Below are 46,524 nucleotides of genomic sequence, written 5' to 3'. Positions count from 1 at the left end.
CCCCCCGCCCCCGGGGGGGGGCCCGGGGCCCCCCCCCCCCCCCCCCCCCCCCCCCCACGTCCGGCGTCAGACGTTGCGGCGGTATTGGCCGCCTACTTCGAAGAACGCCTCGGTCACCTGCTGGAGGGTGCATACGCGCGCCGCGTCCATGAGGACGTCGAAGACGTTCTCGTCGTGGGTGGCGGCGTGCTTCAGGGCGGCCAGGGCGGCGTCCGCGGCGGAGTGGTGGCGGGTGCGGAAGTCGCGGACGCGGTGCAGCTGGGATTCCTTCTCGGTCTCGGTGGCGCGGGCGAGTTCGACGGGGCCGTGGGCTGCTTCGTCGGCGTTCGGCGCGCGGAAGGTGTTGACGCCGATGATGGGCAGCGTGCCGTCGTGCTTGCGCTGCTCGTACAGCATCGACTCGTCCTGGATGCGGCCGCGCTGGTAGCCGGTCTCCATCGCGCCGAGGACGCCGCCGCGTTCGGAGATGCGGTCGAACTCGGTGAGGACCGCTTCTTCGACCAGGTCGGTGAGCTCGTCGATGATGTACGAGCCCTGCAGGGGGTTCTCGTTCATCGCGAGGCCCCACTCGTGGTTGATGATGAGCTGGATGGCGAGCGCGCGGCGGACGGACTCCTCGGTGGGGGTCGTCACCGCCTCGTCGAAGGCGTTGGTGTGCAGGCTGTTGCAGTTGTCGTAGATCGCGATGAGCGCCTGCAGGGTGGTGCGGATGTCGTTGAAGTCCATCTCCTGCGCGTGCAGGGAGCGCCCGGACGTCTGGACGTGGTACTTGAGCTTCTGGCTGCGCTCGTTCGCGCCGTAGCGGTCCCGCATGGCGACCGCCCAGATGCGGCGGGCGACGCGGCCGAGGACCGAGTACTCCGGGTCCATGCCGTTGGAGAAGAAGAAGGACAGGTTGGGCGCGAAGTCGTCGATGTCCATGCCGCGGGCGAGGTACGACTCGACGTAGGTGAAGCCGTTGGCGAGGGTGAAGGCCAGCTGGCTCACGGGGTTCGCGCCGGCTTCGGCGATGTGGTACCCGGAGATCGAGACGGAGTAGAAGTTCCGCACCTTGTTGCGGATGAACCACTCCTGGATGTCGGCCATCATCCGCAGGCTGAACTCGGTGGAGAACAGGCAGGTGTTCTGGCCCTGGTCCTCCTTGAGGATGTCCGCCTGGACGGTGCCGCGCACGGTGGCGAGGGCGGTGGCGCGGAGATCCGCCGTTTCGGACGCCGAGGGCTCGCGCCCTTCGGCGGCGCGGAACTTGTCGAGTTCGGCGTCGACGACCGTGTTGAGGAAGAACGCCAGGATCGTGGGCGCCGGACCGTTGATGGTCATCGAGACCGACGTGGAAGGCGCGGTCAGGTCGAACCCGTCGTACAGGGCCTTCATGTCGTCGAGGGTCGCGACGGAGACGCCCGAGGTGCCGACCTTGCCGTAGATGTCCGGGCGCTCGTCGGGGTCGCGGCCGTAGAGCGTGACCGAGTCGAACGCGGTGGACAGGCGGGTCGCGTCGCCGCCGGAGGAGAGCAGCTTGAAGCGGCGGTTGGTGCGGAACGGGTCGCCCTCGCCCGCGAACATGCGCGCCGGGTCCTCGCCGTCCCGCTTGAAGGGGAACACCCCGGCGGTGAAGGGGAAGTAGCCGGGCAGGTTCTCCTCGCGCAGGAAGCGCAGCAGTTCGCCGTGGTCGGTATAGCGGGGCAGCGCGACGCGGCGGATGCGGTTGCCGGAGAGGGATTCGCGGGTGAGCGCGGTGTGCAGTTCGCGGTCGCGGATCTTCACGACCTGCTCGTCGCCCGAGTACGACTCGACGGTGGCCGGCCAGGAGGCGAGGAGCGCCTGGCTGTCCGGAGCGACGTCGGTCGCGGCGTCGGCGTGCAGGGCCTCGACCGACGGGGTCGGCTCGGCCAGTTCGCCGCGGACCAGGTCGATGCGCTGCAGGCGGGCCGCTGCGGCGGACTGGGTACGGGTGTCCGCGTGGTAGCCGCGGACGGTTTCGGCTACTTCGGCGAGGTAGCGGACCCGGGAGGACGGCACGATGTGCGCGGCGCCGGTCGACTTGCGGACGGTCACGGCGGGCAGGGCACCGGGTTCGAGGGGCAGCCCCTGCTCGGCCAGGCGCGCGGCGAGGTGCTGGTAGAGCGCGGTGACGCCGTCGTCGTTGAAGGTGGCGGCGCTGGTGCCGAAGACCGGCATGTCCTCCGGACGGGACGAGAACGCCTCGCGGTTGCGCACCAGTTGGCGTGACACGTCGCGCAGCGCGTCCTCGGCGCCGCGGCGCTCGAACTTGTTGATGGCCACGACGTCGGCGAAGTCCAGCATGTCGATCTTCTCGAGCTGGGATGCGGCGCCGAACTCGGGGGTCATGACATAGAGGGACGTGTCGGCGTGCGTGGTGACCGCGGCGTCGCCCTGGCCGATGCCCGGCGTCTCCAGGATGACCAGGTCGTACCCGGCGGCCTTGCAGACCGCGAGCAACTGCTCGATGCGCTCGGGCAGCTCGCGCCCGGCGCCGCGGGTGGCCAGGGAGCGGAAGAAGACGCGCTCGCCGTCGAGGGCGTTCATGCGGATGCGGTCGCCGAGCAGGGCGCCGCCGCCGCGCCGGCGGGTCGGATCGACGGCCAGGACGGCGACGCGCAGCTTGTCCTGCTGGTCGGTGCGCAGCCGGCGGACCAGCTCGTCGGTCAGCGAGGACTTGCCCGAGCCGCCGGTGCCGGTGATGCCCAGGACGGGGACGCGGCGGCCCGCGGCGGCGGCCTCGACGGCGGCGAGCGTCTCGGCGTCCAGGCCGCGGTTCTCCACCACGGTCAGGGTGCGGGCCAGCGCGGCGCGGTCGCCGGACAGCAGGGCGTCCAGCGCGGCGGGCTGCTCGGCGAGGTCGGTGTCGCAGGCCTCGATCAGCGTGTTGATCATCCCGGCGAGGCCGAGGCGCTGGCCGTCCTCGGGGGAGAACACGGTGACGCCGGACTGCGCCAGACGGGTGATTTCCTCAGGGATGATGACGCCGCCGCCGCCCCCGAAAACCCGCACGTGGCCGGCGCCGCGCTCCCGCAGCCGTTCGACCAGGTACTCGAAGTACTCGACGTGGCCGCCCTGGTACGAGCTGACCGCGACCCCCTGGACGTCCTCCTCCAGGGCCGCGTCGACGACCTCGCTCACCGACCGGTTGTGGCCGAGGTGGATGACCTCCGCGCCCTGCGCCTGCAGGATGCGCCGCATGATGTTGATGGCCGCGTCATGCCCGTCGAACAGGGCGGACGCGGTCACGAACCGCACGGGACGGGTCGGGACGTACAGGGCCACGGAAGCCTCCGGTGACGCGCTGGGCAGGTCTCCTCCCAAGATACTAGGAAGTCCGACTATTGCCCAGGTTAAGCATGCCGGGAGACGGGTGAACCGCATCTTTCGGACGGGCCGTGCGAACCGGGAAGTCCCGTACCCCACCGGCACCATGGGCACCACGGGTATGCGGCAGAATGCGCGCTGGCAGGTGTGGTGCGCGAGCCGGCGGTGGCCCGGATCGGCCCGGCCGGCCTAGGGGAGGGTTCCTGATGGCGCACGGCGTCAGCGTGCACGGACCGGACTGCCACTGCGTGGTCCGGGAGGAGTACCGGCGGGCCCACGACGGCTTCGCCGAGGCGCGGCGCGCGCTGGCCCGCCGCGAGGGAGTGCCGGCCGTCGTGGCTCCCTCCGAGCTCGCCACCCGGCAGTGGATAGACGACGAACTTCGGGCCAAGTCGGTGGACTTGGCTGCCAAGCGCCGGGCGCACGGACGTACCGCACTGCGTCTTCTGGGCACCCGCACCCTCGCGGTGTTCGCCGCAGCGGTGGTCGTGCTGCTGGTCGTGCAGGCCCTGACCGCGATCGGCACCGGCTGGACGGTCACCCGCACCGCGGCGCTGGCCGCCGCGGTCGTGGCGGTGGGCGCGCTGGCCGGCGTCGCGTACTGGGCCCGGGCGAGCGCCGGACTGTACGCACCGGTCCGCGGCCTCGACGGCCGCCTGTCCACCTCCAAGGCGATTGCCGGGCTGTGGGCGGTCGCGCTGACCTACACCTTCGTCTTCTTCGCGGTCCGGCTGGCCGCGGCGTCGGACGGCGACGACCGCAGCGATCTGCTGGACAGCCTCGGCTCGGTCTCCGCCGACCAGATCGCGCTGTTCGCCGCGCCGCTGCTGGCCGCCGTCCTGGTCCGCCGCATCGTGGGCGACAAGGTCGGCCGCCGGGTGCTGCAAAAGCCGTACTCCGACCGGGCCCGGCTGCGCGACCTGGTCACCGACGACGGTGGCCGCGCCGCCCTCGCCGATGCGCAGTACGTGCTGGTCAACCTGGTGGCGGTGGGCTTCGTGGTGGTCGGCCTGGCCCGCGACCCCGAGGTGCTGCCGGACATACCGGCCACGCTGGTCGCCCTCGCCATGGTGTCGGTCGCGGTCTACGTGGTGGCCAAGCTGGTCGAGAACAACCGGCCGGTCATCCTGTCCGTGGTCCGCGTGCACGTGCCCGGCAACCTGGACACCGCGGTACGCCAGGGCGACGACATCGAGATCCGCGGCACCAACCTGGCCGCGGCCGGGGTGCACGAACCCGACCAACTCGCGCGCGTGGTGGTCCGCTTCGGAGCGGTACACGTGTACGCGCCGCTGGTGCCCACGGAGACCGGCTTCGCCAACCCGTGCGACGCCATCGTCGTGGTGCCGATCCCCGTCGACGTGGACCCGGGCCGCGTCGAACTGTGCGTGGTCACGGCGTCCGGCATCGAGTCGAACACCTACGAGATAGAGATCGCGGAGTGAGGACGAGGCAAGGTCACGCGAAGACCGCCTGAAACGCCTGGCAGGTCTGGCGCACTTGGCACATCTGGCACACCTGGCACGTCGGAGGGGCCCGCACCGGACGATCCGGTACGGGCCCCTCCGACGTGCCAGGGGAGTCGGCTGCCTCGGCCCGGTCGGGGCGGAAGCCAGGCTCGGCGGCTCACGTGCTCACCGGCTCAGTTGCTCACTTGCTCAGGTCCACCGGGGTCGCGTCGGCCGGAGTGGCGGCGAACATCGGGCCGGAGGCGGCGGCATCGCGCAGCGCGGCCTCCTTGGCGCGGCGGCCGGACAGCATGGCCCACGCGGCGCCGACGAAGCCGGAGGCCCCGACGCCGATCACCGCGAGCGCCAGCATCAGCCCGGGCCGGGCGTCCACCGAACCGCCCGCGTCGAGCATGTACATCACCGCGATCGCCATGAAGAAGATCCCGGCGATCATGGCCATCGGGTCGAAGGTACGGCGGTCCACGGAGGTCCTCCCGGCGGAACTGCGGTGCGTGGCGGCCGGATCCGGCGCGGCCGTGCGCTCGGGCGTGTGCGGGGGCATCTGCTCGGTGCTGTGCTCGGTGCTGTGCTCGGGCGTGCCTTCCGGTTCACGGCTGTCCATGCCGCACCTCCACGTTTCCGACTCCGACGCCCAGGTCGAGGACGACCGTGCCGCGGGACGGCCCGGATGCGGTCGGCTCGACGACCGCCTCGCGCTCCGGCTTCCAGCCGTTGCTGTTGCCGTTCGGCAGGTCGATGTTGCCCAAGTCCACCTCCGCGTCGATCACCACGCGCAGGTCGGACGGGATGAACACCTGCAGGTTCCCCATGCCGATGGTGGCCTCGATGCGCACCGGGTCGGCGGGGTCGCGCCCGCTCAGGTCGATGTCGTTGAGGTCCAGCTTCATCTCGCCGACCTTCATCCGGTACGGCGACTCCACCTGCGCGGCGCTGACCGGGGTGACGGTCCGCTCGCCGCTCGCGCCGGTGAACGGCACGGTGATCGCGGCGACCGCGCTCAGCAGGGCGGCGACGGCCAGGGCCGGCACGATCAGCCAGCGGCTGCCCCGGACGAAGGTGCCGACCAGGAGGCCCGCGGCCAGCACCGCGAGCACCACCGCGAGCCCGGCCTGCAGCGAGATGTCCGCCGAAGTACCGGTGTCCAGCCACCACATGACGCCTGCGGCGACGGTGGCCAGCGACACGGTCGCCGCGGTCAGGTACGAACGGGGCTTGCGCTGCCGCGGCGGGGTCGGTGCCTGGCCCTCCGGCCCCGGGGCGGCCCACCACGGCGCAGGGCCGGGGGCGAGCTGCGGTCCGCCGACTGCGCCGGGGCCGCCGGCCTCCGTGCCTGCGGCCTGCGGCGCGGCGCCCGCCTCGGCGCCCGGCGCCTTTGTCGTCCCCAGGTCCCCGGCCTTGGCGGACTCCGTCATGATCCGATGCCCGGCCCAGGCCGCGTGCGACTTGATGTCGCCGTTCTTCTTGTTGCGCCCGACGTAGAGCAGGATCGCGGAGACGACCAAGTACGGGAACGCCTCGTCGAAGCCCCGGTCCATATAGCTGACGAAGACGGCGACGCCGAAGGCGGTCAGTACGCCCGGCAGGATCGCCTTGCCGATGTTCCGGCCGCTGAGCACGTCGCGGGCGAGCGGGGACGGATGGTCGTCGGAGGGCATGAGCAGCCAGCCCAGGCCGTACAGCAGGACGCCCAGGCCGCCGAACAGGGTGAGCACCGCGAGCACCACCCGGAAGATCACCGGGTCGACGCCGAAGTGCCGGCCGAGGCCGCCGGCCACACCCGCGACGACACGATCGTCCACAGTGCGGATCAGCGGCGGGTTGCCGCGGTCGCCCGGCGGCGCCGGCGGCGGAGTCTGCATCGTGTTGCCGGATGAATCGGTCATGGGATCCATCGTGCTGGCCCCACGCGTGCGCGCCTATCAGGAGGAGCCCGGGTCGCACCCTGGTCCGACCCTGAGGGGGAATCAGGGTCGCGCCCTGATGTGGCGGACGGCCGGGCCGTGTGACGATCGGTTGCGTGACTACCGCACTCCCTCCCACACCCCCGGCGTTCCCGGCGCGCTCCGCCGGCGAGCGTCCGGGAGGGCGGCCTGCGCCCGTGCTCTACCGCAATCCGTCGCGCCGCATGGTCGCGGGCGTCGCCCGCGGCCTGGCCGACCACCTGGCCGTGGACGTGGTGTGGCTGCGGGTCGGCTTCTCGGTGCTGAGCCTCGGCGGCCTCGGCATCGTGCTGTACGCGCTGTTCTGGCTCAACGTCCCCGAGGGGGGCCCGGCCGAGCCGGAGGAACTGGAGCCGCGCGAGCGCAAGTCGCGGCACGCCGCGATGATCATCATCACCGGGCTGCTCGGCTTCGCCGTGGTCCTCATGATGGGCAGCTCCAGCAGCGACCGCGGCGTGTGGGTGTGGCCGCTGCTGCTGGCCGCGGCCGGTGCCGCGCTGGTGTGGCGGCAGGCCGACGACAGCCAGCGCACCCGCTGGCTTTCGCTGGACGGCCGCAGCCGCGTCTTCGGCATCGTGCGCACCGCCATCGGGCTGGTCGTCTTCGCGGTCGGCATCGGCTTCTTCGTGGCCTACCGGGGCGGCGTCGGCGATGCGTTCGCCGCGCTGCGCGGCGCGATGCTGCTGCTCTTCGGCCTGCTCGTCATCTTCGGGCCGTACCTGCTGCGCCAGACCCGCGACCTCAGCGCCGAGCGCCGGGCCCGCATCCGGGCCCAGGAGCGCGCCGAAGTGGCCGCGCACGTGCACGACTCGGTGCTGCACACGCTCACCCTCATCCAGCGGCATGTGGACGACCCGCGCGAGGTGGCCAAGCTGGCCCGGGCCCAGGAGCGCGAGCTGCGGGCCTGGCTGTACCGGCCCGAAGGCGAGGAGCCGGACCGGCAGTTCGCCGCGGCACTGCGCCAGCAGGCCGCGGAGGTCGAGGACATGCACCACGCGACGATCGAGATCGTGTCGGTCGGCGACTGCCTGGTGGACGAGAAGCTCGCCGCGCAACTGGCCGCGGCCCGCGAGGCGATGGTCAACGCCGCCAAGTACGCGCCGGGCGCGCCGATCCAGGTGTTCGCCGAGGTGGAGGACACCATGGTGACCGTTTTCGTGCGCGACAGCGGCCCCGGTTTCGACCCCGACATGCTGCCCGAGGACCGGATGGGTGTGCGAGAGTCGATCGTCGGGCGCATGCGCCGCAACGGCGGCACCGCGGTCATCCGCAGCGAGCCGGGCGAGGGCACCGAAGTCGAGCTGGAGATGGCTCGCAGCGAGGCGAACAGGAGCGATAAGTCGTGAGCAGCGGGAGCGGCATCGGCGGCACGGGCGGTACGGGCAGCAGCGGGGACGGCGGCACCGGGGCCCTCTCCGGTGCGGGCGGCACGGACGAGGCGCGCCGCGTGCGGGTCGTCCTGGTCGACGACCACCGGATGTTCCGGACCGGCGTGCGCGCCGAGATCGGCGAGGCGGTGGAGGTCGTCGGCGAGGCCGAGGACGTCGCCTCCGCGGTCGCCGTGGTGCGCGAGACCCTGCCCGAGGTCGTGCTGCTGGACGTGCACCTGCCCGGCGGCGGCGGGGTCGAGGTGCTGAAGCAGTGCGCGGACCTGCAGGGCCCTGGGAGGGCCGCCGGGCCCGGCGTCCGGTTCCTGGCGCTGTCGGTCTCCGATGCCGCCGAGGACGTCATCGGGGTGATCCGCGGCGGTGCGCGCGGCTACGTCACGAAGTCCATCACCGGCGACGAACTGGTGCGAGCGGTGGGCCGGGTGGCCGACGGCGATGCGGTGTTCTCGCCGCGCCTGGCCGGCTTCGTTCTGGACGCCTTCGCGGCCACCGACGTACCGCCGCTGGACGAGGACCTGGACCGCCTCACGCAGCGCGAGCGCGAGGTGCTGCGGCTGATCGCGCGCGGCTACGCGTACAAGGAGATCGCCCGGCGCCTGGTGATCTCGGTGAAGACGGTCGAGACGCATGTGTCGGCGGTCCTGCGCAAGCTGCAGCTGTCCAACCGCCACGAGTTGACCCGCTGGGCCACCGACCGCCGCCTGGTCTGACCCCGAAGCCGCGCGGGGTCGGCGGCGGACCGGTGAAGGGCCCGGTTTCCGGGCCGGACATGCCGACGGCCGACCGGCGGCTGTGGTGTGGCGACGGCCGCCGGTCGGCCGAGAGGGTGCGGATCGTCCGGGTCAGGCCGGGCGGGTCGCGGCGTAGAACGGCATCTCGTTGATCGGGGCCACCCGGATCGTGCTGCCGGGACGCGGCGCGTGGATCATCTGGCCGCCGCCGATGTACAGGCCGACGTGGCTGTTGTCCGAGTAGAAGAAGATCAGGTCGCCCGGCTGGAGCTGGGACTTCGACACCCGGGTGCCGACCTTGACCTGGTCCCACGTGGTGCGCGGCAGCTTGACGTTGGCGGCCGCCCACGCCTGCTGGGTCAGGCCCGAGCAGTCGAACGACGACGGTCCGGCCTTGCCCCAGCCGTACGGCTTGCCGATCTGCGCGCGGGCGAACGCGATGGCCTTCGCGGCGCGCTCGGAGGCCGGCACGTCCGGCAGCTGCACGTCCTCGCGCGGCTCGTCGCGCGAGGCGCGGTCGTTGTTGGTGGCGTGGTCGTTCGAGTCGAGGATCGCCTGGCGCTCGGCCGCGCTGAGGGTGTTCAGCAGCGTCTGGGCCTTGTTGAGCTTCGCCTGGATCTCGGTCTTCTGGGAGCCCAGGCTCTTGCGCAGCTCGTCGAGCTCGGCGAGCTGCGCGGACGCCTCGGCGCGGTCCTGCTGCAGCATCCGGGCCTGCGCGGCGATCTGCTCCAGGCGGCTGGCCTGCTGGCTGTCCAGCTGGTCCAGCATCTGCGCCTTCTGCAGGTACTGCGCCGGGTCGCCGCTCAGCGCGAGCTGGAGCTCGGGCGGCAGGCCGCCGGTGCGGTACTGCTCGGCGGCGATCGCGCCGATCTGCTCGCGCAGCAGGTTCATCGCGGCCTGCTCCTCGGCGACGCGGGTCTGCGTCGCGTTGGCTTCCTTCTGCAGGGTGTCGGCCTTCTCCTGCACACCGTTGAACAGGTCGGTCGCCTTGACGACCTCGCGGTGGAGCTGGTTGACCTGCTCCTGGACCTGGGCTGCGGTGGGCGCCGGGTCGGCGTTCGACGGGGCCGCGAGGGCTATGACACCGGTCGCGGTGGCGGCAGCGGTGGCCAGGATGGCGGCACCGCGAGGAGCGGTGCGCGGCTTCATCCGGCGGTGCTGCGCAGGACGGCGATGGGACGCCACGAAAGCGTCACTCCTTCCTCGGCCGCCTACCGGGTTAGCTGACAGGCTCGGGCGGAAGAAGACGCCCTACGCTCCCCGGGCACCTGCCCCGGTTCGCGATTCGCCTCGAAGGACCTGGGTCCCCGGCTCCGGTCCGGAACCGCGGCCGTGGGGGCGGCTGCGGAACGTCGCCGAACTCGGCGGAGGCGGCCGTGCGCTCCGGTCGGGGCGCGGACGTGCGGTCGCCTGGCCGAGAACATTAGTCACAGGAGTGTCACGACCCCCAGTGTTCTGCCGCGTATTGCCAAGTCTTTACCCTAGGGCTCGTTTGATTGTCCTTTTTATGCGTGTCGTCCGGGCGCCCTCGCTCGTTGGACCCGCCCGCCAGTTCCCGACGCCGTGTCGCTACGATGCGGGCGTCGCACCGACACCCCCTGAGGAGCCACCCCGTGGACGTCGTCCGTCAACTGCTTCTGGTCCTGCACATCGTCGGGATCGGTTCCCTGCTCGGCGGCTTCCTCACCCAGGTCAAGGGCTTCAAGACCGGCGACGTCCGGATCGTGCCGGCCATGACGCACGGCGCCCTGACCATGCTGGTCACCGGCGTGGCCCTGGTCGGCGTCCGGCAGGGCGCGCTCGACCTGCCGGTGGACAACACCAAGATCGGCGTGAAGCTCGCCATCCTGGTCGGCATCCTGCTCATGGTGTGGACCAACCGCGCCAAGGACCGGGTGGACGTGCGGATCTTCGGCGCGATCGGCCTGCTGACCGTGGCGAACATCGCGATCGCCGTCATGTGGACCTGAGTTCGCCCCGCGCGGACCGCGGCCGCCCGGCGGCCACTTAGACTCGGCAGACGATGAGCAAACTCTTCGACGACATGCCGCTGCCCGGGTTCGACGCCGACATCCCGCTGCCCGCCGAACCCTCGCCGGACGACGTCCCGCCGCCGCCCGAGTACGACCCCGCGCCCGACGACCTGTTCGACGGCGACTACGCGCCGCCCGCCGAGCCGTACGAGGGGTACTACCGCAACGGCGCCGCCAAGCCGGCCGTCGACCCCGCGCAGCTGCTCGACGGGATGAACCCGCAGCAGCGCGCCGCGGTCGTGCACGAGGGCTCCCCGCTGCTCATCGTCGCGGGCGCCGGCTCCGGCAAGACCCGCGTGCTCACCCACCGCATCGCGTACCTGCTGGGCGCCCGCGGCGTGCACCCCGGCGAGATCCTGGCGATCACCTTCACCAACAAGGCCGCCGGCGAGATGAAGGAGCGCGTCGAGGCCCTGGTCGGCCCGCGCGCCAAGGCGATGTGGGTGTCCACCTTCCACTCGTCCTGCGTGCGCATCCTGCGCCAGCAGTACAAGAAGCTCGGGCTCAGCTCGACCTTCTCCATCTACGACGCCGCCGACTCGCAGCGCCTGATGGCCATGGTGTGCCGGGATCTCGACCTGGACGCCAAGCAGTACCCGCCGCGGAAGTTCAACGCCCAGGTGTCGAACCTCAAGAACGAGCTCATCGACCCCGAGACGTACGCCGGGCAGGCGCAGAACGACACCGAGCGCAAGCTCGCCGAGGCCTACACGCTCTACCAGGCCCGGCTGCGGCAGGCCAACGCGCTCGACTTCGACGACCTCATCATGACCACGGTCAACCTGCTGCAGGCGTTCCCGGACGTCGCCGAGCACTACCGGCGCCGCTTCCGGCACGTGCTCGTCGACGAGTACCAGGACACCAACCACGCGCAGTACGTCCTGGTCCGCGAACTGGTCGGCGGCGCCGCCGGGCAGGCCCCCAAGCGGACCGTCGAGGGCGACCTGGTCAACCCGGCCGAGGAAGGCCTCGCCGAGGTCCCGCCCGCCGAGCTGTGCGTGGTGGGTGACGCGGACCAGTCCATCTACGCCTTCCGCGGCGCGACCATCCGCAACATCCTCGACTTCGAAGAGGACTACCCGAACGCCAAGACGATCCTGCTGGAGCAGAACTACCGCTCCACGCAGACCATCCTCGCGGCGGCCAACGCGGTCATCGAGCGCAACAGCAACCGCCGCGCCAAGAACCTGTGGACCGACTCCGGCCAGGGCACCAAGATCACCGGGTATGTCGCGGACGACGAGCACGCCGAGGCGCAGTTCGTCGCGGACGAGATCGACCGGCTGACCGACAACGAGAAGGTCGTGCCCAGCCAGGTCGCGGTGTTCTACCGCACCAACGCGCAGTCCCGCGTGTTCGAAGAGGTCTTCATCCGGGTCGGCCTGCCCTACAAGGTCGTCGGCGGCGTGCGCTTCTACGAGCGCAAGGAGGTCCGCGACGCGCTCGCGTACCTGCGCCTGCTCGCCAACAAGGACGACGTCGTCTCGCTGCGCCGCATCCTCAACGTGCCCAAGCGCGGCATCGGCGACCGCGCCGAGGCGTGCGTGGAGGTGCTCGCCGCCCGCGACCGCATCCCGTTCGCCGACGCGCTGCGCCGTGCCAAGGAGGCGCCGGGCATGGCGACCCGGTCGGCCAACGCCATCGCGGGCTTCGTGACGCTGCTGGACCAGCTGCGCAGCGTCGTGGACGGCGGTGCCGGGCCCGCCACGGTCCTGGAGGCGGTCCTGGAGCAGAGCGGCTACCTGGCCGAGCTGCAGGCCTCCACGGACCCGCAGGACGAGACGCGCATCGAGAACCTCCAGGAACTGGCGGCGGTGGCTCTGGAGTTCGAGCAGGCGCAGCCGGAAGGCACGCTGGCGGACTTCCTGGAGCAGGTGGCGCTGGTCGCCGACTCCGACCAGATCCCGGACGACGACGGCGGCGTGGTCACCCTCATGACGCTGCACACCGCCAAGGGCCTGGAGTTCCCGGTGGTGTTCCTGACCGGCCTCGAGGACGGCGTCTTCCCGCACATGCGGGCGCTCGGCAACACCAAGGAGCTGGAGGAGGAGCGGCGCCTGGCGTACGTCGGCATCACGCGCGCCCGCGAGCGGCTCTACGTGACGCTGGCGAAGCTGCGCAGCGCCTGGGGTGCCCCGTCCTACAACCCGCAGTCCCGGTTCCTCGGGGAGCTGCCGGAGAGCCTCGTGGACTGGCGCAGCAAGCCGCCGTCGCAGGGCAAGGCGATGTCCGCGACCAGGACCACGATGTCCGCGCCCAAGGGCCGGCTCAGCGGCCCGAGCAGCATCGTGGACCGCAAGGTGGTCGCGCTCAAGGCCGGCGACCGGGTCACGCACGACAAGTTCGGGCTGGGCACCGTCGTGGCGACCCAGGGCGAGGGCGACAAGGCGCAGGCCACCATCGACTTCGGCGCCACCGGCACCAAGCAGCTGCTGCTGCGCTACGCGCCGGTCGAGAAGCTGTAGCAGGCGCGGGAACGCCGAAAGGCCCGGCGACGGGATTCCGTCGCCGGGCCTTTCGCATGCCGTGTGTGCTGCGGGTCAGCCGACCGGGTCCAGGCCCTTGGCGCGCAGCCACGGGATCGGATTTATCGGCGCGCCGCCGCCCGGCCGCACTTCGAGGTGCAGGTGGGGGCCGGAGCTGTTGCCGCTGTTGCCCGAGTACGCGATGACGTCGCCGGCCTTGACCGGCCCGGAGACGACCTTCGCGCGGGTCAGGTGGCAGTACCAGGTCTCGGTGCCGTCCGGCGCGGTCAGGATGACCATGTTGCCGTACGCCCGGTTGAACTCGGTGCGCACGACGCCGTCGGTGACCGCGCGGACCGGGGTACCCCGGTCGACGGGGAAGTCGATCCCGGTGTGCAGGTTCGACCAGCGGCCGCCGGCCTGGCCGAAGTAGGCCGACAGGCCCGGCTTCACCGGCAGCGCGTACTTGGGGCGCAGTTCCTCGCGCTTCTTGCGCTCGGCCTCCTGCTGGCGGGCCAGCTCCTCGGCCCGCTCCTGCAGCGCGATGCGGGTCTGCGCGCGGCTGGCGCGGTCCGCGAAGTCCTCGGCGCCGTCCCGCAGATCGGTGAACTGCTGGTCGAGCGGCGAGGAGAGCGGTACGTCCGCGCCGAGGGTCACCGTGTCGTCGCCGGTGCCCTGCGTGTCGGCGGCCTGGATCCCGCCCGCGGCGGCGACCGCCATGGCGGCGGCACCGAGCACGCCCAGCGAGCCGCCCGCGACGCGGGCCATCGGGCGGGTGCGCTTGGTGGTCTTGCGGCGTGCGGCGCGGCTGCCCGTGCCGCTGCCGCCCGCGGCGCGCTTGACGGTGCCCGCGGCCGCACCCGCTGCCGCGGCGCCGGCCGCCTGCGCCGGGAAGAGCGCGGTCGCCTCGTCGTCGGGGGAGCCGGCGGAGTCGTCGTACCCGTCCGCGTCGTCGGCGTAGTCCGCATCCGGCTCGGCGGCGCTGCCGGCCGCCGCGGCGAAGTCCGCGGAGAAGGCGGCGGTCGCCTCGTCGTCGCCGTAGGCCTCGGCGGACGGGCGGAAGAGCGTTGCGGAGTCGGCGCCGAACGACACAAAGGCCGGCGAGCCCGACTGGGCCGGCTCGGCGTCGGCGTTGTGCCAGGCGGAGGTCTCCTGCCAGGCCGTGCCGTCGTACGCGGGGGCCGTCTCCTGGACCGCGGCCGCGTCGTACCAGCCGGTGGCGGCCGCGTCGTTGCGGTAGTCGTCGGTGTAGGCCTCGGCGCCCAGGCGGTTGTCGCCGCTCCACATGTCGGCGGCCGGAGCCGACCACGTGCCGGAGGCGGTGGCGTCGGTGCCCCACGGGTCGGCGGACCAGGCCGCGGCCTGGCCGGGCGCGGCGGTCATGACGTCGCCGGACCAAGCGGCGGTGTCGTACGCGGACTCGGCGGGCTGCTGCGGGATCGACGCGGTCTGGCCGTACGACGTGTCGTAGGCGGACGGGTCGTAGGCCTGGTGCGCGCCGCTGTTGTCCGGGGCGGCGTCGTAGGACTGGTAGCTGCCGTAGGCCGCGTAGGCGCCGCTGTCGTAGACCGCGGTCGCGCCGCTGTCGTACACAGGAGTGCTGTAGCCGGAGGTGTCGTACGCCGGGGTCTCGTAGCCCTGGTAGGCCTGGTGCGCGCCGGACGTTCCCGAATAGGAGTCCTGGGTGTAGGCCGCGCCGTCGTAGGCGGGGGTCTGCCACGCGCCCGAGTCGTAGCTTCCTTCGGCGTACCCGGTGCCCGGTGCGTTGCTGTACGCGCCGGCCTCATAGGCGGGGTACGCGTGCGGGCCACCAGTGCCGTAGACCTCGTCCGGGACGCCGCGACCGTAGGGGTCGCCGTCCGGATATTGGCCGTCCGTCACCTGATTCGCCTTTGTCTCGGGGGCTGGTTCGACCCTCCGCACGGGGCGGTGGGCTTCTCGCTCGGCACGTCCTTCCACCAATCAATGGGGGACTCTAGCCGCCCGAATGCGGCCGGGACAATCCGTTCCGGTCGACCCGCGAGCCGATTCCCGGCTCACTCGTACGGATGAAGGCAGGGAAATAGGGCAACCGAATGCGGGTCCGGTTGCGTCAATCATCGGCCTTCGGTGCCGGGCGCTCGGGGGTGGCGCTGGGCCGCTCCGGCGTTGCCGCAGCGGTCCGGTGACGCCGCCTCAGGCGGCCAGGGCAGTCGGCCGGCCCGGGGCGGATGCCGCCGTCCGGAGCATCTCGGCACTGCTCCTGAAGAGTGCGCATACGTCCGCCACCACGGTGCGGCAGGCCGGGAGTGTCAGGTGCCCCGCGCCCCGGACGAGCACGCTGGCCGCGTCGAGGTCGGGATGCACCAGCGCACCCGACGAGCACGGGACGACAAACGGGTCCAAGTCGCCCCAGTAAGCCACGAATCGGGTCGTGCATCCGGGTGCGGGCCCGGCGAGTTCCGCGATTACGGGACTGTCCGGGCAGAGCTCGCGGACCAGGGGGTGGGCGCGCAGCAGCTGCGCGGCCGCGGTGCCGCGGTGCGGGGTGCCGAGCGTGACGACGGTCCGCACCCGGGCGCCCCGGTCGACGAACTGGGCGTGGTAGCGGGCCACCAGGCCGCCAAGGCTGTGCCCGACCACGTGCACGCCGGGCGCTCCGGTACGGGCGCACACCTGCGCGATGTGCCGGTCGAGCAGCTCGGCCTTGCTGCGGATGTCGCCGCCGAGCGGGTGGTGGTCGAACAAGTGGACGCTGCTCATGCCGTCGCGGCGCAGCGCGCGGCCCAGCACCGCGAAGATCGAGCGGTTGTCGGCGAGCCCGTGTACGAGTACGACCGGCAGGGCGGCGGAACCGGGCGGCGGCGGGAGTTCGGGCGCGTCCGCCGGGTCCGCGCCGTCCGCGGGGCCGGCGCGCAGGTTGTCCAGGCCGAGCTGGAGGAGACCGGTCGGGTAGAGCGCGAGGTGGCCGACGGTCCAGACGACTTCGCGGACCGTTCCGCGCAGCACGTCGACGCTCGGGAGCGCGCCCATGACCCACCTCCGTACCGGAATGAGGAGAAGGGCCCCCGTGGTGGCGATGCCGCTGGCCGGACGCTGACGCGGATCCCTACTGGCCGGTATGCCCGACCGGGATCAGCCGAAACAAACCGTTAACATGCAGTTGTCGGTGAATCGCCGTTCCTTGTAGGGTATTTCGCCGTTGTGACAACGCCGTTCCGCAGATGTCCCGATCGTGTCCCGGGCCGCACCGCGGGAATTCGCGCAGGCCGCGGCAGGTGCGGTGGTCGCCCGGCTGATCCGGGCGGATTCTGTGATCCCCCGGTGCAGGTGTCGGTCCGACGCCGTACCGTGACCGTCATGCTGGAACGCTGGACCGCGGACCGGGTGTTGGCTTTGGCACCCGACGCCGCGTCGCAGAAGGCCGGATCGAGACTTGCGGCTCCGGGGCCGTGGACTGGTCTGGGGGCAGGGGAGATGCCTCCGCAGGACCGGGAAGACGAGGGTGGGACGACCGCCAAAAGCGGTGTGTGGGGGCTGTGCAAGGGGAGTGGGGACCAGGCGTACCGCACGGCCGTCGATCTCGACGGGCCGGCGTGGTCGTGCACGTGTCCGAGCCGCAAACTGCCGTGCAAGCACGCCCTCGGACTTCTGCTGCTCTGGTCCGCGGGCAGCGTCCCGGAGGACCCTGCGGCGGTGCCGGACTGGGCCGAGGCCTGGCTGACCGGCCGTCAGGACCAGGCGCAGCCGCGCCCCGAGCGCCGGCCCGCGGGACCGGCCGACCCCGCGGCGGCACGCCGCCGCGCCGAGCAGCGGGCCGCCCGGGTCGCGGACGGCGTGGACACGCTCGGCCGCTGGCTGGCCGACCAGGTGCGGCACGGCATGGCGGGCGCCGACCGGGCGGGCTACCCGCCGTTCGAGACGATGGCCGCCAAGATGGTCGACGCGCAGGCGAAGGGTCTCGCGGACCGGCTGCGTACGGCCGGCACCCGGCCGGGCTCCGGCGACGGCTGGCCGGAACGCCTGCTGGAGGACTACGCGGTGCTGTGGCTGATGCTGCGCGCCCATGACCGCATGGACCGGCTCGACGGGCCGCTGGCCGCCGCGCTGCGGACCCGGATCGGCTGGCACGTCGACTCCGCCGAACTGCTGCAGCGCGCCGCCGACCAGGGCACCGCGGTCCGCGACCACTGGACCGTGCTGGGCAGCCGGGACAGCGACGAGGACAAGCTGACGGTCCGCGAGATATGGCTGCGCGGCGAGCAGTCCGGCCGCACGGCGCTGGTCCGCGCGATCGGCTCGCCGGGCCAAGCGCCCGCGCTGGCCCTGCCGGTCGGCGAGCGCCTGGAGGCCGACCTCGTCTTCCACGACGCGGCCGCGCCGCTGCGCGCGCACCTCGCCGAGCGCCACGGCCCGCCCGAGCCGGCCGGCGAGCCCGCGGGCTGCGATGCGGAGAGTGCGGCACTCGCGTACGCCGAGGCCCTGCACGGCGAACCCTGGCTGGACACCTGGCCGGTGGTGCTCGCCGACGTCGTGGCGGTGCCCGACGCGCTCGGCTGGCGCATCGTCGGCATCGGCGGCGGGTCCGGAAGCGAAGGCCCGGGCGGCTTCTGGCTGCCGGTCGACCGGTCGCGGGCCCGCGAGGACGCGCTGTGGCGGCTCGCCGCGATGTCCGGCGGGGCCGGCATGACCGTCTTCGGCGAGTACGGCGCCCGCGGCTTCGCGCCGGTCACCGGATGGCACGAGGGCCGGGCGATCCCCTTGTAGCGCGGCGCGACGTCCCGCATGCACGGCCTGCGCGGCCCACGCGGCAGGCACACCAACCGGACCGGGCAGCCGGGGAAATCCTCGGCGACGTACTCTCAAGTTGTCCTGGACGTAGGCGATTTACTGCGATTTGGAGCTGTTTGCAGCACGGCGGCAGGGCAGAGCACAGCGGGCCGAACGAAGGGGGATCGCGATGACGGCGGACAGCGACGCACTCTGGGACGACCTGGTCTCCACCGCACTGGTCGGCACCGCCAAGCGCCCGGTGCCCGGCGTCGACCCGGCGACCGCCCTGGGCGCCGCAGCGGTGGCGGTGGCGCGCGAGGACGCCGCCGAACACCTCCTGGACCTGGCCGCGTTGGCCCTCGTGCACCGGCGCGCCGGACGCCGCCCGGGAACCGGCGCCCAGGCGCCCGCCCGATGCGCGGACGACCCGCGCCCCCCGGTGTCCGACCGGGCCCGCGGCCGGCTGCGGATCCTGCTCGGCAGCGGCATGGGCGAACGCCGCACCGCGGTCGCCGAACTGCTCCCCGAATGGCTGGCGGAGGCCCGCGCCCGCGGTTGCCGCGCCCCCGAAGCGGAGCTGCCCGCCCTGCTCGACGCCGCCCGCACGCACAGCGAACTGCGGTCCGACGTGGCCGTCCTGGCCGGTCCCCGCGGGCGCTGGCTGGCCCGGCTGAACCCGGACTGGTCCTGGGCGGCCCGGATCGCCGCCGCGGATCCGGGCGGTGCCGATCCGGGCGGCCCGGACATCTGGCAGCACGGCCTGTTCGGCGAGCGCCTCGGGCACCTCGCCGGCTTGCGCGAGCACGACGCGGACGCCGCCCGGCACCTCCTCGAAGCCACCTGGCGCAGCGAACCCGCGGAGGACCGGGCCCAGTTCCTCGCCGCCCTGCGCACCGGCCTGAGCGCCGCCGACGAGGAGTTCCTGGAGGCTGCGCTGGACGACCGCGGCAAGGCGGTCCGGGCCGGCGCCGCGGCCCTGCTCAGCGCGCTGCCGGGCTCGGCGTTCGCCGCCCGCATGGCGGACCGGGCCCGCGCCTGCCTGCGCCCCGACGGACCGAACGCGGTCGCGGTCGAACCGCCCGAGGTCTGCGACGAGGCGATGCGCCGCGACGGGATAGCCGCCCAGTCGCCCACCGGACGCGAGGAACGCGCCTGGTGGCTGGGCGAGATCGTGGCCGCGACACCGCTCGGGGTCTGGACCGCGGTGTTCGGCGAACCGCCCGCGGACATCCTGCGCCGCCGGCTTCCGCGCCGCTGGGCCGAGGACGTACGCGACGGCTGGGCCCGGGCCGCGGTCACCCAGCACAACGCCGAATGGGCCCGCGCGCAGGCCGGCCGCGGCGCCCCGACCCGGCTGCTCTCGGTGCTCCCGGACGACGAGCGGGCCCGGCACGTCGCCGCCCACGTCCGCGAGCACGGCCTGTCCGAGGCGTTCCAACTGCTGGCCGGCTGCCCGGCGGTGTGGCCGCGGCCGCTCGGCCGGTCGGTCGTGGACGCGCTGACCCGGGCATCCCGCGAGTCCGCGTACCCGTGGAGCTTCAGCGGCGTCACCGGCCTGGCCGCCCGCTCCCTGGATCCGGCCCTGGCCGCCGAGGTCGAGCGGCTCGCGAAGACGTCCGGCGAGGACGGCTACTGGGGGCGTGCGTTCGCCGAGCTCGCCGCCACGCTCCGGGAACGCGCCGCGATGCGCGCCGAGTTCGACATGTGAACCGCCGCGCGCCGGGTCAGCCCGCGCTCGGGGCCGGGCCGAGCCCGGCGTCGCGGGCGATGGCCACCGCCTCGGCGCGGCTGCGCGCGCGGAGCTTGGCGAGGACGTCGCTCACCCGGTTGCGTACGGTCTTCTCGGAGAGCACCAGGCGCCGGGCTATCGAGGCGTTGTCCAGGCCGTGCGCGAGCAGGTCGAGGACTTCGCGTTCGCGGTCGGTGAGCTGCGGGAACGGGGTGGCCCCGCGGGTGTGTGCCGGGGCACCGGAGAAGAACGCCAGGACGCGCTGCGCGATGCGCGGCCCGAAGACCGCCTCGCCGCGCGCCACGCCCAGGATGGCCCGGCGGATGTCGTCGCCGTCCGCCTCCTTGAGCAGGTAGCCGCGGGCCCCGGCGCGCAGCGCGGCGAAGACGGAGTCGTCGTCCTCGTCCATGGTCAGCACGATGACCGCGGTGGACGGGTGCGCGGTGCCGATGCGCGCGGTCGCCTCCAGGCCGCCCATGACCGGCATGCGCAGGTCCATGAGCACCACGTCCGGGGCGAGTCGGGCGACTTCGGCGACCGCCTGCACGCCGTCGCCGGCCTGGCCGACCACGTCGAGGTCGTCGAGGTCGTCGAGCACGGTGACCATGCCGGCCCGGAAGACGGGATGGTCGTCGACGACCAGGACGCGGACGGTGCCGCCCGGCTGTTCGACCTGCTGTTCGCCCACGTTTTCGCCCACTCGCTCGTCGTGTCGCTCGTTCTTCATGCGTGCGTCATGCCGGTCCGCCCGGCAGCGTCGCCTGCACGATCGTGCCGCCGCTGGAGTGCGGCAGGATGTCGACCCGGCCGCCGACCTCGCCCGCCCGTTCGCCCATGCTGCGCAGGCCCACTCCGGCGTGCGGATGGACCGGCATGCCGCAGCCGTTGTCGTGTACTTCGAGGACCAGCGAACCGGTCCGGATGCGGGCGTGCAGGGTGAGTTCGCCGGCCCCGCTGTGCCGTACCGCGTTGGCGACCGCCTCCGCGGCGATCGCGTACGCGGCGACCTCGACCGCGGCCGGCAGCGTGTCGAGGCCCGGCCCCAGGTCGACCGTGCAGTGCGGCGTCTCGTACCCCGCCAGCAGGTCGCGCAGCGCGCCCGCGAGCCCGAGCTGGTCGAGTATCGGCGGCCGCAGCCCGTGCACGACGGACCGCAGGTCGGTGACCGTCTGGCGGAGCCGGTCGCGCACCGAGCGGGCCCGCCCGGCGAGTTCCGGCTGCCCGGCGGCCTCGATGCGGCGGGCCAGGGCGTCGAGCTGGTGCGCGGTGCCGGCCAGTGCGGGGCCGACGCCGTCGTGCAGGTCGGCGCGCAGGCGGCGGCGCTCCTCCTCGCGGGCCACGACGATGCGGGCCCGGCTGCGGGCCACATCGGCGACCAGGCCGGCCGCGTACGCGAGCGTCGCGGCCCGCGCGGCGACCTCCTCGACCGCGGCCTGCTCCTCCGGGGTCCAGCGCTCGTCGCCGGACCGCAGCCCCACGTGCAGTTCGCCGAGGTCCTGCCCCAGCGCCTGCGCGGGGACGGTACGCCAGCCCGCGACCGGGCTCCCGCTGACCACTTCCAGGGCGTCGGCGCCGTCCTTGCCGCCGGTGCTCCGGAACGCGACGTAGGGCAGCCGCAGCGCCCGGCGCAGCGCGTCCACCAGCCGCTGCAGCGCCTCGACCGGCTCGGACGCGGGCGCCACGTGGCGGCCGACGCGCGCGACCACCGCGTAGGGGTCGTGCCGGTGCCCGAACAGCCAGCGGTCGACGAGCTTCTGCACCACGCCCCGCCCGTACGCGGCCAGCAGCGCCACGACCGCGACCGCGGCGACCCGCATCGTCGAGGTCGGCGCGATCCGCCCGACGCCCAGGACCAGTGCCGCGTACAGGCCGACCAGCAGCACGGTCATCACGACCGAGACGATGGTCCGGTTGAGCACCACCACGACGTCGAACATCCGGTGCCGCAGCATCGCCACCGCGATCCCGGCGGGCGGGGCCAGCAGGCCGATGGCGAAGAAGACGTCGGTGACCCGGCCTGTCGCACCGATCGGGACCGCGAAGCAGACCATCAGCACCAGGCCTGCGAGGACCAGCCATTGCAGCTGGGTGCGCTGCACGCCGACGACCCGGCGGCTGCGGACCACGAGCGCGGCCACACCGATCACGGTGCCGGGGATCAGCGCGGCGAAGGAACCGGCGAGCAGGACGTACCGGAGCCAGCCTGCCCCGGGGATCCCCCAAGGGTTGTCCACGGCCGGCGACACGTCCAGGGAGCCGTCGCGGAACATGGCCGCGACGATGGCGACGCCGGCCGCCGTCAAGATGTAGTAGGTCGCGAACCGCCAGCGCGGGGACGGCAGATGCCCGTCCGGGAAGTAGAGCAGCAGTAGGGGGATGACCACGAAGTACTGCCCGAATCCCCAGGCGCCGATCCACCCGGCGAAGTCCGCGAGCGGCAGCGGATCGTCCGCGACCAGCTCGGATTGCGCCGCGTACAGGCCCATGATCAGGTACGGCGACAGCGCGGCCGGGATCAGCAGCAGCCAGCCCACCGGATTGCGGGGCCGGACGCGCACCACGAATGCCCCGACCACCGGCCAGGCCGCGCCGAGCGCGACGTCGGACCAGATCATCTCGAACAGCTCGGCACGCTGCGCGAGCCAATAGTGGTACGGCACATACACGGCGGTGCCGACGACCGCCGTGCAGGCCAGCACGGCCGCGATCATGCGCAGCCGCGCGTCGGGTATCCGCCGGGCGAACGCCCGCACCCGCGCGCGCCGCCGACCGCTCCGGTGCGGAGGTCCGGCTGCCGCGGGCGGAGCCGCGCCCCCTTCCGGGGAGGGCTCCGCCGCGGGACGGGGCAGCCCGGCGCCGGCCGCCGGCGGCACGGCGTCGGCGGCAGCGGGTCCCGGGGGCGGAAGCGGTGCGGTCACGGCAGTCATGCTGCCGCAGGCCGCCCGCGCCGGGCACCCGGCCTCGGGGGAATCCCGGACGGACGGTGCGCATGTCCCTGGTGCCCGGGACACGTCCCCGGCGAATCTTGCGGTCAGCCGCACCGGGCACTGGGTCCGAATACGCGCCGCTGGGGGGCGGTTTCGCTGGGCGGCGGACATGTGTGGGGGGAGAAATCCACATGACGTATACGGAACAGGACCCGGTCGGTGGGCGCGCCGGGACGGGGGAGGTCCCGGCGCGCCGCACACTGTGGCCGCTGGTCGGTGTCGCGGCAGGCCTGCTGGGCGTGGTGGCGACCGTCGGTTTCGACGTGCGGGCCGGGATGTCGGGCGGCGAGGTCGACAACATGACCATCGACCGCGTCGACGACGTCAGCGTGATGGCCGCCAGGCTGGGCTTCCTGACCGGTTTCGCCACGGTCGCCCTGCTGCTGGTCACCTCGGCGGCATGGCGGCGCCGGGTGGAGCCGCGGGTGCCGGGCAGTACCGCGGCCGGGGTGGTGAGCACCGGGCTGACCGCGGCCGCGGGCGCGCTGATCCTCGGCTACGGCTGGAAGGGCGCCATGTCCATCTACGGCGAGGGCGGCGACGAGTTCGGCGCCTTCGACCAGCAGGGCCGCTACGTCTACTACGTCCTGAACGACTTCGGCGGCTTCATCGGCTGGTTCGGTGTGCTGGTGGCGGCCGGCGGCGTGTGCTGGATGGCCTTGCGCGAGCGCACCGTCTCGCGCTGGATCGGCTGGGTCAGCGTGGTGACGGTCGCCGCACCCGTCGGCTGGTTCCTGATCAGCCCGGTGCCGGGGCTGTCGGCGCTCACCGCGCCGATCTGGATGATCGTCGTCTTCTCCGGACTCGCGTTCGGGAAGAGCACGGTCACGCGCTGAACCTGCGCGCGGGCACCCCGCCCCACCCCGAGCCCGCGTGCTGATTCCCCGTTCAGCGCGCGTCCGCGCCCGAGGTCGCCGGCCTGTCCGGCGCCTCGGGCGCTTTCGGCGTGGCGACGCCGAGGACGGCGACGGTGCCGAAGGCCGCGCAGACGAGCGCGGCGGCGGTGACGGCGCGGCGGAAGCGGGTGGGCACGGGGTATCTCCTCGGGGCAGGCATCAGAAGGCGAAGACTTCGGCGTGCACCCGGTCGGGCGGTACGCCGGCGCGGCGCAAGGCCCGGGAGGCCGCATCGGCCATGCCGGGCGACCCGCACAGGTAGACGTCGTGCTCGGCGATGTCCGGGACCAACCGGCGCAGGTTCGCCGCGGTCAGCGGATCGTCCGGGCCGCGCGAGGAACCCAGCAGATAGTGCAGCCGGCACTGCCGCCCGGCGGCGATCTGCTCCAACTCCGCGTGCAGGAGCAACTGGTCGCTGGTGCGCGCCCGGTAAAGCAGCGTCAGATCGCCGGGCCCGCCCGGCAGCGTCTCGAAGAGCGCCCGCAGCGGCGTGATGCCCGCGCCGCCCGCGATCAGCAGCACCTTGCGGCGCGTCCGCACCCGCGCCGTCATCGCCCCGAACGGCCCGGCCGCTGCGACCCGCACGCCCGGCCGCAGCCGCTTGACGCGCCGCGTGTGGCCGCCGACCACCTTCACCGTGATGCGCAGTGTGTCGCCGACCGGCGGTGCCGACAGCGAGAACGGCAGCGCGGTACGCCACAGCCGCCGGGTCAGGAACCGCCACCGGAAGAACTGCCCGGGCTCGGCCTGCAGTGCGGCGAGTGCGCGTCCGCGCATCACCACCGAGACCGTGTCCGGGCTTTCCGACCGGACGTCGACCACCCGGATCCGGTGCCGCAGCGCCGCGCGCAGCGGGACCGCGGCCCGGTACCAGAGGAGCAGTACCGCGACCTGGGCGTGCAGCAGCGACCACAGCCACGCCAGCACCGGGATGCCGGCGAGGTCCGGCCCGGCGGGCTGGTGGAAGAACGCCGCCGCCGCGCCTGCGTACGTCAGCAAGTGCACGCCGCGCCACGTCTCGTGGCTGACCCGGGCACGCACGGCACGCGCCGAGACCGCGCCCGCCGCGAGGAGCAGCACGGTGCCCGCGGTTGCGGCGGCGAGCGCCGGATAGCCGAGCAAGTCCGCGGCACCGCCGAGCGGTCCGCGGCCGGTGTGCGCGAGGTACGCCCCCCAGGCAAGCAGCGCATGCGCCGCGACGCCCCCGACGACGAACCGCCCGCCCCGCGCGTGCCAGCGCGCCAAGCGGTCGGCGCCCACGCCGTGTTCGACGGCCGGGACGCGGGCCATCAGGAGCAGCAGGACGAGGATCCCGTACCCGGCAAGCAGCCCGGCCAGGTGGGCGGCGGTCGCCAGAAGCACGTCCGCATCGGCGGAGGCGTTCGCCTGCACCGCCCAGAGCCCCACGACGGCCCCGCCGCCGAACAGCATTCCGAGGCGGAGGGCCTCGGGCGGGACGCGGGGAGGAGGGTCGCCTGGCATGCCTGCGACGCTAGCCGCGGAAGTCGCGCCGACCTGCGGAAAAGGCGTGTCCGGCGGAGTCCTTAGGGGCCATTTAAGAGGGGGCTGAGGCGGCGTTGACTTCGCCGGGGATCCGGCCCGGGCTGCGGGGATGTCGGAGCGGACCGGCATTCTTGGGGGTGCGGGGGTGGGCGGTCCGCCCGGCCGACCCGTGCCATCACGTCGACTCCGGGGGCTGTTCGTGACCTTTCCCGCTTCCCCTTCCGATGCCGCGCTGCGGCCGCATGCCGAGGATGCGTTCGCGGCCGAGCTCGCCGCGCTGGGCGGGGCCGACGACCGGCCGCGTCCGCCGCAGTGGAAGCTGTCGCCGTGGGCGGTGGCCACGTACCTGCTCGGCGGGACACTGCCGGACGGCACCGTGATCAGCCCGAAGTACGTCGGCCCGCGCCGCATCGTCGAGGTCGCGGTCACCACCCTGGTCACCGACCGGGCCCTGCTGCTGCTCGGCGTGCCGGGGACCGCGAAGACGTGGGTGTCCGAGCACCTCGCGGCGGCGATCTGCGGCGATTCGACGCTGCTCGTGCAGGGCACCTCGGGCACTCCCGAGGAGGCCATCCGGTACGGCTGGAACTACGCGCAGCTGCTCGCCCACGGGCCGAGCCGCGAGGCCCTCGTCGCCGGTCCGGTCATGCGCGCGATGGCCGAAGGCCGCATCGCACGCGTCGAGGAGCTCACCCGCATCCCCGCCGACGTGCAGGACAGCCTCATCACGATCCTGTCCGAGAAGACCCTCCCGGTGCCCGAACTGGCCGACGAGATCCAGGCGGTGCGCGGGTTCAACCTGATCGCCACCGCGAACGACCGGGACCGCGGCGTCAACGACCTGTCCAGTGCGCTGCGCCGCCGCTTCAACACCGTCGTCCTGCCGCTGCCGGCCACCGCGGACGCCGAGGTGGACATCGTCACCCGCCGCGTCGAGCAGCTCGGCAGCTCGCTGCAGCTCCCGAAGATCGACGCCGCCGAGGCCGAACTGCGACGCGTGGTCACGGTGTTCCGCGAGCTGCGCAGCGGGCTGACCGAGGACGGCCGCACCAAGCTGAAGTCGCCGTCCGGGACCCTGTCCACCGCCGAGGCGATCTCGGTGGTCACCGGCGGCCTCGCGCTCGCCGCGCACTTCGGGGACGGCGTGCTGCGCCCCGCGGACACCGCGGCCGGCATCCTCGGCGCGGTGGTCAAGGACCCGGCCGCGGACGGCGTCGTGTGGCAGGAGTACCTGGAGACCGTGGTCCGCGGGCGCGAGGGATGGCAGGACTTCTACCGGGCGTGCCGCGAGGCGGGTGCCGCCTGATGCCCGCCGCCGGGCGCGCCCGGCCGGTGCCGCACCTGCTGGGCGTCCGGCACCACGGACCGGGCTCGGCGCGCGCGGTCGGCGCCGCGCTCGACGCACTCGCCCCGGACATCGTGCTGGTCGAAGGGCCGCCCGAAGCCGACCTGCTGCTGTCGTACGCCGCCGACCCGGAGATGCAGCCGCCGGTCGCCCTGCTGGTGCACGCGGTGGACGACCCGGCGCAGGCCGGGTTCTGGCCGTACGCCGAGTTCAGCCCCGAGTGGGTCGCGGTCCGGTACGCGCTGGACCGGGGCGTCCCGGTGCGCTTCATCGACCTGCCGGCCGCCTGCTCGTTCGCGCTGGACCGGGCCCGGGCGGCGCTGTCCGTCCCGCGGCCGGGCGGCGGACCGGATCCGGCGGAGACCCCGGACGACACCGGCCCCGCGGTCCGCACCGACCCGATCGCCATGCTCGCCCGCGTCGCCGGGCACGACGACCCCGAGCGGTGGTGGGAGGACGCCGTCGAGCACCGCGCCGACCACCGCGACCCGACCACGCTCTTCGCGCTGCTCGCCGAGGCCATGACCGCGCTGCGCGAGGGCGCGGGCGGCGGTGCGGCGGCCTCGCCCGCCCTCGACGAAGCCGCCGCGCCGCCAAGCGTGTTCCCCGACCTGGAGGCGGCCCGCGAGGCGCACATGCGGCTGGCGGTGGGCACCGCGTACCGGCAAGGGTTCCGGAACGTCGCCGTGGTCTGCGGGGCCTGGCACGTGCCGGCGCTCGCCGCGGTCCGGCCGGCCGCCGAAGACCGGGCCGTACTGGCGCCGTTCGCGGCCTTCGGGCGCGGCGGGGTGCTGCCGCGCGTGAAGGTCGAGACGACGTGGGTGCCGTGGACGTACCGGCGCCTGGCGCACTCCTCCGGCTACGGCGCGGGCGTCGCCTCGCCCGGCTGGTACCACCACCTGTTCGCCGGCCACGACGCCGCGGGCATGCTGCCGCACTGGTTCGTGCGCATCGCCGACCTCTTCCGGGCCGCCGGGCGGCCGGTGTCGCCCGCGCACGTCATCGAGGCGGTCCGGCATGCCGAGGCGCTCGCCGCGCTGCGCGACCGGCCGCTGCCCGGCCTCGACGAGACCCTGGAAGCCGTCCGCGCGGTCATGTGCGACGGCGAGGACGGCCCGCTCGCCCTCGTCCACGACGACATCGTGGTCGGCGACCGCATCGGCACGGTGCCCGGCAGCGTGCCCGCGGTGCCGCTGCAGCGCGACCTCGCCCGGCTGCAGAAGACCCTGAAGCTGCACCCCGAGGCGGCCACCCGCGAACTCGAACTCGACCTGCGCAAGCCCTCGCACGCCGAGAAGAGCCGCCTGCTCACCCGCCTCGAACTCCTCGACGTGCCCTGGGGCGTGCCGTCCCGGGCGCGGCGCGGCACCGGCACGTTCCGCGAGGCGTGGTCGCTGACCTGGCAGCCCGAGCTGGCCATCCGGGTCGCCGAGGCCGGGGTGTGGGGCACCACGGTGCTGTCCGCGGCCACCAACCGGGCCGCCGAACTGGCCTTGCGCGCCGAGTCGCTGGCCGAGGTGACCGAGGTCGCCGAATGCTGCCTGCGGGCCGATCTGCCCGACGCGCTGCCGACCGTGATGCAGGTCCTGGAGGACCGCGCGGCGCTCGACTCCGACGTCGCCGGGCTCGCCGAGGCGCTGCCCGCGCTCGTCCGCGCGCTGCGCTACGGCGACGTGCGCGGCACCGACACCGCGGCCCTGGCCGCGGTCGTGGACGGGCTGCTGCTCCGCATCTGCATCGGGCTGGTCCCGGCGTGCGCCGGCCTGGACGCGGACGGGGCCCGCGAGATGCTCCGGCACCTCGACGAAGTCCACGACTGCACCGGGTTGTTGGCATCGGGCGAAGGCAGCCCCGACGATCTGCGCGCGTACTGGTTCGCCGCCCTGCTGCGCCTCGCCGACCGGGCCGACCTGCCCGGCCTGCTCACCGGCCGGGCCGTCCGGCTGCTCCTGGACAGCGGGCGGCTCACTGCGGAAGACGCCGGCCCGCGCATGTCCCGGGCACTGTCCCGCGGGACGCCGTACCGGGACGCGGCCGCCTGGATCGAGGGGTTCTTGTCGGGCGGCGGGCTGCTGCTCGTCCACGACGACGTCCTGCTCGGACTGGTCGATGCGTGGGTCGCGCAGATCCCCGCGGAGGACTTCACCGACGTGCTGCCTTTGCTGCGGCGTACCTTCTCCGGCTTCGCCGCCCCGGAGCGGCGCACGCTGGGCGAGCGGCTGCGCAGCCCGGCGCGCGGCGCGGCGGCCGGGCGGTCCGGCCGCGGTGCGGCGCCGTTCGACCTCGGACGCGCCGATGCCGCGCTGCCGCTGGTGGCGTTCCTGTTGGGCGGTCCGGCGCCGGGCGCCGCCGCGGAAAAGCCGGGAGGACGACCGTGAGCAGCCTCGGCCCTGACCCCGCCACCGACCTCGCCACCGGACCCGCAGCCCACCCCGCCGCCGAATCGCCCGCCGGACCGGCCGCCCTCCCCGACGGCGAGCGGCTGCGCCGCTGGCGCCTGGTCCTCGGCGGCGACGCCGACGGCACCGGCTGCGCCCTGGCCGGGCAGGACCGCCGCATGGACGAGGCGCTGGCCGCGCTGTACCGCCCGGCGCCGAGCGAGGGGCGCGGCAGCGGCGGGAGCGGGCAGCGCAGCGCGGGCCTCGGGGCGTCCGCACCCTCGGTGGCGCGCTGGCTCGGCGACATCCGCGAGTACTTCCCCAGCGGCGTCGTGCAGATCCTGCAGCAGGACGCCATCGAGCGCCTGGACCTGACCCGGCTGCTCCTCGAACCCGAGATGCTCGCCGCGGTCGAGCCGGACGTGCACCTCGTCGGCACCCTGCTGTCCCTCAACCGGCTCATGCCGGAGGCCACCAAGGACGTCGCGCGGTCCGTGGTCCGCCGCGTGGTCGAGGACCTGGAGCGCCGCATCGCGCAGCGCACCCGCAGCCTTGTGCAGGGCGCCCTGGACCGCACGTCGCGCGTGCACCGGCCGCGGCACCGCGACATCGACTGGAACGCCACGATCCGCGCCAACCTCAAGCACTACCAGGCCGAGTTCCGCACGGTCGTGCCCGAGCGCCTGGTCGGCTACGGGCGGCAGCGGCACGGCGTGCAGAAGGACGTCGTGCTGTGCATCGACCAGTCCGGCTCGATGGCCGCCTCGGTGGTGTACGCGTCGGTGTTCGGCGCGGTGCTGGCCTCGATGCGCACGCTCGACACCTCGCTCGTGGTCTTCGACACCGCGGTCGCCGACCTGACCGACCGGCTGAGCGACCCGGTCGACGTGCTGTTCGGCACTCAATTGGGCGGCGGCACCGACATCAACCGGGCGCTGGCGTACTGCCAGTCGCTGATCACGCGGCCCGCGGACACCGTGGTCGTGCTGGTCAGCGACCTGTACGAGGGCGGCGTACGGCAGGAGATGCTGCGCCGGGTGGCCGCCATGCAGCGGTCCGGCGTGCAGGTCGTGACGCTGCTCGCGCTGTCCGACGAGGGCGCCCCGGCGTACGACCACCAGAACGCCGCGGCCCTGGCCGCGCTGGGCAGCCCGGCCTTCGCCTGCACTCCCGACCTGTTCCCCGAGGTGATGGCCGCGGCGATCCAGGGGCTGCCGATCCCGGTCCCGGAGTAGCGCCCGGCGGCTCTTGGACAAGGGCGAGACGGGGGCGGGACGGGGACAGGACCCGGGCGGGTGACCTCACAGTGCGCCGCCCGGGTGGTGAGCGACGTGGCCTGTGCCACATCGCCCGGCCGCATTTTGGGGCGGAGCGTGCGCGAGCGTGCGGGGTGCGCAACCATGGATCGGGTGGAAACGGGACGTACCCGGCCTGGTGCGGGGCCGTCCCGGAACGGCGGCGCGACACGTCCGGGGGTGTGATCAAGCCCCCGGTTCAGCGCGGGCCGCTGTGCCGGTTAATCTGCAAGGCGGATCAGCTGCGCGTACGGACGCCGTCCACCAGGGTTCTGGGGGCGAGCCTTCCTGGCCTCCGCGGGACCCTCGTGGTCGACGAACGTGGCGCGAATGTCTTCCGACAAAAACCGCGATCACAAGGACGGACGCGCGTGGACCTGTTCGAGTACCAGGCGAGGGACCTCTTCGCCAAGCATGAGGTGCCGGTTCTTCCCGGTGAAGTCGTCGACACCCCGGAAGCCGCCCGTGCGGCGACCGAGCGCCTGGGCGGCAAGGCTGTCGTCAAGGCCCAGGTGAAGGTCGGCGGCCGCGGCAAGGCCGGCGGCGTCAAGCTGGCGTTCTCGCCGGACGAGGCCGTCGAGCGCGCCACCGACATCCTGGGCATGGACATCAAGGGCCACACGGTCCACAAGGTCATGCTGGCGGGCCTGGGCGAGATCGCGGAGGAGTACTACGTCTCCTTCCTGCTCGACCGGACCAACCGCACCTTCCTCGCCATGGCGTCCGTCGAGGGCGGCGTGGAGATCGAGGTCGTGGCCGAGGAGAACCCGGACGCGCTCGCCAAGATCGCGGTCGACGCCATCGAGGGCGTCACCGAGGCCAAGGCCCGCGAGATCGTCGAGGCCGCGAAGTTCCCGGCCGAGCTGCACGACCAGCTGGTCGACGTGCTGCAGCGGCTGTGGACCGTCTTCGTCGCCGAGGACGCCACGCTGGTCGAGGTCAACCCGCTGATCAAGTCCGGCGAGGGCAAGATCATCGCGCTCGACGGCAAGGTCACCCTCGACGAGAACGCGGACTTCCGCCACGCGGACCACGCCGCGCTCGAGGACAAGGACTCGGCCGACCCGCTGGAGGCGGCGGCCAAGGCCAAGGGCCTCAACTACGTCAAGCTCGACGGCGAGGTCGGCATCATCGGCAACGGCGCGGGTCTCGTCATGAGCACCCTGGACGTCGTCGCGTACGCCGGTGAGAACCACAGCAACGTCAAGCCCGCCAACTTCCTCGACATCGGCGGCGGCGCGTCGGCCGAGGTCATGGCGAACGGCCTGGAGATCATCCTGGGCGACCCGGCGGTCAAGTCGGTCTTCGTCAACGTCTTCGGCGGCATCACCGCGTGCGACGCGGTCGCCAACGGCATCGTGCAGGCCCTCGCGCTGCTCGAGAGCAAGGGCGAGGCGGTCACCAAGCCGCTCGTCGTGCGCCTCGACGGCAACAACGCGGAGCTGGGTCGTCAGATCCTGACCGACGCGAACCACCCGCTGGTCGAGCAGGTGGACACCATGGACGGCGCGGCCGACCGTGCCGCCGAGCTCGCGGCTGCGAAGTAAGGGAGCCTGAACCAGCCATGGCTATCTTCCTGACCAAGGACAGCAAGGTCATCGTCCAGGGCATGACCGGCTCGGAGGGTATGAAGCACACCCGCCGCATGCTGGCCTCCGGGACCAACATCGTCGGCGGCGTGAACCCGCGCAAGGCCGGCGAGAAGGTCGACGTCGACGGCACCGAGATCTCGGTGTTCGGCACGGTGGCCGAGGCCATCGAGGCCACCGGCGCGGACGTCACGGTGATCTTCGTACCGCCGAAGTTCACCAAGGACGCGGTGGTCGAGGCCATCGAGGCCGAGATCGGCCTCGCGGTCGTCATCACCGAGGGCGTCCCGGTGCACGACACCGCCCAGTTCTGGGCGCTGGCGGGCCAGAAGGGCAACAAGACCCGCATCATCGGCCCGAACTGCCCCGGTCTCATCACCCCGGGCCAGTCGAACGCCGGCATCATCCCGGCCGACATCACCAAGCCGGGCCGCATCGGCCTGGTGTCGAAGTCGGGCACGCTGACGTACCAGATGATGTACGAGCTGCGCGACATCGGCTTCTCGACCGCGGTCGGCATCGGCGGCGACCCGATCATCGGCACCACGCACATCGACTGCCTCCAGGCGTTCCAGGACGACCCGGACACCGACGCGATCGTGATGATCGGCGAGATCGGCGGCGACGCCGAGGAGCGTGCCGCGGCGTACATCGCCGAGCACATCACCAAGCCGGTCGTCGGCTACGTCGCGGGCTTCACCGCCCCCGAGGGCAAGACGATGGGCCACGCCGGTGCGATCGTGTCCGGCTCGGCCGGCACCGCGCAGGCGAAGAAGGACGCGCTCGAGGCCGTGGGCGTCAAGGTCGGCAAGACGCCGTCCGAGACGGCCCGCCTGATGCGCGCCATCATGGAGGGCTGACCAGCCCCCACCGCGTGAACGCGTACGCCCCCGCCGGACCTTCGGGTTCCGGCGGGGGCGTCGTGCTTTTCCGCGGACCGCCGCGCCCGGGCAACCCCGCGGCGCAGGCCGGCGTTTACCGGGTGGGCTCGTATACGGGGGCCACCGGGCGGACGGGAGACGGCGATGCGGAGACGTGGCGGCATAGGCGGCCGGGCAGCGGGCGGGGCGGCGGCGGTCGTCCTGCTCGCGACGGTGCTGGCAGGATGCGGGGACGACGACCCGAAGAGTGCGGTGCGAGCGGCCCCGAGCAGCTCGGCGCCGGCGTCGTCGGCCGCGCCGGAGCCTTCCGCATCGCAGAAGGACCCGGAATCTCCTGCGCCCGCCACGTCTGCGGCGGCCACAGCGTCCGCGACCCCGGCACCGACGACCGCCGCGCCGTCGAAGTCTCCTGCGCCTCCCGCCCCTTCGACGTCCAAGCCGCGCGTGCCCACCAAGCTGGCCGTCACCATTGCGCCGGCCGGCACGCGGATCGACCTGCGGCGGGGCGGGCCGGCCCAGGAGATCACCATCACGATGCGCAACGGCAACACGGTCGCCTATCCGCGCCTGGCGGTGATGTTCCAGATGGAGTTCATGATCAGCCACGTGAAGGGCGCCGACGACCAGGAGGGGATCGTCGTGGAGCGGTACGACGCGAAGGCCGGGGTGTGGCGCAACGTGCCGCTGCGGGTGGCGAACGACGCGTTCCCGTTCTCCATGGTGCCGGGCGGTTCGCCGCTCGCCAAGGACGAGGTGCGTGTCGAGCGCTACCGCGTCAGCGCGAAGAAGGAAGGGCCGGTCGGCACGGCGGACTTCATGGTCGAGGTCGTCGATCCCCTCTCGAAGAGCGAGGACATCGACGCGGCCCGGCCCGGCTACAAGGGCTACGACCTCACCGCGCGGACGTGACGTGCCGCTGCCAGCCGAAGTTCCCGTTGTCGGTGAACTGCCAGCCGAAGTTGCCGTTGTCGGTGGCGGAGGTGGTGACCGCGGCGGCCTTGAGGATGTATGCGGGCATGGCGAAGCTCCCTGAAGGATGGCTTGGGGTGGGTGCGGGCCGTGCGTCGGGGCGATCCGCGGTGTCGTCCCGGTGCCTGCCGGGGGTGCTCCCCTCCGGCTTGTGTTCAGCTTTGCCGCAGGTCAGGGGGCATGTCAGCAATCCGGAGTGGCCGGAAGCGGCCCTGACCTAAGCAGGCCATGAAGGCCGCTTCGGGACAGCGCGCGGGTGCCGGACGCACGGAGGGGCCGGCTCGTCCGAGCCGGCCCCTTCCGGGTGCGTCGGGTCGCAGGTCAGGTGGTGCGCAGGGATCCGGTGCCTCAGGCGCCCGGTGTGGCGGCCAGTAAACGCTCGTAGTAGTCCGGAACCAGTGGCGCTCCGCACGAGACGACGGTAATTCCGGCCAAAGAAGGCACCACGCGAGCGGCCCGCCGGCACAGCCGCAACGCGGCTTCCTCGGCGGCGAGCAAGGATTCTGCGGCGACGAATAGTCCGAGTACCGGGTGCGGCAGCGCTTGCGGGTGCAGGATGGTGTGTTCAAGGCCGTCGTCGGTTTCCGCCGCGGCGCTGATGAGGGCGGCGGTGCCGGTCGGCAACGCACCACCAGGGCAAGGCGCGAGCTGCGCGTGGATCAGATACATGACACGAGCGTGCGGGTACCGGGACACTTGTCATATCCAGGCAAGCTGGACGTTTGTGTCCTTGGCCGGTTGTGTCCTTGAATGCTCACGGACAGTCAGCTTCGGTATATGTGCCGGGACTCACTGTCATAATCCGACAGCCCGTGAACGTCGTACGGCTGGGGGAGCAGTGCTGCAATTACTGGGATTGGACGGCGACAGCGAGCGCGTCTACAAGGCCATGCTGGTGGCCCCGCAAGGCGGGGTGGCCGACCTGGTCAGCCGGACCGGGCTCGCCGACAAAGAGGTCCGCTCGGCGCTTGACCGGTTGAGCGAACTCGCCCTGCTGCGCGAGTCGTTCGAATATCCGGGCGAACTCCGGGCGGTCAGCCCCGAGGCCGGCATGGAGGTGCTGCTGGCCCGCCAGCAGGCCGAACTCGCGGCCCAGCAGCAGCGGGTCGCCGAATCCCGCGCGGCGGCCGCGCAGATGATCGCCGAATACGCGGACCTGCGGCCCAGTTCCGCGCAGCCGGACGTCGAGCAGGTGCTCGGGCTGGACCGGATCCGCGACCGGGTGGCCGAACTCGCCGCGAGCGTGCAGTTCGAGGCGATGTCGTTCTCGCCCGACGGTGCGCAGACCATGGAGAACATGGAGGCGTCCAAGCCGCTCGACCTCGATGTGCTGGGCCGCGGCGTCCGGATGCGCAGCCTGTACCTCGACAGCGTGCGGAACAGCCCGCCGAGCATCGCGTACGCGAACTGGCTTGCCGAGAACGGCGGGCAGGTGCGTACTGCGCCGTCGCTGCCGGTCCGCATGATCATCGTGGACCGCCGGGTCGCGATGATCCCGGTGAACGGGGACGACACCGCGCACGGCGCGCTGGTGCTGCACGGCCACGGCACCCTCACCGCGCTGTGCGCGCTGTTCGAGGGCATCTGGTCGTCGGCCCGTCCGCTGGGCGAGGTCGAACAGCGCGACACCCGCGGCCTCACCGCGCCGGAGCGCGAGACCCTGCGCCTGCTCGGCCAGGGGCTGACCGACGAGGCGATCTCCAAGCGGCTCGGCGTCTCGCCGCGCACCGCCCGGCGGATCGCCGCCGATCTCATGGAACACCTCGGCGCCCGCAGCCGCTTCCAGGCCGGCGTGCTGGCCGCGCAGCGCGGCTGGCTCGACCTCGACGCGGAGGGCTGACCGGCAGCGCCTGCCGCACGCGCGCAGTTGTCCACAGGTCGCGCAAAGGTGTGGATAACTTTCCGGTGCCTGCTGCTGCCCCGCGTACCGTGAAGTCTGGTGCGGGTGGCGGGTGCGGGAGCACACTGGCGTCCGCGTCCTTGGGCGGCGTGCCAGTGCGGAGGTCGGACCGACGGGGAAAGCGGGAGCTCGATGGCGGGCAATCGCGCGGGCAGGGTCGTCGCGGCTGCGGCGGTGGGTGCCGTCCTGATGCTCGCCGGATGCTCGCCCGGGGGTGGGAAGGGGAAGTCGGCCTCGCCTTCCGGATCGGTAGCGCAGGGGAGTTCGCCGTCCGCCGGTGCAGCGCTGCCGAGCGGGTCGCCGGTGCCGTCGCGGAGTCCTTCGGGTGGCGGTGTGCCCGCCGGGACTCCGTCCTCGGCCTCGTCGTCGGCCCAGGGGGCCGGGGGTTCGCCGCCGGCTCCGGTCGCGTCGCGCATTACGCGGGGTTCCGTGGTCGTGCAGCCCCCGGGCGGGTTCACCATGTTCGACATCGATGCGGACGCGCCCGGCGGCCGGATCGATCTGGTGCGCGGCGGTCCTCCCGCGGAGTTCACGGTGCGGGCGTACAACGTCCTGAGCGGTCGGTACGACCGGTTCGGAGTGTCCGTCACGCTTCAGGGCCGCCCTGCGGGCGGCGGTGGCGGGTTGGTGCTGGAGCGCTTCGATGCGGAGTCCGGGGCCTGGCGAAATGTGCCGGCGGTGGCCGTGACCAGGGCCGGAACCGCCCTGGCAGGCTGGGAGTTCGCGGTCGGCGAGTCGGACATCGTCCGCGGCGTACGGTGCCGGTTGGGCGCCGGCAGCGGGGCTGCGGCAGGCAGCAATGTCCTGGTGGTCGGCCTACCTTCGCTCGGCGGCGGGAGCGGGAACGACGGCGGGATCATGCCGAAGGCCAATGAGGATTTCCTGGCGCTGACCGTGGTCTGAGCACGACGGCCGAGGAATTGACGCTTGACGAGATGGACAACCTGGTTCACTATTTCGACAACAGAGTTGTCCATCTGCAGGAGAGCGAGAAACCGTATGACCGTCATCCGCGCCGCCGAAGCCCGCCGCACCGAGACCCCTTCCGCAGTCATGACCACCCTGGTCTCGCCGAGCCAGGGCGACAGCGACCAGGCCATGTGGCGCGTCGACGCCGCGGCCGGCAGCGCCGGTCCGCTGCACACCATCAGCTGCGCGCAGGTGTGGACCTTCATCGCCGGCGGGGCGACCGTCGAGATCGACGGCACCCGGCACGAACTGGCCGCCGGCGACACCCTGGTCGTCCCGGCCGACATCCCGCGGCAGGTCACCGCCGACCCGGACAGCGGCTTCGCCGCCGTCTGCATGGGATCCGGTGCCTCGCGCGCCGGAGTGGTCGGCGGCGACACCATGCCGCTGCCCTGGGCCCAGTGAACCGGGGGCGGTTCCGGCGCCAGAGTTATCCACAACTTGCGTACGACTGTGGATAACTCTGGAGTTGGACGTGGCCGGGTGGGGCATGATGGCCGCGTGACTGAAATATCCGCGCGGTCGCCGCGCATCACGCACCTGGCTTGGGACGAGCTCGACGCCGAAGGGCTGGGGCGGCACAAGGACTTGAAGGCGTATCCGGGCGGCGGGCGCGCGTGGGACTGGGACGAGACCGGCACCCGGCACTCGCCGGGCGTGCAGATTGCCGACGTCGAGGAGCTCCTGGAGCACGGCTGCGACATCGTGGTGCTGAGCCGCGGTATGGACCTGCGGCTGGAAGTGCCCGCGGAGACCACGGATTTCCTCGATGCCAAGGGCATCGAGTGGCGGGCGCTGGAGACCCGGGAAGCGGTCGCCGCGTACAACGAACTGGCCGCCGCGGGGCGGGCGGTCGGAGCGCTGGTGCATTCGACCTGCTGAGCCCCTGCCCGACGCGGCCCGGAGGCCGGTCCTGCCGCGCAGGCGTCAGCGCCTGTACTCGGTGATGCGGTCGACCTGGTCGTCGTCGTTGTAGCTCAATTCGAACGCCGCCTTGGCCAGCGTCCCGTCGGCGACCTTGGCGAGGAACTCCTTGGCACCGATGACCTTTTCCTCGGTCAGCCCGAACGCATCCTCGCCGCGGATCCGCACGTCGGGCGCCAGCGGGACGTCGCGCAGCGGCGGGACCGACTCGGTCCCCGGACCGACGCGTGCGCTGTCCACGGACAGGAAGGTGCCGCCTTCGCGGTTCGTGGTGCCCTTCAGATAGACCAGTTCGCGGCGGCCGTCCGGGATCTGCGCGGCCTTCGCCTTCGTCCGACCGATCTTGAATTCCGCCTTCGGGACCTGGGCGACGGCCACCGGGATGCCGGCCTCCTGGCGGGCCTTGATGGACGCCTGGACCTCGGCGCGCTTGTCCGGGAGTTCGCTCGGGGTGGCCATCTCGGCGATCGCGAAACCGCCCAGCGCCACCGCCGCGGCGGCCACGAGGCCGACCAGGACGCCGGTGCGCACCCGCGCCCCGGCCCGCACGGTCGATGCGGCGTGCAGGTGGGGCCGGTAGCGCCGGGTCAGGTCGTCCATGACCTCGGAGAGCCGCTCGTGGGCCTCGGGGCCGTACGGATTCGGGCCGGTGAGCTCGCCGACCCGGCGGGAGAGCTGGTAGTTCGCGGTCTCGATGCGGTCGACCGTCGAACTGGTCGTCGCCTCGGTCTCCGCGGCGATCTCCTCGGGCGGCAGCCCGAGGTGGTGATGCAGCACGATGACCCGGCGGCGGTGCGCGGGCAGGCGGCGCAGTGCGCGCAGGAGCGCGACGTCGGCGGACCAGATGCGGTCGTCGCCGCCCTTGTCGGTGCTGAGGTCGGGGACGGCGGAATGTGCGGGGGCGTCGGCCGCGGGGACGTCGGCGTCCGGGGCGGGGGCGGGCGCGGGAGCGGAGGCGTTCTCGGAGTCGGAGCCGGGAGCGGGCCCGGTGCCGACGGACGGCTCCGCGGCGGGCTCTGCGGCGGGGGAGTCCGCGGGTTCGGCCGGGGGTGTCGCGGCTGCAGCGCTGAGCTTGGGGACGGCGGTGCCGTTCGCCTTGGCCGGCACGGCGGTGCCGTCGGCCTTCGCGGCCGCCGGACGCTCGACGCGGCGCTTGCGGCCCTTCTTCTTGCTGCGGTTGTCCTTGGTGGGCTTCTTGGCCTGCGGCGTCGGTGCGGCGGCGGAGTCGGTGGCTTCGGTGGCTTCGGCGGCCTGGACCGGCACGTCGGACGGGGCCGGTTCGTCGGGCTGGGTCGCCTCGACCGGCTCGACCTGCTCGAAGGCCTCGACCGGCGCGGCGGGTTCGGCGGGGTCAGCGTTCTCGGCTGCGGGCACCGGCGGCTTCTTGTCCGCGGCCGTCTCGGCCGGGGCATCGCGGCGCACCTTTTTCGCGATGCGGTCGATGGGAGGTATCCATCCGGCGATCTTGTGCTGCGCGCGGTGCAGGTGGTCCAGGGCCAGGTCCGCGGCGACCATCCGCACCCACGACTCCGGCTGCGGCAGTTGCGAGACGGTGTCCCAGTCCGCGTAGGCCCGTGCGTACGCCTTGTGGGTGACGTGTGCGGCCCGGTGCGGGCTCGCGGTCAGCAGGTACACGTGTCTGGCGACGTCCGGTGCCGTCCTGTCGTAGAAGGCGTCGAAGGTCGCGTTGTCCATGCCTGCCGCACTCCCCGTCTCTCGATCCGCCGGTCCCGTCGTGCGGTTGCTCGCGTGCCGGACCGTGCGGAACGGGACGGGTGGAGCATCCGCCTGCGCGATCGGATACCCCATCGGGCGATTAGTAATGCAATATTTCGCATCAAAGATGATCAATAGCGTTGGGAATCGGCCGACACGGGCGGAGCGAAGGCCATATACCGGGCGGATCGCCCATTCGTTGGCAGCATGAGTGATCGTGAGCGACACCCCCGTACCCGCGCTGCCCGCCCATCCCGCAGCGGCCGAACCGGTGCAGCTGCACGACCGCATCGGCCCGGCCGCCGCCGCCTCGGACGCCTCGCCCGAGGCGGCGTCCCAGACCCCGCCCGAGGCCCCCGTGGACGCCTCGCCGGAAGCCCGGGCCGAGGAGCCCGACGAGATCCCGGGCGAAGTCCCCGATCCGGCCCGCGCCGAGCGCAACGCGGACCTCCGCGCGACGCTCGACGGAGCCTTTGCCGGCCTGACCGCCGCGGGCCTCGGTCTCGGCATCGCCGTCGCGCCGGTGCTCGCCGCGGTGCTCGCGGACGCGTTCGGCGGCGGCTTCACCGATCCCGGCGACATCCTGCGCACCGCCGGGCAAGTGTGGTGCGCGGCGCAGCGCGTCGGCCTCGACGTCGCGGGCGAGGCGCCCGGCGCCGCGGTCCGGCTGGGCATCGTGCCGCTCGGGGTGACGGTCCTGCTGGTCCTCGTGCTGGTACGCGCGGGCCGGCGCTGCGCGGCCGCGGCGGCCGCGGCGGACGGCCGCCCGGGGCCTGCCGGGGGCGCGCGTTCGGTCACCATCGCGCTCGCGGCCTGCACGGCGGTGTACGCGGCGCTCGCGTACGGGATCGCGGTGGTCTCCGGCACGCCCGCGATCCAGCCGGTGCGCGAGCGCGCGCCGGTGGCGGCCGGGCTGTTCGCGCTCGTCTTCGCGGCGTACGGAGCGCTGCGGGCCGGGGCGTACCGCGAGCTGCCGGACCGGATGCCCCGTCAGTGGGCGGACCGCCTCCGCCCGTTCGCCGCTCCGGCGCGGACGGCGCTGCGCGCCGGAGCAGCCGGGGCGTGCGTGCTCGCGGCCGGCGGTGCGGTGATCGTCTGCGCGGCGCTGGTCGTGCACGCGGGCGAAGTGGGCGCGCTGCTGGACCGGGTCGCCACCGGGACACCGGACGCACTGGCGGTGGCGCTGCTCTGCGTCGCACTGATGCCCAACGCGGTGATGTGCGCCGTCGCGTACGCCTCGTGCGCCGGGTTCATGGTGGGAGTCGGTACGACGGTGGCCCCTGCCGAGGTGACTCTCGGCGCGGTCCCCGCACTGCCGCTGTTCGGTGCGCTCCCCGCGGCGGCTCCGGCCTATGGCTGGGCCGCACTTGCCGTTCCGGCCGCCGCCGGGATCGCTGCGGGTCTGCTCGCGGCGCGCGGCGGCCAGGCCGGACGGTTGTGGACGGCGGTCGGTTCGGCCGCCGGCGCAGGTGCGGTGACCGGCCTACTGGCCGGAGTCGCGGCCTGGATGGCGACCGGTGCGGCGGGCGCGAACCGCCTGACCCGCATCGGCCCGCACGTGGCGGCGACCGCGGGGGCGGTGGCCGCGGAGGTGGCGGTGGCCGCGATGCTGACCGCCGCGGCGGCGGGCTGGTGGCGCTGGCGCGGAGTCCGCGCCGCGGCCTGCCTGGAGACGGTCGCCGTCCCGGTCCCCGAGCAGGCGACGCGCTGAGGCACGCCGGGGCGGGAAGCACCTCGGCAGCGGCGGGCCGGACCCGGGGGGGGGGCCCCCCCCCCGGGGGGGGGGGGGGGGGGCCCCGGGGGGGGGGGGGCCGCCGGGGACACGCCGCCGGGGGCCCCCCCCCCGCCCCGGCCGGGGGGGGGGGCGGACACCGGGTCCTGCTTCGCCGTCTAGTAACCGCCGTCGGAGAGTCCCGCGTCTTCCTCGGTCTCGTTTCCGCCGGTGGCCTGCTCCCACAGGTACGAGGCGAGGAACTTCGTGTAGCCCTCGCGCGCCCATTGCTGGGAATGGCGCTCTTCGTGGTGCAGGAGCCGGTCCAGGTCCAAGTTGCCCTCGTACGGGCCCTTGTCGCCGTCGTACCAGGCACTGCCCGACTTCGCCACGTCGCGGAGCTGCTGCGCCGGATCCTTCGGGTCGTCGATGTTCAGCATGAATATGTCGCCCCAGGCGGTGCCGCCGTTCTGGCTGAACTGGTCCTGGATGAAGTTGCCGCCCAGGCCCATCAACATGCCGTTCGGGGTGGTCACCAGCCGGCCGCCGTTGCCGTGCACGAACGACACGTCTTCCTTGTAGCTCCAGTCGTTCTTGCCCTGCCGCTCGATGATCCGCCGCAGTTCGTCGGATCCGTACGGGGTGGGCGCGAAGTCGCCGCCGGGGCCGTAGTCGGTGCCCGCGTTCAAGACGTACGTCATCTGCACCGCCTTGGCCGCGTCGGCGCCGCTGAGGTCGGTCGGCAGCAGGAAGAACGACTTGTAGATCCCGTCGCCGTCCTTGTCCTCGCGGATCTCTTCCAGCCGGTCGAGGATCGCGAAGTCCTCGGGCTTGATCTTGTGGTCGGAGACCATCTTCTTGATCGTGTCGATCGACACGCCCCGGTTGACGGCATTCTCGAGCCACTGCCGGTACTTGCCGGACACAGGCGGCCCGGTGAGCAGTCCGGCATCGCGCAGCGACTGCTCCATCTCGGCCACCTTGGCGTCGAGCACGCCGCCCTTCTCGGCGGCTGCCAGCGTGGTCGCTCCGTGGTCGCTGATCTTGCTGTCCTGCGCCAGTTTCATGACCAGGGCCAGCGCGGTGTCGATGTTCTTCGCCGCGGTGAGTATCGCCGCGGTCTCCTGCTCCACCTGCGTCTTGATCGTGGCCCGGTGCCGCGCGGTCTCGGCGCGGTCCTCCGCCTCGTACCGCGACGTCGGCGGGGGGTCGGCGGGCTTGTCGTCCACCAGCGAGCCGTTGTCGGCTATCCGGAACTGGTAGGTGGCGGCGAGGGAATCGTTGTTGGCGACCCGGGTCTTGAGGGTGGTGACATCGTCCGACGCGTGCTGCAGGGCGCGTTCCACGGCGGACAGTTCGGCGACCATGATCTCGGCCTTGTTCCGCGTGGTGCCCAGCGAGTTGCGGGCCCCCTCGCCTGCGGCGCCCTTCCAGTCGGGCAGGCGCCGTGCGTCGTCGAGTTCGTCCTGCAGCCCGGTGAGCTTGTCGCGCCGCCCCCGCAGGTTCTTGGCTGCGGTGTCGAGTGCCTTCGCGTCCCAGGCGCGGACGTCGTGGTAGCCGATGCTCATGGCCCGAACGCCCTTTTCGCCGCGTCCTCGTTCTCCGCGTACGACTTCGCCGAGGCGGCGACCGATTCGCTCCACCGGTCGATCTCGCCGGCCCACGTCTTCGCACGCTGGTCGAACGCCGTGGACAGGGCCGGCGCTGCCGCAGCCGAGTCACCGCCCGGTATCGCCGTCGCGACCGCCTCCAGGCCGTCGCCCGGGTTGACCACTCTGGCCTGGTCCGCAGCGGAGTCCGCTGCCTTGGCGGCCGATTGCAGTTGACGTATCTGGACTTCGTATCCGCTCACAGTCTGTGACCCCGTTCGGTGTCGGATATCGGCCAGCACTGTACTGGAGTTCGAAATCTGCCACGCCGGTTCGCGTGGCGCCAGAAGCCCGCGGAACGCGGAACGGGCTGCCCACGGCGCGTCGTTCGGACGCGTTGCCGTGGACAGCCCGGGCCGGCCGCCGAGTTCGCTCAGATCGTGGTGCGGTCGATCTCGTCGATGATGTCGCGCAGGTAGCTGGGCAGTTCCTGCTTGCACTGGTCCTGGGCGACCTTCGTCAGGCCCGCGTCCATGCAGTCGTAGTAGTCCTGGTTCGCCCAGCGCATGCTCCACACGCCCAGCACCCAGACCACCGCGATCGCGCCCGTCACCAGGCCCACCATCGCGCCCGCGGGACGCGGGGTGCCGCGGTTCGCGGCGGCTGCGCCCGGTGCCGCCGAGGCGGGTGCGGGACGCGCGCGCCGGCGGCTGCGGCCCGGCGTGCGGGCGGTGCCGCCCGGGCCCTCCTCGACGCGCGGGCCGACCTCGGGCGCCGTGGTGCCGCGCATCGCGCGGAAACCGAGCACGGCAGCCGCGATGCCCATCACGAGCCCGGCTTCCTCCCAGAAGAACAGCGCGAAGAACAGGCCCCAGACGCCGAGCCACAGGGCGATCCGCGCGTTGCGCTTGCGCGGGTCGGCGGGCGTGCGCTCCTCGTCGTCGCGGCGGTCCCGCTCGCGGTCCCGCCGGTCGTTCGACCGCGGGTCGCCCCACGGACCGCCGCCGGAGCCGCCGCCCGAACCCCCGGACTCCCCGGAGCCGCCCGAGCCGGAACCGCCCGAGCCCTGGCCCCCGCCGGAACCCGGCAGGTTCCACGGGGCGGCCGGCGGGCGGTCGGGCGCGTCTTCCGGCGGCGGGGCGTACGGGTCCCGCTCGTCGGTCTCGTTGCCCGTGCTCATGTATCTGCCGCCTGCCCTCATCGTGCCGGATCCCCAAAGGGCACCCGCTCCCAAAGCCTTGTGCGCGCGCGTCCCGCGGCCTCCCGCGTCGCCGTGCCTGGCGTCGTCCAGCAGAGCGCCCAACCTCCGTGCCCCGGGCCGGACCTCCGCGGGCCGGCCGATGCGAATCATGGACCCGGGGCGGAACCCCGGGGGTGTAGCCGTGCCGGTGTACCACTCACCGGGCGCGTTTCGTACCCCGGATCGTACGTGTGCGCACCCGCGCCGCTCCGGGCGGTGGCGGCTCCGCACCGGAACCGGCGGCGCCGGGCCGGGCCGGCTCCGGTCCGGGGCACTGCCCGGGTTCGGTGCCGTACACCACCTGACGCTATCGTTGCTGACGATCGGGCGCTGCCCGCGTGTTCCCCGTATGTCCCGCCGGAATCCCCGGACGGGAGAAGAAGGAGCCGCGCGGCGCCGCCGCGCCCCGGTCCGATCCACCGTTCGCGCCCCACGTTCGGAAAGAGCCCCGCAGTGGCCGTTCACGCCCCGCGCACCCCCGGGCCCGCGCGGCTCGTCGTACTCGTCTCCGGCTCCGGGACCAATCTGCAGGCGCTGCTCGACGCCGCCGAGGACCCCGCGTACGGCGCCGAGATCGTGGCCGTCGGCGCGGACCGCGGCGACATCGCTGGCCTGACCCGGGCCGAGAAGGCCGGGCTGCCGACCTTCGTCGTCAGGGTGTCGGAGTACGCCGACCGGGCCGACTGGGACCGCGCGCTGGCCGACGCGGTCGCCGCGCACGACCCCGACCTGGTGGTCTCGGCCGGCTTCATGAAGATCCTCGGGCCGCAGTTCCTGGGCCGCTTCGAGGGCCGCACCGTCAACACCCACCCGGCACTGCTGCCGTCCTTCCCCGGCGCGCACGGCGTGCGCGACGCGCTCGCGTACGGCGCGAAGATCACCGGCTGCACGGTCCACTTCGTCGACGCGGGCGTCGACACCGGGCCGATCATCGCGCAGGGCGCGGTCGCGGTCGAGGACGCCGACGCGGCGGACGGCGGCGACGCGCTGCACGAGCGCATCAAGACTGTCGAGCGCACTTTGCTCGTCGACATCGTGGGCCGCCTCGCCCGCGAGGGATACCGCATTGAGGGAAGAAAGGTCTTCTTCGGATCATGAGCAGCCCCGAGAGCTCCCCGAACAAGCGTCCGATCCGCCGCGCGCTGGTCAGCGTGTACGACAAGACCGGGCTTGAGGAGCTCGCCCAGGGGCTGCACGCCGCCGGGGTCGAACTCGTCTCGACCGGCTCCACCGCGGCGAAGATCGCCGCCGCCGGGGTGCCGGTGACCAAGGTCGAGGAGCTGACCGGCTTCCCGGAGTGCCTCGACGGCCGCGTCAAGACGCTGCACCCGCGCGTGCACGCGGGCATCCTCGCCGACCTGCGCCTCGAATCGCACCGCGCGCAGCTCGCCGAGCTCGACGTGGCGCCGTTCGACCTGGTGGTGGTCAACCTCTACCCGTTCGAGGCCACCGTCGCCTCCGGCGCGACCCCCGACGAGTGCGTCGAGCAGATCGACATCGGCGGCCCGTCGATGGTCCGCGCGGCCGCCAAGAACCACCCGTCGGTCGCCGTGGTCACCAGCCCGGACCGGTACGCCGATGTGCTCGCGGCGACTGCCGACGGCGGCTTCGAGCTGGCCGCCCGCAAGCGCCTGGCCGGCGAGGCGTTCGCGCACACCGCCGCCTACGACGTCGCGGTCGCCTCGTGGTTCTCCAGCGGCTACGCGCCCGCCGACGACGAGCAGTTCCCGGCCTTCCTCGGCTCCGCCCGGGAGCGCCAGGCGGTGCTGCGCTACGGCGAGAACCCGCACCAGGCGGCCGCGCTCTACGCGGCGCCCGGCGGCGGCGGCCTGGCCGGTGCCGAGCAGCTGCACGGCAAGGAGATGTCGTACAACAACTACGTGGACACCGACGCGGCCCGCCGCGCCGCGTACGACCACGAGGCGCCCTGCGTGGCGATCATCAAGCACGCCAACCCGTGCGGCATCGCGGTCGGCGCGGACGTCGCGGAGGCGCACCGCCTCGCGCACGAGTGCGACCCGGTCTCCGCGTTCGGCGGCGTCATCGCGGTCAACCGCCCGGTCTCCAAGGCGATGGCCGAGCAGGTCGCGGAGATCTTCACCGAGGTCATCGTGGCCCCGGACTACGAGGAGGGCGCTCTGGAGGCGCTCGCCACGAAGAAGAACATCCGTGTGCTGCGCGCGCCCGAAGCGCCGTCCGCCCCGGCCGAGTTCCGGCAGATCGACGGCGGCCTGCTGCTGCAGCAGCCGGACCGCTTCCAGGCCGACGGGGACGACCCGGCGAACTGGACGCTGGCCACCGGCGAAGCCGCCGACGAGGCCACCCTGCGCGACCTCGTCTTCGCCTGGCGCTCGGTGCGCGCGGTCAAGTCGAACGCGATCCTGCTGGCCTCCGGCGGCGCGACCGTCGGCGTCGGCATGGGCCAGGTCAACCGGGTGGACTCGGCGCGCCTGGCGGTGCAGCGGGCCGGCGAGCGGGCGCTCGGCTCGGTCGCCGCGTCGGACGCCTTCTTCCCGTTCCCGGACGGCCTGGAGGTGCTCACCGCGGCCGGCGTCAAGGCCGTGGTGCAGCCGGGCGGTTCGGTGCGCGACGAGCTGGTGGTCGAGGCCGCCAAGGCGGCCGGGGTCACCATGTACTTCACGGGGACGCGCCACTTCTTCCACTGACCTGTGAATCTCCGGTCTCGGAGGTCCTGATCCGCGGCCGGTCCGGCCGCGGACCGGGGTGAGCACCGAGGGCCCGGGGCCCCCCCCCCGGGGCGGGCCGCGCGGCGCGGCCCGCCGGCGCACCCCCCG

The 46,524-nt window shown here is 73.2% G+C and carries 37 protein-coding genes and 1 riboswitch; of the genes, 21 read left to right on the top strand and 16 right to left on the bottom strand.

Features of this window, described 5'->3' with window-relative positions:
• Window positions 1-66 precede the first annotated feature (66 nt).
• Entirely contained in the window at window positions 67-3,285 is a 3,219-nt protein-coding gene (icmF, locus tag LZ495_RS22965) for a fused isobutyryl-CoA mutase/GTPase IcmF (RefSeq protein WP_235054733.1), read from the bottom strand.
• Window positions 3,286-3,533: 248 nt separating this feature from the next.
• Between icmF and LZ495_RS22960 the strand changes: the two genes are divergently transcribed.
• Window positions 3,534-4,772 carry an OpgC domain-containing protein gene (locus LZ495_RS22960; protein ID WP_235054732.1) on the top strand — a complete coding sequence of 413 codons (1,239 nt, stop codon included), beginning with the start codon at window positions 3,534-3,536 and terminating at the stop codon, window positions 4,770-4,772.
• 205 nt (window positions 4,773-4,977) lie between these two features.
• Here the strand turns inward: LZ495_RS22960 and LZ495_RS22955 are convergent, their stop codons facing one another.
• Together LZ495_RS22955 and LZ495_RS22950 are read right to left on the bottom strand one after the other, a co-directional pair.
• Window positions 4,978-5,400, bottom strand: coding sequence for a hypothetical protein (locus LZ495_RS22955; protein WP_235054731.1), 423 nt, complete (start codon window positions 5,398-5,400; stop codon window positions 4,978-4,980).
• A complete protein-coding gene (locus tag LZ495_RS22950) occupies window positions 5,387-6,682 on the bottom strand; it encodes a PspC domain-containing protein (protein WP_235054730.1) in 1,296 nt (431 codons plus the stop codon). Before LZ495_RS22950 ends, LZ495_RS22955 begins: the two co-directional genes overlap by 14 nt.
• Before the next feature lie 134 nt (window positions 6,683-6,816).
• Between LZ495_RS22950 and LZ495_RS22945 the strand changes: the two genes are divergently transcribed.
• Together LZ495_RS22945 and LZ495_RS22940 are read left to right on the top strand one after the other, a co-directional pair.
• The gene (locus tag LZ495_RS22945) at window positions 6,817-8,085 is read left to right on the top strand and encodes an ATP-binding protein (RefSeq protein WP_235054729.1); all 1,269 of its coding nucleotides are present in this window, start codon (window positions 6,817-6,819) and stop codon (window positions 8,083-8,085) included.
• Window positions 8,086-8,099: 14 nt separating this feature from the next.
• Window positions 8,100-8,837, top strand: coding sequence for a LuxR C-terminal-related transcriptional regulator (locus tag LZ495_RS22940; protein ID WP_372498634.1), 738 nt, complete (start codon window positions 8,100-8,102; stop codon window positions 8,835-8,837).
• Window positions 8,838-8,969: 132 nt separating this feature from the next.
• Here the strand turns inward: LZ495_RS22940 and LZ495_RS22935 are convergent, their stop codons facing one another.
• Window positions 8,970-10,043, bottom strand: a complete 1,074-nt coding sequence (locus LZ495_RS22935; RefSeq protein ID WP_235054728.1) for a C40 family peptidase — start codon at window positions 10,041-10,043, stop codon at window positions 8,970-8,972.
• Between the two features lie 8 nt (window positions 10,044-10,051).
• A riboswitch (cyclic di-AMP (ydaO/yuaA leader) is annotated at window positions 10,052-10,200 on the bottom strand.
• Window positions 10,201-10,471: 271 nt separating this feature from the next.
• Between LZ495_RS22935 and LZ495_RS22930 the strand changes: the two genes are divergently transcribed.
• The gene (locus tag LZ495_RS22930) at window positions 10,472-10,828 is read left to right on the top strand and encodes a hypothetical protein (protein WP_235054727.1); all 357 of its coding nucleotides are present in this window, start codon (window positions 10,472-10,474) and stop codon (window positions 10,826-10,828) included.
• A gap of 53 nt (window positions 10,829-10,881) precedes the next feature.
• Window positions 10,882-13,356, top strand: a complete 2,475-nt coding sequence (gene pcrA, locus LZ495_RS22925) for a DNA helicase PcrA (protein ID WP_235054726.1) — start codon at window positions 10,882-10,884, stop codon at window positions 13,354-13,356.
• Window positions 13,357-13,431: 75 nt separating this feature from the next.
• Here pcrA and LZ495_RS44970 read toward each other — a convergent pair whose 3' ends face one another.
• The gene (locus tag LZ495_RS44970) at window positions 13,432-15,237 is read right to left on the bottom strand and encodes a M23 family metallopeptidase (protein ID WP_235054725.1); all 1,806 of its coding nucleotides are present in this window, start codon (window positions 15,235-15,237) and stop codon (window positions 13,432-13,434) included.
• A 294-nt stretch (window positions 15,238-15,531) separates the two neighbouring features.
• Window positions 15,532-16,368, bottom strand: coding sequence for an esterase/lipase family protein (locus tag LZ495_RS22915; RefSeq protein ID WP_235054724.1), 837 nt, complete (start codon window positions 16,366-16,368; stop codon window positions 15,532-15,534).
• A gap of 327 nt (window positions 16,369-16,695) precedes the next feature.
• Here LZ495_RS22915 and LZ495_RS22910 point away from each other — a divergent pair, with 327 nt between their 5' ends.
• Window positions 16,696-18,102, top strand: coding sequence for an SWIM zinc finger family protein (locus tag LZ495_RS22910; RefSeq protein WP_235054723.1), 1,407 nt, complete (start codon window positions 16,696-16,698; stop codon window positions 18,100-18,102).
• Window positions 18,103-18,295: 193 nt separating this feature from the next.
• A complete protein-coding gene (locus LZ495_RS22905) occupies window positions 18,296-19,816 on the top strand; it encodes a DUF5691 domain-containing protein (RefSeq protein WP_235054722.1) in 1,521 nt (506 codons plus the stop codon).
• 16 nt (window positions 19,817-19,832) lie between these two features.
• Here LZ495_RS22905 and LZ495_RS22900 read toward each other — a convergent pair whose 3' ends face one another.
• Both LZ495_RS22900 and LZ495_RS22895 read right to left on the bottom strand, forming a co-directional pair.
• The gene (locus tag LZ495_RS22900; RefSeq protein ID WP_268823209.1) at window positions 19,833-20,564 is read right to left on the bottom strand and encodes a response regulator; all 732 of its coding nucleotides are present in this window, start codon (window positions 20,562-20,564) and stop codon (window positions 19,833-19,835) included.
• Between the two features lie 7 nt (window positions 20,565-20,571).
• Window positions 20,572-22,755 carry a sensor histidine kinase gene (locus tag LZ495_RS22895; protein WP_235054721.1) on the bottom strand — a complete coding sequence of 728 codons (2,184 nt, stop codon included), beginning with the start codon at window positions 22,753-22,755 and terminating at the stop codon, window positions 20,572-20,574.
• 200 nt (window positions 22,756-22,955) lie between these two features.
• Here LZ495_RS22895 and LZ495_RS22890 point away from each other — a divergent pair, with 200 nt between their 5' ends.
• Window positions 22,956-23,660: a hypothetical protein gene (locus LZ495_RS22890; protein ID WP_235054720.1), complete on the top strand. Its 705-nt coding sequence runs from the start codon at window positions 22,956-22,958 to the stop codon at window positions 23,658-23,660.
• A gap of 52 nt (window positions 23,661-23,712) precedes the next feature.
• Here LZ495_RS22890 and LZ495_RS22885 read toward each other — a convergent pair whose 3' ends face one another.
• Window positions 23,713-23,856, bottom strand: a complete 144-nt coding sequence (locus LZ495_RS22885) for a hypothetical protein (protein WP_235054719.1) — start codon at window positions 23,854-23,856, stop codon at window positions 23,713-23,715.
• Window positions 23,857-23,879: 23 nt separating this feature from the next.
• Window positions 23,880-25,202 carry a ferredoxin reductase family protein gene (locus tag LZ495_RS22880; protein ID WP_235054718.1) on the bottom strand — a complete coding sequence of 441 codons (1,323 nt, stop codon included), beginning with the start codon at window positions 25,200-25,202 and terminating at the stop codon, window positions 23,880-23,882.
• 130 nt (window positions 25,203-25,332) lie between these two features.
• On the opposite strand from LZ495_RS22880, the gene LZ495_RS22875 reads away from it, so the two are divergent.
• The 6 genes from LZ495_RS22875 (at window position 25,333) to LZ495_RS22850 (ending at window position 33,620) form a co-directional block, all read left to right on the top strand.
• The gene (locus LZ495_RS22875) at window positions 25,333-26,529 is read left to right on the top strand and encodes an ATP-binding protein (RefSeq protein ID WP_372498630.1); all 1,197 of its coding nucleotides are present in this window, start codon (window positions 25,333-25,335) and stop codon (window positions 26,527-26,529) included.
• Entirely contained in the window at window positions 26,529-28,946 is a 2,418-nt protein-coding gene (locus LZ495_RS22870) for a DUF5682 family protein (protein WP_235054716.1), read from the top strand. The genes LZ495_RS22875 and LZ495_RS22870 overlap by 1 nt, the downstream gene beginning before the upstream one ends.
• Complete coding sequence (locus LZ495_RS22865) at window positions 28,943-30,181, top strand: VWA domain-containing protein (protein WP_372498629.1); 1,239 nt, start codon at window positions 28,943-28,945, stop codon at window positions 30,179-30,181. The genes LZ495_RS22870 and LZ495_RS22865 overlap by 4 nt, the downstream gene beginning before the upstream one ends.
• Before the next feature lie 431 nt (window positions 30,182-30,612).
• Complete coding sequence (gene sucC, locus LZ495_RS22860; RefSeq protein WP_235054715.1) at window positions 30,613-31,788, top strand: ADP-forming succinate--CoA ligase subunit beta; 1,176 nt, start codon at window positions 30,613-30,615, stop codon at window positions 31,786-31,788.
• Window positions 31,789-31,805: 17 nt separating this feature from the next.
• Window positions 31,806-32,690, top strand: coding sequence for a succinate--CoA ligase subunit alpha (sucD, locus tag LZ495_RS22855; protein ID WP_235054714.1), 885 nt, complete (start codon window positions 31,806-31,808; stop codon window positions 32,688-32,690).
• A 465-nt stretch (window positions 32,691-33,155) separates the two neighbouring features.
• On the top strand, window positions 33,156-33,620 hold the full coding sequence (locus LZ495_RS22850) for a hypothetical protein (RefSeq protein ID WP_235054713.1): 465 nt from the start codon (window positions 33,156-33,158) through the stop codon (window positions 33,618-33,620).
• On the opposite strand, the gene LZ495_RS44145 is transcribed toward LZ495_RS22850, so the two are convergent.
• Both LZ495_RS44145 and LZ495_RS22845 read right to left on the bottom strand, forming a co-directional pair.
• Window positions 33,604-33,729, bottom strand: a complete 126-nt coding sequence (locus tag LZ495_RS44145; RefSeq protein WP_268823208.1) for a hypothetical protein — start codon at window positions 33,727-33,729, stop codon at window positions 33,604-33,606. The genes LZ495_RS22850 and LZ495_RS44145 overlap by 17 nt on opposite strands.
• Window positions 33,730-34,028: 299 nt before the next feature.
• The gene (locus tag LZ495_RS22845; protein ID WP_235054712.1) at window positions 34,029-34,349 is read right to left on the bottom strand and encodes a hypothetical protein; all 321 of its coding nucleotides are present in this window, start codon (window positions 34,347-34,349) and stop codon (window positions 34,029-34,031) included.
• Between the two features lie 169 nt (window positions 34,350-34,518).
• On the opposite strand from LZ495_RS22845, the gene LZ495_RS22840 reads away from it, so the two are divergent.
• The 4 genes from LZ495_RS22840 to LZ495_RS22825 all read left to right on the top strand — a co-directional run bounded on the left by LZ495_RS22840 (window position 34,519) and on the right by LZ495_RS22825 (window position 37,431).
• Window positions 34,519-35,520, top strand: coding sequence for a LuxR C-terminal-related transcriptional regulator (locus LZ495_RS22840; protein ID WP_235054711.1), 1,002 nt, complete (start codon window positions 34,519-34,521; stop codon window positions 35,518-35,520).
• Window positions 35,521-36,009: 489 nt separating this feature from the next.
• Entirely contained in the window at window positions 36,010-36,483 is a 474-nt protein-coding gene (locus tag LZ495_RS22835) for a hypothetical protein (protein ID WP_235054710.1), read from the top strand.
• Between the two features lie 96 nt (window positions 36,484-36,579).
• Complete coding sequence (locus LZ495_RS22830; RefSeq protein ID WP_235054709.1) at window positions 36,580-36,954, top strand: cupin domain-containing protein; 375 nt, start codon at window positions 36,580-36,582, stop codon at window positions 36,952-36,954.
• 96 nt (window positions 36,955-37,050) lie between these two features.
• Entirely contained in the window at window positions 37,051-37,431 is a 381-nt protein-coding gene (locus LZ495_RS22825) for an Mth938-like domain-containing protein (protein WP_235054708.1), read from the top strand.
• Between the two features lie 45 nt (window positions 37,432-37,476).
• Here LZ495_RS22825 and LZ495_RS22820 read toward each other — a convergent pair whose 3' ends face one another.
• Window positions 37,477-39,168, bottom strand: coding sequence for a sigma factor-like helix-turn-helix DNA-binding protein (locus LZ495_RS22820; RefSeq protein ID WP_235054707.1), 1,692 nt, complete (start codon window positions 39,166-39,168; stop codon window positions 37,477-37,479).
• Between the two features lie 238 nt (window positions 39,169-39,406).
• Between LZ495_RS22820 and LZ495_RS22815 the strand changes: the two genes are divergently transcribed.
• Window positions 39,407-40,900 (top strand): cell division protein PerM, encoded by a 1,494-nt coding sequence (locus LZ495_RS22815; protein ID WP_235054706.1) that lies wholly within the window; start codon window positions 39,407-39,409, stop codon window positions 40,898-40,900.
• 179 nt (window positions 40,901-41,079) lie between these two features.
• On the opposite strand, the gene LZ495_RS22810 is transcribed toward LZ495_RS22815, so the two are convergent.
• From LZ495_RS22810 to LZ495_RS22800, 3 genes are all read right to left on the bottom strand, one after another.
• Window positions 41,080-42,468, bottom strand: coding sequence for a WXG100 family type VII secretion target (locus LZ495_RS22810; protein WP_235054705.1), 1,389 nt, complete (start codon window positions 42,466-42,468; stop codon window positions 41,080-41,082).
• Window positions 42,465-42,752 (bottom strand): hypothetical protein, encoded by a 288-nt coding sequence (locus tag LZ495_RS22805; protein WP_235054704.1) that lies wholly within the window; start codon window positions 42,750-42,752, stop codon window positions 42,465-42,467. The genes LZ495_RS22810 and LZ495_RS22805 overlap by 4 nt, the downstream gene beginning before the upstream one ends.
• 170 nt (window positions 42,753-42,922) lie before the next feature.
• A complete protein-coding gene (locus LZ495_RS22800; protein ID WP_235054703.1) occupies window positions 42,923-43,669 on the bottom strand; it encodes a hypothetical protein in 747 nt (248 codons plus the stop codon).
• A gap of 513 nt (window positions 43,670-44,182) precedes the next feature.
• On the opposite strand from LZ495_RS22800, the gene purN reads away from it, so the two are divergent.
• Window positions 44,183-44,827: a phosphoribosylglycinamide formyltransferase gene (gene purN / locus LZ495_RS22795; RefSeq protein ID WP_235054702.1), complete on the top strand. Its 645-nt coding sequence runs from the start codon at window positions 44,183-44,185 to the stop codon at window positions 44,825-44,827.
• Complete coding sequence (gene purH, locus LZ495_RS22790) at window positions 44,824-46,395, top strand: bifunctional phosphoribosylaminoimidazolecarboxamide formyltransferase/IMP cyclohydrolase (protein ID WP_235054701.1); 1,572 nt, start codon at window positions 44,824-44,826, stop codon at window positions 46,393-46,395. The genes purN and purH overlap by 4 nt, the downstream gene beginning before the upstream one ends.
• The last annotated feature ends 129 nt before the right edge of the window (window positions 46,396-46,524 follow it).

The organism is Yinghuangia soli (assembly GCF_021502675.1).
Taxonomy (GTDB): Bacteria; Actinomycetota; Actinomycetes; order Streptomycetales; family Streptomycetaceae; genus Yinghuangia; species Yinghuangia soli.
This window is presented reverse-complemented; position numbering and strand designations above follow the sequence as displayed.

Bases quoted from the DNA above. Each gene is read 5' to 3' on its own strand.
- LZ495_RS22900 (WP_268823209.1), bottom strand. From the start codon at position 20,564: ATGAAGAACGAGCGACACGACGAGCGAGTGGGCGAAAACGTGGGCGAA.
- LZ495_RS22910 (WP_235054723.1), top strand. From the start codon at position 16,696: ATGCTGGAACGCTGGACCGCGGACCGGGTGTTGGCTTTGGCACCCGAC.
- LZ495_RS22830 (WP_235054709.1), top strand. From the start codon at position 36,580: ATGACCGTCATCCGCGCCGCCGAAGCCCGCCGCACCGAGACCCCTTCC.
- sucD (WP_235054714.1), top strand. From the start codon at position 31,806: ATGGCTATCTTCCTGACCAAGGACAGCAAGGTCATCGTCCAGGGCATG.
- LZ495_RS22875 (WP_372498630.1), top strand. From the start codon at position 25,333: ATGTCGGAGCGGACCGGCATTCTTGGGGGTGCGGGGGTGGGCGGTCCG.
- LZ495_RS22880 (WP_235054718.1), bottom strand. From the start codon at position 25,202: ATGCCAGGCGACCCTCCTCCCCGCGTCCCGCCCGAGGCCCTCCGCCTC.
- LZ495_RS22960 (WP_235054732.1), top strand. From the start codon at position 3,534: ATGGCGCACGGCGTCAGCGTGCACGGACCGGACTGCCACTGCGTGGTC.
- LZ495_RS22915 (WP_235054724.1), bottom strand. From the start codon at position 16,368: ATGGGCGCGCTCCCGAGCGTCGACGTGCTGCGCGGAACGGTCCGCGAA.
- LZ495_RS44145 (WP_268823208.1), bottom strand. From the start codon at position 33,729: ATGCCCGCATACATCCTCAAGGCCGCCGCGGTCACCACCTCCGCCACC.
- LZ495_RS22800 (WP_235054703.1), bottom strand. From the start codon at position 43,669: ATGAGCACGGGCAACGAGACCGACGAGCGGGACCCGTACGCCCCGCCG.
- LZ495_RS22890 (WP_235054720.1), top strand. From the start codon at position 22,956: ATGACGTATACGGAACAGGACCCGGTCGGTGGGCGCGCCGGGACGGGG.
- LZ495_RS22810 (WP_235054705.1), bottom strand. From the start codon at position 42,468: ATGAGCATCGGCTACCACGACGTCCGCGCCTGGGACGCGAAGGCACTC.
- LZ495_RS22845 (WP_235054712.1), bottom strand. From the start codon at position 34,349: ATGTATCTGATCCACGCGCAGCTCGCGCCTTGCCCTGGTGGTGCGTTG.
- LZ495_RS22905 (WP_235054722.1), top strand. From the start codon at position 18,296: ATGACGGCGGACAGCGACGCACTCTGGGACGACCTGGTCTCCACCGCA.
- pcrA (WP_235054726.1), top strand. From the start codon at position 10,882: ATGAGCAAACTCTTCGACGACATGCCGCTGCCCGGGTTCGACGCCGAC.
- LZ495_RS22820 (WP_235054707.1), bottom strand. From the start codon at position 39,168: ATGGACAACGCGACCTTCGACGCCTTCTACGACAGGACGGCACCGGAC.
- purH (WP_235054701.1), top strand. From the start codon at position 44,824: ATGAGCAGCCCCGAGAGCTCCCCGAACAAGCGTCCGATCCGCCGCGCG.
- LZ495_RS22950 (WP_235054730.1), bottom strand. From the start codon at position 6,682: ATGACCGATTCATCCGGCAACACGATGCAGACTCCGCCGCCGGCGCCG.
- LZ495_RS22955 (WP_235054731.1), bottom strand. From the start codon at position 5,400: ATGGACAGCCGTGAACCGGAAGGCACGCCCGAGCACAGCACCGAGCAC.
- LZ495_RS22870 (WP_235054716.1), top strand. From the start codon at position 26,529: ATGCCCGCCGCCGGGCGCGCCCGGCCGGTGCCGCACCTGCTGGGCGTC.